General features: G+C 75.2%; 45 protein-coding genes, 1 rRNA gene and 1 pseudogene. 11 read left to right on the top strand and 36 right to left on the bottom strand.

Translation table 11 applies throughout. The annotated features are described in order from the left end of the window. The first annotated feature begins 112 nt into the window (after positions 1 to 112). Positions 113 to 1,525 carry an APC family permease gene (locus ACFC0B_RS37510; protein WP_376096851.1) on the top strand — a complete coding sequence of 471 codons (1,413 nt, stop codon included), beginning with the start codon at positions 113 to 115 and terminating at the stop codon, positions 1,523 to 1,525. A gap of 81 nt (positions 1,526 to 1,606) precedes the next feature. Here ACFC0B_RS37510 and ACFC0B_RS37505 read toward each other — a convergent pair whose 3' ends face one another. The 6 genes from ACFC0B_RS37505 to ACFC0B_RS37480 form a co-directional block, all read right to left on the bottom strand. Next, a complete protein-coding gene (locus tag ACFC0B_RS37505) occupies positions 1,607 to 2,905 on the bottom strand; it encodes a hypothetical protein (RefSeq protein ID WP_376096848.1) in 1,299 nt (432 codons plus the stop codon). Between the two features lie 75 nt (positions 2,906 to 2,980). Next, a complete protein-coding gene (locus ACFC0B_RS37500; RefSeq protein WP_376096845.1) occupies positions 2,981 to 3,523 on the bottom strand; it encodes a SigE family RNA polymerase sigma factor in 543 nt (180 codons plus the stop codon). Between the two features lie 120 nt (positions 3,524 to 3,643). Further along, positions 3,644 to 4,882 carry a type VII secretion-associated serine protease mycosin gene (gene mycP, locus ACFC0B_RS37495; RefSeq protein ID WP_376096842.1) on the bottom strand — a complete coding sequence of 413 codons (1,239 nt, stop codon included), beginning with the start codon at positions 4,880 to 4,882 and terminating at the stop codon, positions 3,644 to 3,646. 91 nt (positions 4,883 to 4,973) lie between these two features. Next, positions 4,974 to 5,267, bottom strand: coding sequence for a WXG100 family type VII secretion target (locus tag ACFC0B_RS37490; protein ID WP_376096839.1), 294 nt, complete (start codon positions 5,265 to 5,267; stop codon positions 4,974 to 4,976). A 77-nt stretch (positions 5,268 to 5,344) separates the two neighbouring features. Continuing rightward, positions 5,345 to 5,650, bottom strand: a complete 306-nt coding sequence (locus ACFC0B_RS37485) for a WXG100 family type VII secretion target (protein ID WP_376096836.1) — start codon at positions 5,648 to 5,650, stop codon at positions 5,345 to 5,347. A gap of 185 nt (positions 5,651 to 5,835) precedes the next feature. Next, entirely contained in the window at positions 5,836 to 7,512 is a 1,677-nt protein-coding gene (locus ACFC0B_RS37480; RefSeq protein WP_376096833.1) for a type VII secretion protein EccB, read from the bottom strand. Between the two features lie 170 nt (positions 7,513 to 7,682). Here ACFC0B_RS37480 and eccE point away from each other — a divergent pair, with 170 nt between their 5' ends. The 3 genes from eccE to ACFC0B_RS37465 all read left to right on the top strand — a co-directional run bounded on the left by eccE (position 7,683) and on the right by ACFC0B_RS37465 (position 12,349). Further along, entirely contained in the window at positions 7,683 to 9,098 is a 1,416-nt protein-coding gene (gene eccE, locus ACFC0B_RS37475) for a type VII secretion protein EccE (protein ID WP_376096830.1), read from the top strand. Next, entirely contained in the window at positions 9,098 to 9,871 is a 774-nt protein-coding gene (locus tag ACFC0B_RS37470) for a hypothetical protein (protein WP_376096827.1), read from the top strand. Before eccE ends, ACFC0B_RS37470 begins: the two co-directional genes overlap by 1 nt. Before the next feature lie 162 nt (positions 9,872 to 10,033). After that, on the top strand, positions 10,034 to 12,349 hold the full coding sequence (locus tag ACFC0B_RS37465) for a MinD/ParA family protein (protein WP_376096824.1): 2,316 nt from the start codon (positions 10,034 to 10,036) through the stop codon (positions 12,347 to 12,349). Between the two features lie 78 nt (positions 12,350 to 12,427). Here the strand turns inward: ACFC0B_RS37465 and ACFC0B_RS37460 are convergent, their stop codons facing one another. From ACFC0B_RS37460 to rimP, 10 genes are all read right to left on the bottom strand, one after another. Next, a complete protein-coding gene (locus tag ACFC0B_RS37460) occupies positions 12,428 to 13,372 on the bottom strand; it encodes a bifunctional riboflavin kinase/FAD synthetase (RefSeq protein ID WP_376096821.1) in 945 nt (314 codons plus the stop codon). 65 nt (positions 13,373 to 13,437) lie between these two features. Then, a complete protein-coding gene (locus ACFC0B_RS37455; protein ID WP_376096818.1) occupies positions 13,438 to 17,157 on the bottom strand; it encodes a serine protease in 3,720 nt (1,239 codons plus the stop codon). A 189-nt stretch (positions 17,158 to 17,346) separates the two neighbouring features. After that, positions 17,347 to 18,288: a tRNA pseudouridine(55) synthase TruB gene (gene truB, locus ACFC0B_RS37450; protein ID WP_376096816.1), complete on the bottom strand. Its 942-nt coding sequence runs from the start codon at positions 18,286 to 18,288 to the stop codon at positions 17,347 to 17,349. Positions 18,289 to 18,355: 67 nt separating this feature from the next. After that, positions 18,356 to 19,462: a bifunctional oligoribonuclease/PAP phosphatase NrnA gene (locus tag ACFC0B_RS37445; RefSeq protein ID WP_376096813.1), complete on the bottom strand. Its 1,107-nt coding sequence runs from the start codon at positions 19,460 to 19,462 to the stop codon at positions 18,356 to 18,358. Between the two features lie 2 nt (positions 19,463 to 19,464). Then, positions 19,465 to 19,908, bottom strand: a complete 444-nt coding sequence (gene rbfA / locus ACFC0B_RS37440; protein ID WP_376096810.1) for a 30S ribosome-binding factor RbfA — start codon at positions 19,906 to 19,908, stop codon at positions 19,465 to 19,467. Between the two features lie 153 nt (positions 19,909 to 20,061). Then, entirely contained in the window at positions 20,062 to 20,358 is a 297-nt protein-coding gene (locus ACFC0B_RS37435; protein WP_376096807.1) for a DUF503 domain-containing protein, read from the bottom strand. 134 nt (positions 20,359 to 20,492) lie between these two features. Continuing rightward, positions 20,493 to 23,642: a translation initiation factor IF-2 gene (infB, locus tag ACFC0B_RS37430; protein ID WP_376096804.1), complete on the bottom strand. Its 3,150-nt coding sequence runs from the start codon at positions 23,640 to 23,642 to the stop codon at positions 20,493 to 20,495. 212 nt (positions 23,643 to 23,854) lie between these two features. Further along, the gene (locus tag ACFC0B_RS37425; RefSeq protein ID WP_375969135.1) at positions 23,855 to 24,100 is read right to left on the bottom strand and encodes a YlxR family protein; all 246 of its coding nucleotides are present in this window, start codon (positions 24,098 to 24,100) and stop codon (positions 23,855 to 23,857) included. 127 nt (positions 24,101 to 24,227) lie between these two features. After that, positions 24,228 to 25,229, bottom strand: coding sequence for a transcription termination factor NusA (nusA, locus tag ACFC0B_RS37420; protein WP_376096801.1), 1,002 nt, complete (start codon positions 25,227 to 25,229; stop codon positions 24,228 to 24,230). Positions 25,230 to 25,286: 57 nt separating this feature from the next. Then, positions 25,287 to 25,808 carry a ribosome maturation factor RimP gene (gene rimP / locus ACFC0B_RS37415; RefSeq protein ID WP_376096798.1) on the bottom strand — a complete coding sequence of 174 codons (522 nt, stop codon included), beginning with the start codon at positions 25,806 to 25,808 and terminating at the stop codon, positions 25,287 to 25,289. Positions 25,809 to 26,103: 295 nt separating this feature from the next. On the opposite strand from rimP, the gene ACFC0B_RS37410 reads away from it, so the two are divergent. Both ACFC0B_RS37410 and ACFC0B_RS37405 read left to right on the top strand, forming a co-directional pair. Continuing rightward, on the top strand, positions 26,104 to 27,057 hold the full coding sequence (locus ACFC0B_RS37410; RefSeq protein WP_376096795.1) for a ferritin-like domain-containing protein: 954 nt from the start codon (positions 26,104 to 26,106) through the stop codon (positions 27,055 to 27,057). Positions 27,058 to 27,409: 352 nt separating this feature from the next. Then, the gene (locus ACFC0B_RS37405; protein ID WP_376096792.1) at positions 27,410 to 28,336 is read left to right on the top strand and encodes an aminoglycoside phosphotransferase family protein; all 927 of its coding nucleotides are present in this window, start codon (positions 27,410 to 27,412) and stop codon (positions 28,334 to 28,336) included. Here the strand turns inward: ACFC0B_RS37405 and ACFC0B_RS37400 are convergent. From ACFC0B_RS37400 to dxr, 5 genes are all read right to left on the bottom strand, one after another. Then, a complete protein-coding gene (locus tag ACFC0B_RS37400; RefSeq protein WP_376096789.1) occupies positions 28,309 to 28,884 on the bottom strand; it encodes a GNAT family N-acetyltransferase in 576 nt (191 codons plus the stop codon). The genes ACFC0B_RS37405 and ACFC0B_RS37400 overlap by 28 nt on opposite strands. Positions 28,885 to 28,979: 95 nt before the next feature. After that, positions 28,980 to 29,855, bottom strand: coding sequence for a GNAT family N-acetyltransferase (locus tag ACFC0B_RS37395; protein ID WP_376096887.1), 876 nt, complete (start codon positions 29,853 to 29,855; stop codon positions 28,980 to 28,982). Between the two features lie 155 nt (positions 29,856 to 30,010). Continuing rightward, a complete protein-coding gene (gene ispG, locus ACFC0B_RS37390; protein WP_355372150.1) occupies positions 30,011 to 31,171 on the bottom strand; it encodes a flavodoxin-dependent (E)-4-hydroxy-3-methylbut-2-enyl-diphosphate synthase in 1,161 nt (386 codons plus the stop codon). 143 nt (positions 31,172 to 31,314) lie between these two features. Further along, a complete protein-coding gene (locus ACFC0B_RS37385; RefSeq protein ID WP_376096784.1) occupies positions 31,315 to 32,619 on the bottom strand; it encodes an RIP metalloprotease in 1,305 nt (434 codons plus the stop codon). Positions 32,620 to 32,698: 79 nt separating this feature from the next. Then, complete coding sequence (dxr, locus tag ACFC0B_RS37380; protein WP_376096781.1) at positions 32,699 to 33,928, bottom strand: 1-deoxy-D-xylulose-5-phosphate reductoisomerase; 1,230 nt, start codon at positions 33,926 to 33,928, stop codon at positions 32,699 to 32,701. An 89-nt stretch (positions 33,929 to 34,017) separates the two neighbouring features. On the opposite strand from dxr, the gene ACFC0B_RS37375 reads away from it, so the two are divergent. Then, a complete protein-coding gene (locus tag ACFC0B_RS37375) occupies positions 34,018 to 34,683 on the top strand; it encodes an NAD(P)H-binding protein (RefSeq protein WP_376096778.1) in 666 nt (221 codons plus the stop codon). Positions 34,684 to 34,743: 60 nt separating this feature from the next. Here ACFC0B_RS37375 and ACFC0B_RS37370 read toward each other — a convergent pair whose 3' ends face one another. The 3 genes from ACFC0B_RS37370 to ACFC0B_RS37360 all read right to left on the bottom strand — a co-directional run bounded on the left by ACFC0B_RS37370 (position 34,744) and on the right by ACFC0B_RS37360 (position 40,204). Further along, the gene (locus tag ACFC0B_RS37370) at positions 34,744 to 36,186 is read right to left on the bottom strand and encodes an aldehyde dehydrogenase family protein (RefSeq protein WP_376096775.1); all 1,443 of its coding nucleotides are present in this window, start codon (positions 36,184 to 36,186) and stop codon (positions 34,744 to 34,746) included. 214 nt (positions 36,187 to 36,400) lie between these two features. Next, on the bottom strand, positions 36,401 to 37,966 hold the full coding sequence (locus tag ACFC0B_RS37365) for a PucR family transcriptional regulator (protein WP_376096772.1): 1,566 nt from the start codon (positions 37,964 to 37,966) through the stop codon (positions 36,401 to 36,403). A 147-nt stretch (positions 37,967 to 38,113) separates the two neighbouring features. Beyond that, entirely contained in the window at positions 38,114 to 40,204 is a 2,091-nt protein-coding gene (locus tag ACFC0B_RS37360) for an ATP-binding protein (RefSeq protein WP_376096769.1), read from the bottom strand. A gap of 240 nt (positions 40,205 to 40,444) precedes the next feature. Here ACFC0B_RS37360 and gabT point away from each other — a divergent pair, with 240 nt between their 5' ends. Together gabT and ACFC0B_RS37350 are read left to right on the top strand one after the other, a co-directional pair. Further along, positions 40,445 to 41,785 carry a 4-aminobutyrate--2-oxoglutarate transaminase gene (gene gabT / locus ACFC0B_RS37355; protein WP_376096766.1) on the top strand — a complete coding sequence of 447 codons (1,341 nt, stop codon included), beginning with the start codon at positions 40,445 to 40,447 and terminating at the stop codon, positions 41,783 to 41,785. Positions 41,786 to 42,236: 451 nt separating this feature from the next. Further along, positions 42,237 to 42,890 (top strand): phosphatase PAP2 family protein, encoded by a 654-nt coding sequence (locus ACFC0B_RS37350; protein ID WP_376096763.1) that lies wholly within the window; start codon positions 42,237 to 42,239, stop codon positions 42,888 to 42,890. Here ACFC0B_RS37350 and ACFC0B_RS37345 read toward each other — a convergent pair. Continuing rightward, positions 42,887 to 43,225, bottom strand: coding sequence for a DUF2218 domain-containing protein (locus tag ACFC0B_RS37345; RefSeq protein WP_376096760.1), 339 nt, complete (start codon positions 43,223 to 43,225; stop codon positions 42,887 to 42,889). The genes ACFC0B_RS37350 and ACFC0B_RS37345 overlap by 4 nt on opposite strands. 147 nt (positions 43,226 to 43,372) lie before the next feature. On the opposite strand from ACFC0B_RS37345, the pseudogene ACFC0B_RS37340 reads away from it, so the two are divergent. Beyond that, positions 43,373 to 43,687: pseudogene (locus tag ACFC0B_RS37340) on the top strand (MarR family winged helix-turn-helix transcriptional regulator); the annotation flags it as partial. A 124-nt stretch (positions 43,688 to 43,811) separates the two neighbouring features. On the opposite strand, the gene ACFC0B_RS37335 reads toward ACFC0B_RS37340, so the two are convergent. Next, positions 43,812 to 44,765 carry an EamA family transporter gene (locus ACFC0B_RS37335; RefSeq protein ID WP_376096884.1) on the bottom strand — a complete coding sequence of 318 codons (954 nt, stop codon included), beginning with the start codon at positions 44,763 to 44,765 and terminating at the stop codon, positions 43,812 to 43,814. A gap of 121 nt (positions 44,766 to 44,886) precedes the next feature. Here ACFC0B_RS37335 and ACFC0B_RS37330 point away from each other — a divergent pair, with 121 nt between their 5' ends. After that, positions 44,887 to 45,792, top strand: a complete 906-nt coding sequence (locus tag ACFC0B_RS37330; RefSeq protein ID WP_376096757.1) for a LysR family transcriptional regulator — start codon at positions 44,887 to 44,889, stop codon at positions 45,790 to 45,792. Between the two features lie 65 nt (positions 45,793 to 45,857). Here the strand turns inward: ACFC0B_RS37330 and ACFC0B_RS37325 are convergent, their stop codons facing one another. From ACFC0B_RS37325 to rrf, 10 genes are all read right to left on the bottom strand, one after another. Beyond that, positions 45,858 to 46,616, bottom strand: coding sequence for a ZIP family metal transporter (locus ACFC0B_RS37325; RefSeq protein WP_376096881.1), 759 nt, complete (start codon positions 46,614 to 46,616; stop codon positions 45,858 to 45,860). Between the two features lie 258 nt (positions 46,617 to 46,874). Then, on the bottom strand, positions 46,875 to 48,530 hold the full coding sequence (locus tag ACFC0B_RS37320; protein ID WP_376096754.1) for a restriction endonuclease: 1,656 nt from the start codon (positions 48,528 to 48,530) through the stop codon (positions 46,875 to 46,877). 125 nt (positions 48,531 to 48,655) lie between these two features. Next, a complete protein-coding gene (locus ACFC0B_RS37315) occupies positions 48,656 to 50,419 on the bottom strand; it encodes a hypothetical protein (RefSeq protein WP_376096751.1) in 1,764 nt (587 codons plus the stop codon). A 219-nt stretch (positions 50,420 to 50,638) separates the two neighbouring features. Continuing rightward, complete coding sequence (locus ACFC0B_RS37310; RefSeq protein ID WP_376096748.1) at positions 50,639 to 50,953, bottom strand: cupin domain-containing protein; 315 nt, start codon at positions 50,951 to 50,953, stop codon at positions 50,639 to 50,641. Positions 50,954 to 51,113: 160 nt separating this feature from the next. Further along, positions 51,114 to 51,770 (bottom strand): YigZ family protein, encoded by a 657-nt coding sequence (locus tag ACFC0B_RS37305; RefSeq protein WP_376096746.1) that lies wholly within the window; start codon positions 51,768 to 51,770, stop codon positions 51,114 to 51,116. An 87-nt stretch (positions 51,771 to 51,857) separates the two neighbouring features. Next, positions 51,858 to 53,180, bottom strand: coding sequence for a DUF6986 family protein (locus tag ACFC0B_RS37300; protein WP_376096743.1), 1,323 nt, complete (start codon positions 53,178 to 53,180; stop codon positions 51,858 to 51,860). A 115-nt stretch (positions 53,181 to 53,295) separates the two neighbouring features. Further along, positions 53,296 to 54,888 (bottom strand): DUF2637 domain-containing protein, encoded by a 1,593-nt coding sequence (locus ACFC0B_RS37295; RefSeq protein WP_376096740.1) that lies wholly within the window; start codon positions 54,886 to 54,888, stop codon positions 53,296 to 53,298. A gap of 180 nt (positions 54,889 to 55,068) precedes the next feature. Continuing rightward, a complete protein-coding gene (locus ACFC0B_RS37290) occupies positions 55,069 to 55,734 on the bottom strand; it encodes a LuxR C-terminal-related transcriptional regulator (protein WP_376096737.1) in 666 nt (221 codons plus the stop codon). Continuing rightward, positions 55,686 to 57,098 carry a sensor histidine kinase gene (locus ACFC0B_RS37285; protein WP_376096734.1) on the bottom strand — a complete coding sequence of 471 codons (1,413 nt, stop codon included), beginning with the start codon at positions 57,096 to 57,098 and terminating at the stop codon, positions 55,686 to 55,688. Before ACFC0B_RS37285 ends, ACFC0B_RS37290 begins: the two co-directional genes overlap by 49 nt. Positions 57,099 to 57,318: 220 nt before the next feature. Continuing rightward, positions 57,319 to 57,406, bottom strand: a 5S ribosomal RNA gene (rrf, locus tag ACFC0B_RS37280); the annotation flags it as partial.

Genomic DNA, 57,406 nt, shown 5'->3' with positions numbered 1-57,406 from the left:
CCAAGGTTCCATGGCGGCCCAGGGAGCGACAGGACCAGAAACCGAGCCAGTCAGCCAGCGGAGGCGATACCGCTCCCTCTCCAGGACCAGCACAGAGCCGATCGGATGCCACATGACCGACACGCTTCGCCCGCCCGCCGCGGCCCCCGCCACGGCCGCCGCAGGCGCGCCCGACACCCAGCAGCAGACGCTCAAGCGCTCGATCGGTGTCGTCGGCGGAACGCTGCTCACGCTGTCCTGCGTCACCCCGGCCTCCACGCTCTTCGTGATCGTCCCGGAGCTGTTCTCCAGCATCGGCAGCGCCACCGCGCTGGCCATCGCGATCGGCTCGGTGCTCTGCATCGCCGTCGCCTTCTGCTACTCCGAGCTCGGCACCCTGATCCCCAGCGCCGGCGGCGAGTACGCGATGGTCGGCACCCTGGCCGGGCGCCTGGCCGGCTGGCTGGTCTTCGTGCTCTCGCTGATCGTGGTGATGATCGTGCCCTCGGTCATCGCGCTCGGCACCGCCGACTACCTCGCCCCCGTGCTGCACGTCGACAAGCCGCTGGCCGGCGCCGCGGTGATGCTCGCCGCCACCCTGGCCGGCCTGCTGGACCTGCGCGCCAACGCCTGGATCACCGGCATCTTCCTGGTCCTGGAGGTCATCGCGGCCGGCGTCGTGTCGGTGCTCGGCTTCGCCCACGCCAACAGCGGCGCGCCCAGCATGCTGCACGGCGTGGTCACCGGCGAGGACGGCGTCACCACCACGGTGAGCATCGGCGCGATCATCGGCGCCCTCGGCATCGCGCTCTTCATCACCCAGGGCTTCTCCACCGCCGTCTACCTCTCCGAGGAGCTGGAGAACCCGCGCCGCAACGTCTCCCGCACCGTGCTGTGGACGCTGGGCATCTCCGCCGCGATCCTGCTCGTCCCGGTCGCCGCCATCACCATGGGCGCCCCCGACCTGGCGACGCTGAGCTCCGGCGACATCTCCGGCATGGTCACCGCCTGGAGCAACTCCGCGGTCGGCACCTTCATCAGCCTCTGCGTCGCGCTGGCCATCATCAACGCCGGCATCGTCATGGTCATCCAGAACTCCCGGGTGCTGTTCGCCTCGGCCCGCGACAAGGCCTGGCCCGGCCCGGTCAACAAGGCCTTCGGCACCCTGGGCCGGTTCGGCTCCCCGTGGGTCGCCACCCTGGCCGTCGGCCTGCCGGGCGCCGCGCTCTGCTACGTCAAGGGCGAGCTGCTCAGCGAGATCACCGGCGTCGCCGTCACCGGGATGTACCTGCTGGTCGCGATCGCCGCGCTGCTCTCCCGCCGCAAGCACCACAAGCACGCCGCCGCCTGGCGGATGCCGCTGTGGCCGGCCGTCCCGGTGGTGCTGATCGTGGTCCTCGGCTACGTCATCACCCAGCTGGACATCGTGCCGCTGCTGTGGACCGGCGGCATCACCGCCGCCGCCACCCTCTACTGGCTGTTCTTCCTGCGCCCCCGCCAGGACACCCACTGGGTGATCAGCCTCCCCGAGGACCAGCAGGCCTGATCCCCCGAAAACCCCCACCCCTCCCCCACACGGCAGTGCCCCGGGCTCCCCCGCAGCCCGGGGCACTGCCGCGTCCGCGGGCTACCCCTTCTTGAGCTTCCACTCCGGGCTGGTCGCGATCGCCTTCATCTGCTCGACGGTCAGCGCCGGGGTGCTCCGCGAGCCCGTCGCTTTCGGACCGCCGCTGTTGTAGGCGCCGACCGCCACCCGCAGGCCGTCCGGGTGCAGGGCGTCGACCACCCACCTCGCCGGGTTGCCCACCGCCTTGCGGACCTTCACCTGCGTCCCGTCCGGCATCGTCTCGGTGCCGCCGAACGGCTCCGTGCTCAAGGGGTTGCTCCAGTCGTCCACGTTGAGCTCCACCATGGACGCGCCCTTGCCGTCGTCCACCACGAAGTTGGCGTAGCCCGTGCTGCCACCGGTGTCGGCCTGCTTGAGACCCGCCGGAAGCAGCTTCGCGGCGGTCGCGAGGATCTCCTCCTTGCTGTAGGGCTCGCTGCGTCGGTGCGACGGCGACGGCCTCGCAGCCGGATCCGGCAGGGCGGCGATCACCCTGTCCCAGGACTTGTCGGTGACGATCGCCGTGAGCTGCTCAGGGGTCAGCGGCGGGGTGGCCCGGGAGACCGGCTTGCCCTTCTCCGCCGGGGAGTTCCACTCGCTCAGCTCGATCCGCCGGCCGTCCTTGCCGGTCAGCTTGGCGTTCCACCACTTGGTGTCGACCCGGCGGTCCGGGTACTCGTAGCCCTGGAAGACGGTCAGTCGGCCGCCGTCCGGCCGCGCGGTCGCGGTGCAGGCGTCGAAGGTGACGAGCTTCTTGTCGGGGCAGTCGTTGTCGCTCCCGCTCGGGTCGTCCTCGCCGGCCTTGAAGAACGAGATGGCGATCCGGGCCCTGCCCTGGCCGTCGTCGAGGACCAGACCGGCACTGGGCACCCCGGCGCCCGGTCGGCCGGCGGTGTCGGTGCCGGACCCCTCGGCGGCGCTGATCTGCCCCTGGGGCAGCAGCGCCCGGAACATCGCGAGCACCTCGTCACCGCTGACCGCGGCGGCGGCGGAGGCCGAGGCGGTCGGCGAGGAGCCGGGCGTCGGCGAGGAGGAGCCCGCGCCGGTGCCGGAACCCGCGTCCGGGGTGGCCCCGGTGGCCGCCGGGGCCGGGCGCGAGGCGGCCGGGGAGCCGTCGGTGAGGTACACGGCGCCGGTGGCCACCAGGGCCAGTGCGGCGGCGCCGCTCACCGCGGCGGCGGCCGAGCGGGTGCGCCAGCGGCGGCGGCCGCGGTCCAGCCCGCCGACGGCCAGCCCGTCCGGGCCCTGCGGGCGGAAGCCCTCGCCCGTGCGGGTCATCGCGTGGAGCAGATCATCCTCGAAGCTGTCCGGTGCGGACATGCGTGATCACCGTTTCCTTCGGTCACGGGACAGGGGCGGTGGCGGACCCCCGCGGCAGGCGGTCGGGTCGTGTCGTCAGCGGGCGGCCAGCTCGGCCAGCGAGTCGCCGAGCTGCCCGCGCAACCGCGCCAGCGCCCGGGAGGTCCGGGTGCGGACCGCGCCCGAGGACAGCCGCAGCGCCTCGGCGGTCTCCTCGACGCTGCGGTCCTCCCAGTAGCGCAGCACCAGCACGGCCCGGTCCTGGACGGACAGCCGGGCGAGCGCGTCGAGCAGGGTGAGCCGCAGCGCCCCGTCCGGCTCCCGGCCCACGGACTCGGGCAGCTGGTCGGTGGGGCGCTCGTCGCTGGAGCGGCGGCGCTTCTGGGCGAGGAACACGCGCACCATCACGGTGTGCGCGTAGGCGCCGGGGTTGTCGATCCGGTGGCGCCCGCCGGTCCACGCCTTACGGCGCCACAGCACGTACATCCGGCCGAGGGCCTCCTGGACGAGGTCCTCCGCCTGGTGGGTGTCTCCGCCGGTGAGCAGACAGGCCGAGCGGTACAGCCGTCCGGTGTGCCCCGAGACGAGTTCCAGGAACTCCGCGTCCTTCGACCTGCGCCTGGCCCCGGTCCGCCCCATCCCCCACGCCCTCCCTGCTCACCGCTGTCGACACTTGTTCGATGCGGTGACCGGGACCGGATGTTACAAGCGGGCACGAAGTTCTTCCGGTGCCCGGGCGGGTGGCTTCCCGGGCCCGTCTCAGGAACGCCGGCGGTGGTCGCGGAGCACCACGCCGCCGCCGATCAGCAGGGCGACCAGCAGGGCGCCGACGCCCAGGACGTAGGTCGCGGTGCGGCCGTCGCGGTCGGCCTGGGTCTCGCCGAGGCCGAGCGGGCGGGGCACGATCGGGGCGGAGGCCAGCTGGACCGGCGGGTCCTCCACCGGGCGCTCGGCCGGCGCGGCGGGCGCGGTGGTCACCGCCTTCACCGGGTCGACCACGCCCCAGCCGATGTACTCGTTCGCCTTGTGGTCGGTGCGCTGCGCGGTCTGCTCGATCCAGGCGCGCACCTGGCTGGGCCTCCAGTCCTTGTGCGCGCCGACCAGCAGCGCCGCCAGTCCGGACACGTACGGCGCGGCGAAGCTGGTGCCGTTGTCCACGCACTGCCCGCCGCGCGGGACGGTGGAGAGCATGTCGACCCCGGGGGCCGCGACGTCCACGAAGTCGCCGTACTGGGAGAAGTAGGTGCGCTCGTTGTTGCGGTCGGAGGCGCCGACGGCGAGCACCGTGCGGAACGCCGCCGGGTAGGTGTCGCCCTTCTTGCCGTCGTTGCCGGTGGAGGCGACCACCACCACACCGCGGTTCTCCGCGTTGTCGATCGCGGCCTTCAGCTCGTCGTAGCCGACGAAGCGGGTGTCGCCGGCGCCGCGCACGTCCTGCGAGATGTTGATGACCTTGGCGCCCTGCTGGACGGCCGAGTTGATGGCCTCGACCAGCGAGTGCACATCGCCGTTGCCCTCGGAGTCGTTCTGCCGGATCGACAGGATGGCGGCGCCCGGGGCGATGCCGACGAAGCCGGTCCGCTCGCTGCGGGAGGCCGCGATGATGCCCGCCACCTTGGTGCCGTGGCCGACCAGGTCGTCCTTGCCGCCGCCCTCGACCCGCTTGCCTTCCTTGTCCTTGAGCAGCGAGCCGCCGTCGACCACCTTGGAGGCGAGCTGCGGGTTCTGGTCGTCCACCCCGGTGTCGATGACCGCCACCAGCACCCCGGCGCCGGTGACCGCACCGCCCTGCCAGAGCTCGTCCAGCACCATCCGCTGGAGCGACCACGGGACGGCCTGCACGTTCTGGGCGTTCTTGCCGCACTCCCCCGCGGCCGCGATGCCCGGTCCGTCCGCCGCCACCGCCGGCACCGTCAGCGGGCCGCCGAGCAGTGCGAGCACGGCCGCCGCCGCGGCCGTCGTCCGGAACCTGACCACCGGCACCCTGCCACCCCTCATGTCGTCCACCTGGTTGCACGCTCGCGCGCCAAAGGCGGGCGCCCGCGAGGGGGCACCCGCCCTTCGGCGCGCCGGGTTCGGCTCCGAGCCGTCAGCCGGTCCAGAGGGTGGCGTTGCGGTTCTCGGTGTTGTGGTAGCTGGTGGCCGCGTTGTCCAGCGACTTGGCGATCTGCTCCAGCACCTGCTGCAGGTGGGCGGCACGCTGGTCCCACTTGGCCTGGTGGGCCTGGTAGCCCTGCTGGGCGGCGCCCTCCCAGCTCGCGGCGATCTTGGTGACGCCGCCCTTCAGCTCCTCCAGCTGGGCCTGGATGGTCTGCGCCGTCCGGCGGACCTCCGCGCTGGCGCTCTTGATGGTCTCGAAGTTGACCAGAATGTGGTCGGCCACGATGTCTCCTAGTCGAGGCTGCGAGGCACCCCGTCACCCGGGGTGCGCGTCGCGGGGTGAACGGACAGAGCTCAGGATCAGGCGCCGGCGGCGGCGGACCCGAAGATCGCCTGCTGGTCGGCATCGGCCTGCGAGTACTTCTGGGTCGTGATCTCGATCGCGTCCTTGATGGCGCGCAGCGACTTGTTCAGCTCCTGGGCGTCCGTGTTGAACTGGCCCTGGAGGTTGGTGTACGCCGTCGCGGCCTGGCCCTGCCAACCGCCGGTGATCGAACCCACCAGGTTGTTCAGGCCGTTGATCTCGGTGTTGATCTTGTTGATGACCTCGTCCATGTGCTTGGCGAACGCCAGCATCTCCTGAGCGGTCGTCTTGAACTGACCCATGCTCTACCGTCCCCCATGAGACAGACCTTGTGACCGGGGGGCGATTTCCGGCCCCCGGGCATCACCGGTGTGATGTCCTGCAGCACTGTAGTCGGCACACGCAGCTCACCCAACACCGGGCAACGGTCGGTTACCAAGCCATGACATCATGGTCAATTCCTTTGCGCCGCGCGGGCCGAGGCTCCTCAGGCGTTCTGCTGCTGCGCCGCGCTCTTCGCGTTGAGCGCCGGACCGGCCGGCACCAGGTTCGACCACTGCTGCGGCACCAGCGCCGGCTGCAGGCCCTGGTAACCCAATCGGGCCTGGTTGCCGCCCGCCTCCTCGGGCTGCGGCGGGGCGGACGGCGTCGCGGGCTGGGCCGTCGGGGTCTTCGACGCCCCGCCCTGGGCCGTCGGCTGACCGGGCTGGGCCGGCGCGGCGGTCTGGCCGCCCTTGCCGCCCTCGCTGCTGGCCGGCACCGCGTAGCGCAGGCCGGTCTCGGTGATGAGGAAGTCGGTGCCGGAGCCGTCCGCCGCGTTGTCCAGCGCGCGGTAGAACAGACCGTGACCGGGCGTCACATGCGCGGTGGCCGCCCCGTTGCTGTAGCGCACCGGGTAGTCGGGGCCCGCCCAGACGCTGCGCCGGGGCGTCCGGCCGTCCTCCGCCACTCCCTCGAACGTGCTGCAGACCACCCGGCGCGCGTCCTTCGGCGCCTGCCAGGTGTTGGACGGCGCGCCCGTCCTGGCGGGCCAGTCGGCGGCGCCCTCGGCCATCAGCGGCACATTGCTGTTGACGACGGCGTGCTCGGCCGGGGTCAGGTCGTCGATCCGCGGGCTCTTGTTGGCGTCCTGGTTGTACAGCGGCTGCAACTGCGGGTTCTGCCGGATGAGTTCCGCCTGGAACTGACTGATCAGCAGCAGCTGGCTCCTGCCCACCACGTAGTGCTTGTCGCCGAACCGGACCAGCCGGCCGACCTTGCGGTCCTCCGGGTTCTGCAGCGGCACCGAGGAGTTGGCGGTCCTGGTGTCCGGGACCAGTCCGTCGATCCTCGGGAAGACGATGTCGCTGCCCGGCGCCAGGGTCTCCAACCAGTCCTTCTTCACCTTCTGCGGAACGGCGGTCGGCCCGAAGACCGCCCCCATCAGCTGGGTGCGGGTGGCGTCCGAGTCGTCCGGCCCGCCGATCGCGTGCCGGCGGCCCTTGTCGTCCACCAGGAACACCTTCAACTTCCCCTGGCCCGCCGCCTGGCCGGACGCGGTGACCTGCGGGTCGTCCGCCAGCTGCACCAGCAGCGCCTGGCCGACGTCCAGCTGGCGGTCCTTCGCACCGAGGACGTCCGCGTCCGCGCCGCCCGCCACGAACACCGCCTGGTCGACGGTGCTCCCCTGGTCGTCGCCCGGGCGGTCGCAGACCGCCCACTTCATCGGCCGGCTCGCGTTCTCCTTGCTCGGCAGCTTGTCCGGCGCGTACGGGATGCCGATCGTCGGACCGTGGTTGGGGTAGCGGTCCAGCACGCCGTCGTCGACCACCACGACCTTGGAGTCCACCGGCAGCACCAGCCGCGCCGAGGCCATGTTCAGCACCTGGTGCAGCCGCTTGGTCTTCCCGTCCGGGTCGGTCAGCACCACGTACCGGGTGGTGCTCTGCTTGCCCTGGACGATGTACTTGCCCTCGTCCCAGCCCACCGGGGCGCTCGGCTTGAACACGCCCCAGAGGCCGAAGCCGCCGACCACCAGCGCGCCCACGATCACGCTCGGCAGCACCGCCTTGACCGGCCGCGGCGCGTCCTCGTCGCTCCCCCCGCCGCCGGGCAGCAGAAAGGCCGCGACCGTGCGCTTGCGGGCGAAGGTGTAGGCGTTCAGCTCGTCCCGGCGCGATGCCATCCTCGTCGTCTCCCCTGTCAGACCGTCCTGCCCCGTGTCCCGCACCCCCCGGGCGAGAACGTGCTCGAACCCTCTACGATGCGGCAGCAGACGGTGAGTACGGTACGGGTACGGTTCACGCACCGGCCAGCCGGGCCGCGACAACCGAACCAGAGAGGGGCACTCGGGGGATGCCAAGCCAGACCGCTCCAGGGCGCCGGAGCACGGCACGGGACGGCGGTCCACGCCGCTCCGCACGACGCGGCCGGACCGACGACGGCGGCTCCCCCGCTCCGGACCGCGCCGCCCGGACGCCCCGCTCCGGCGGCGCCGACGGCCCCGTCCCGGTCCGCGTCCACCCCCGGCCCGGGCTGCTCGGCGGGCGGCTGAGGCTCCAACAGCTCGTGCTGGTCGAGGTCGCGGTGGCGCTGGTCGCGGTCGGCTGGACGATCAGCCGGCCGGTCGCCGCGGGCTTCGGCGCGGTCGCCCTGGCGCTGGTCGTGCTCGCGCTCGTGCCGCTGCGCGGACGCACCATCCCCGAGACGCTGCGGGTGCGCGCCGCGCTCAAGGCCCGCCGCAAGCGCGCCCGCGCGCACGTCCCGCCGCCCGGCACCGACCCGGCGCTCGCCCCCGCCCTGGAGCTCGAACCCGCCCTGCGCACCTGCACCCACGCCACCGAGGCCGACCTCGGCGGCCGCCCGGTGCGCCGGGAGACCGGCATGGTCGGCGACGGCACCTTCCTCAGCGCCGTCCTGCTCGTCCAGGCCAAGGACCTGCCGCTGCGCCCGGCCCGCACCGCCCGGCCGCTGCCGCTGGACGTGCTCTGCTCGGCGCTGCGGGTCGACGACATCACCCTGGAGTCGGTCCAGCTCGTCCAGCACACCCAGCCCGCGCCCGCGCCGCACCTGCCCGAGCAGTCGCTGGCCGCCCGCGCCTACCGGGAGCTCGCGGACGGCACCGCCACCCCCGCGCTGCGGCTCACCTGGGTGGCGCTCAAGCTCGACCCGGAACGGGCGGCCACCGCGGTGCGCGCCCGCGGCGGCGGCGAGCAGGGCGCCCGCAAGGCGCTCCAGCGGGTCACCGACCAGCTCGCCGGGCGGCTGAACAGCGCCGGCTTCAACGTCACCGTGCTCGACGAACGCGAACTGATCGCCGCCCTCGCCATCTCCAGCTGCGTCAACCCGCTGGCCACGGCGGGCCGCCAGGGCACCGGCAGCGGCGGCGGCAGCGGACGGCGCACCCAGGAGACCAACCGGTTCTGGCGGGTCGACGACCGCTGGCACAGCACCTACTGGATCTCCCGCTGGCCGCAGCTCGGCCGCCCCGGCGGCGCCCCCGGCCGGATCGCCGTCCCCGACCTGGTCAACCTGGTCACCGGCGCCCCCGCGCTGGCCAGCACCTTCAGTCTGACCGCCGGTCACGGCACCGGCGGCTCGGTGGCCCTCAGCGGCCACGTCCGGGTGACCGGGCGCAGCGAGAGCGAGGCCGTCGACCTCGGCCGGCAGGTGGAGGCGCGGGCCCAGAGCACCGGGCTCGGCCTGACCCGGCTCGACCTGGAGCAGGCCCCCGGCGTCCTGGCCACCCTTCCGCTGGGAGGTGCTTCCTGATGGTGTACCAGACCCAGCCGGCCGCCGCCCCGCAGGGCGCTACGGAGCCGCAGCCCCGCGTCCGGCCCCGGCTGCTGCCCGGCTTCGGGCTGCGCGGCCCGCGCCGGGAGAAGCACGTGCTGACCCTCGCGGAGCTGGACGCGCTGTCCTTCCCGGTCGGCGACGACGGCGTGCTGATCGGCGAGGACGTGCACCAGTCGCGCCCCGCCGTCCTCGGCCTGTTCCGGCCCAGCGCCTACGAGCTGGTGCTGGTCGGCGGCCTGTGGACGGCGCAGGTCATCGCGCTGCGGGCGGCCGCCACCGGCGCGCGGATCGCCGTCGAGACCGCCCGCGGCCACCTGTGGGGCCCGATGGCGCAGGCCGCGGGCGGCGGCCAGCCGTGCGTGACGGTCCACCAGCCCGGCCGGCTCGGCCCGCAGGGCGCCTCGGTCGGCTCACCGGTGCTCGTGGTGCGCGACCTCGGCGCCCGCCCGCCGCGCAGCCGGCTCTCCGCCGCGCCCTGGCAGACCGTGCTGACGGTGGTGCCGCACCTGGGGCCGAACGCCGTCCGGGTGCTCAACTCGGCCGATCTGGTCGGGGTGCAGCGGGTGATGCCGGAGGAGGCCGAGCTGATCGGCCGGGTGCTCTCGCTCGGCGCGGGCGAGGTGGCCGCGCTGCCCTCGCTGTCGGACGACCTGACGCTGTGGACGACCCGGATGAACCGTCAGTACGTGCGGATCGTGGCCGGCCAGGCGGAACAGCAGGTCCTGGGCGGTCCGCGGCGCCTCGACTGACCCCCGCGGGCGCGGTCGGGTGCCGTGCGCGGCTCGCCCGCGGCCCGCTCGGGAGCCGTCCGGAGATTGCGGCACCGCCTTCAGCCGGGGGTGGCTCACGGCCTAGGCTGTGAGGCGGCAACGGCACCGCGAACGTGCGGCGGCGAACACGAGGGAGCCTAGGTGAGCAGCGATCGGGACGGCGTCTACGTCGGCGACAACGCGGCGGAGGACGACGACGACTGGTCCGACGCGCCCGACTACACTCCCCCGTCCTGGTACGTGCAGACGGACGCCGCGGGTGCTCCGGCAGCGGCTCCGGCGCCGGGAGCGGCCGAGCCGGGTGCCCGGGTGACGCCGCCTCCCGGCGGGGCGGCCGCGGCTGCTCCGGCCCCGGAGGCCGTTCCGGCGCCCGCACCGGATCCGGCGCCGGGCGTCGTGCCGCCCGCGGTTCCGGCCCAGGCCCAGGCGCCCGTTCAGACCCACGTTCAGACGCCCGTTCAGGCTGCGGCGCCCGCCCCGGCCGCGCCGCTTCCGCCGGTCCGGCCGCAGCCGGTCGAGACCGCCGTGCCCGTGCCCGTTCCCGTGCCCGCTCAGGCTCCCGCGCCCGCTCCGGGTGGCCCCGGGGTGGCACCGCACCTGCCCGTCGAGGCGTCCGCCGTACCGCCGGCCGCGCACGCCGTCCCGGCCCCGGAGCCCCTCCCGGCCCCCGCGCCGGCCCCGGCCCCTGCCGCGGCTCCCGCGCCCGCGGCGGGCCACGGTTGGCCGCCGGCCGACCCCGCGGCGCCCCCGCAGCCGTACCCGGGCCCAGCGCAGCCGCAGCCCTACCCGGCGCCGCCCGGCCAGCCGCAGCCCTATCCGCAGGACCCGACCGCCTGGGCCGCCGCCCAGCAGGCGCAGCAGCCGCAGCCGGGCCAGCCCCAGCCCGGCCAGCCTCAGCCCGGACCGCCGCAGCCGGGCCAGGCCGCGCCGCCCACCGCCGCCGACCCCCGCGCGGGCGGCTGGCCGCAGCCCGGCGCCTACCAGCAGCCCGCGCAGCCCCAGCCCGGCGCCCCGCAGTGGGGCCGGCCGCCCGCCGCGCCCGCCGCGTTCCAGCAGGCCGGAGCCCCGCAGCAGACCGCGCACGGCGCGCCGCTCGGCTACACCGCCGCCGTCGAGCTGTCCTCGGACCGGCTGCTGCGCAGCCAGCCGAAGCAGCAGCGCCAGCAGCCGCGCTTCCAGTTCGGCGGCAAGGCGGCCGCCGCGGAGAAGGCCCGCAAGCTGGAGATCATCCGCACCCCGGTGCTCAGCTGCTACCGGATCGCGGTGATCAGCCTCAAGGGCGGCGTCGGCAAGACCACGACCACCACCGCCCTCGGCGCCACACTGGCCAGCGAGCGCCAGGACAAGGTGATCGCGATCGACGCCAACCCGGACGCCGGCACCCTCGGCCGCCGGGTCAAGCGGCAGACCGGCGCCACCATCCGCGACCTGGTGACGGCCATCCCGCACCTGCGCAGCTACATGGACATCCGTCAGTTCACCTCGCAGGACCTCCACTCGGGCCTGGAGATCCTGGCGAACGACGTCGACCCGGCCGTGTCGACGACCTTCAACGACTCGGACTACCGCCAGGTCATCGACGTGCTGGGCCGCCAGTACCCGATCATCCTGACCGACTCCGGCACCGGTCTGCTGTACAGCGCGATGCGCGGGGTGCTGGACCTCGCCGACCAGCTGATCATCGTCTCCACGCCCAGCGTGGACGGCGCCTCGTCCGCCTCCACCACCCTGGACTGGCTCTCCGCCCACGGCTACGCCGACCTGGTGCAGCGGTCCATCACGGTGGTCTCCGGGGTCCGCGAGACGGCCAAGATGATCAAGGTGGAGGACATCGTCGCGCACTTCCAGACCCGCTGCCGGGGCGTGGTCGTGGTGCCGTTCGACGAGAGCCTGGCGGCCGGAGCCGAGGTCAACCTCGACATGATGCGGCCCAAGGTCCGCGAGGCGTACTTCGACCTGGCCACCCTGGTCGGCGAGGACATCGTCCGGGCCCAGCAGGCCGCCGCCCAGCAGCAGGCGGCCCAGCAGGCGAGCTGGCAGCAGCCCCACCAGCAGCCGCCCCACCAGCAGGCCGCGCAGCCGCAGGCGCCCCAGCAGCAGCCCCCGGCGCCGGGCTACCCGCAGCCCCAGCCCGGTCCGCAGGACCAGCCGCCGTACGGCCGGCCGTACCCGTACGGCTACCCGCCGCAGCCCGGCCAGCCGGCGCCCCAGCCCGCGCCGGGCGCGCCCTGGGCCCAGCAGCCCGGCCAGACCCCGCCGCCCCCGGCCGGGTACGGCTACCCGCCCCAGCAGCCGGCCCCGCAGGGCGGGCCGCCCCAGGCGCCGGCCCCGGAGTGGCAGCAGCCGCCCGCGCCGCCCGCCCCCGGGTACGGCTACGGCTACGGCCAGCCCGACGACCACCAGCCGCCGCCCGGCTACGGCTACCCGCCGCCGCCTGCCCCGCCGCAGCAGCAGTAGCGGCCCGCGCGGCGAACGCCGAGGGCCCGCCGACCTTCCGGTCGGCGGGCCCTCGTGCCGTTCTCGCGGCGGTGCCGGTCAGCCGGCCTCGGTCAGCTCGCGGGCGCGCTTCACGTCGTCGGCCATCCGGTCCAGCAGCGCCTCGATGGAGTCGAACTTCTCCATCCCGCGCAGGTAGACCAGGAAGTCCACCGCCACGTGCAGCCCGTACAGGTCCAGGCCGACCCGGTCGATGGCGTACGCCTCGACGGTGCGCGCGGTGCCGTCGAAGGTCGGATTGGTGCCCACCGAGATCGCGGCCGGCATCCGCTCGCCGTCGGCCGTCAGCCAGCCCGCGTACACGCCGTCGGCCGGGACCGCGCTGTGCGGCACGGTCTCCACGTTGGCGGTCGGGTAGCCCAGCTCGCGGCCGCGCTGCGCGCCGCGCACCACCACGCCCTCCACCCGGTGCGGGCGGCCCAGTACCTCGGCCGCCCCCGCGACGTCGCCGGAGCCGACCAGCCGGCGGGTCAGCGTCGAGGAGAACGGCTCGCCGTCCCCCGCCGCGCCGCGCACCTGCAGGTCGACCACCTCGACGCCGCAGTCCGCGGCCCGGCCCAGCTCGGCCAGCAGCGCGACGTCGCCCGCCGCCCGGTGGCCGAAGCGGAAGTTCGGCCCCTCGACGACCAGGCACGCGTGCAGCGCGTCCACCAGCACCTGCCGGAAGAACTCCTCCGGCGACTCCTTGGAGAACTCGGTGGTGAACGGCAGCACCAGCACGGCGTCCACACCCAGCTCCTCGATGAGCTCCGCACGGCGCGGCTGCGGGGCGAGCAGCGGCGGGTGGCTGCCCGGGCGGACCACCTCGCTCGGGTGCGGGTCGAACGTGACCACCACCGAGCGGACGCCCCGCTCGCGGGCGCGCTCGACCACCCGGTTGATGATCAGCTGGTGTCCGCGGTGCACTCCGTCGAACGAGCCGATGGTGACGACGCTGCGTCCCCAGTCATCGGGGATCTCCTCCAGGCCACGCCAGCGCTGCACCTGACCGCTCCTTGTTCCCTACGGCGCGTACCGTCGGTACGCTCAAACGCTCAAAACCCGAACCCCTATAGCGTGCCATGCGCCTGTCCCGAGTTCGGCACCGGAAGGCAGGTTGGGCGCTCCAGCGGGTTCCGGGGCCCGGCGGCGGGCGGCCGCGGCGCCCCGGAACCGCCCGCGCGCTCGGCCTCCGCCGCCGCGTACTGCGGATCCCGGCCGGCCGCCACCAGGGCGCGCAGCCGGTCCAGCCGCGGCCCCACCGGGCGGGCCGGGCGCTCGTCCTGCGGCCAGCGCGCCAGCAGCGCGGCGAAGGCCGCCGACCGGCCGGCGCAGCGCACCAGCAGCCCGTCGGCGTCCGGCAGCCCGGCCGCCACCCGCACCAGCACCGCGCGGGCCCGCGCCGGCCGCTCGGCCGCGCAGTGCTCGGCCAGCCCGGCGACGGCGGCGGCCAGCACCTCCGGGTCCCCCTCGGTGGCCAGCAGGGTGTCCAGCAGCTCGCAGCGCAGCGCGTCCGCGACCGGGTCGGGCACCGGGCGGGACAGCACCTCGGCGAACGGCCGGCGGACGGCCACCGCGCGGGCCGCCAGGGCGCTGCTCAGCAGCGTCCGAAGCTCCAGCCGGGCCACCGCCCCCTCCGCCGCCCCGTGCGCCAGCCGGCGGCCCAGGTAGTCGACGGCGACCGGACCGGCCAGGGCCGGCCGCTCCCGCAGCAGCCGGGCGGCGAGTTCGGCGCCGCGCCGGGCGGCCAGCGGCGCCCGGGCGTCGGCCATCACCCGCAGCGTCCCGGCCACCGGCGCACCGGCCGGGTCCGCGCCGCCCGGGCCTCCCAGGCGGTCCGCCAGCGCCGCGAGGACCGGCTCCGGGTCGCTCTCCAGCGCCGGGGCCAGCGCCCGCGCGGTCAGGAACCGGTCGTCGCCGCGCCGGTACACGGCCAGCGCCGCCGGGAGGTGCCCGGCCCGGCTCCGCTCGTCCCGCAGCAGCAGGGCCAGCGCGGCGCCGTGCAGGGCGGGCTCGTCCTCCCGGGCCAGCAGCGCCAGCGCCGTGAACCGCAGCAGTTCCGCCCCGGCGCCGCGCGCGTACGGCGCGGTGCGCAGCGCGTGCACCGCGGCGGCGACGTGCCGTTCGGGCCGGGGGCCGTGGCTCCAGCGGTCCACCGCCCGGCAGAGCGCCGAGGGCTCCTCGGCGGCCAGTACGGCCAGCAGCGCGTCCGCCCGGGGGTGCGCTGCCCCGGCCAGCGCCTCGGTCAACTCGTCCAGGGCCAGCGCCCGGTGCGCGAACAGCAGGTCGTGCGCGAGGTCGGCGACGGTGGCCCCGGGGCGGCCGGGCAGACCGCGCGGATCGTCGAACCAGGCGCACAGCAGCGGCAGCACGCCCGCCGGATCGGCGCGCTGCCGCTCGGCCACCGCGGCGAGGAACCGCCGGTCCGGGCCGTCGGCGGCCACCAGCCTCCGCAGCAGCGCCAGTTCGCCCGGCACCGGCAGCCCCAGGGCGGCCCAGAACCCCGGTCCGAACCCGCCGAGCCCGTGCGCCGGCAGCCGTTCGAACCCTCCCGCGGCGGCCGACCGTTCGACGATCCGGTCGGCCAACTGCTCCAGCAGCGCCCGGTGTTCGCCGATGTCGGGGCTGGCCGCCAGGCCCGCGGCGAGCAGCGCGCGGGCCCACCGGCCGGGCTCGCTGCCCGGCGGGCGCAGGTCCACGGCGCGCCAGAGCCGGTGCAGCCACGGATCCAGCGCCGGCGCGCCCCAGGTCTCGCCGATCCGCCGGAGCGCGGCGGCCACCGGGCCGATCCGGTGCCGCGGTACGGTGGCGCGCGCCCCGCGCGCCCCGGGCGGCCCGGTCCCCGCGTCCCCGGCCGACGGACCGGGCGTGTCCTCGGCCTCGCCGAGCAGCAGCCGCAGCGCCGCGTCCAGATCCAGGTGCAGGCCCTGCAGCCAGTCGGCGAACTCCCCGTGGGCGAAGCGGTGGCCCGACCCGGCCGGGACGAACAGCCCCTCCGCCAGCACCGCCGTCGCCCACCCGCCGGCCGCCGGGAACAGCTCCTCGAACGCGGCCCGGCCCAGGCCGCCCTCCCCGGCGCCGAGCATCCGCCGCGCCGCCTCGTGCACCCGTCCGGCCACCGCCGCCGCCGTCCGCCGCACCTGCCCGGTGCCCTCCCCGGCCGGCCGGACGGCGCCCCGCCGGTGGGCCCCGGGCCGCCGGGAGCGGCCGTCCTCGGCGAGCCGCTGGGCCACCCGCAGACAGCACAGGTCGAGGTGGGCGGCGAACAGCTCGCTGCGGCGCACCGGCTCCCCGCGCAGCCCCTCCGCCCACAGTTCCCCCGCCAGCCGGACCGCCAACGGGTGCCGGGCGTCCGCCGGCGCCGGCCACCCCGGCGGCAGCCCGTAGCGCCGACGCACCCGGTCCGCGGCCTCGGCCGGCAGCGGACCGAGCCGCCGGACCTCCACCCGCACCGCGTCCGCCCGCCGTCCGGCGCCGCCGACCGGCACCAGGAACGCGCCCGCCGCCCCGTCCGGCGCCAACCCCTCCCAGGCCTCCTCCCCGCAGACGGTCAGCAGCCGCGCGCCGACCGCCGCCAGCCACCCCGCCGACGCCCGCAGCCAGTCGGCGTCGAGCGGCACCGGCGACTCCTCCGGCCCGTCCAGCACCACCAGCAGCGGCCGCCCGGCCGCCGCGCAGAGCGCCACCGCCGCGGCCCCCGGGGGAGGCACCTCCAGCCCGGCCGCCGCCGAGGCGAGCGCCCGCTCCACCGCCCCCGCGAGCGAGAGGTCACCGGCCACCAGATCGGCCCCGCGCAGCCACACCGTGGGCCGCGGCCGCTCCCCGCCCGCGCGGCGCGCGGCCACGGCCGCCGCCTCGGTGCTGCGCCCCGTGCCGGCCGCCCCCACCAGCGCCACCACCCCGGCCTCCGCCGTCCCGCCCGCGTCCGCCGCACCCCCGCCGGCCGGCGGGTCGGCCCACTCCGCCAGGCCGTCGGGGCGGTCCACCCGGTCGGCCGCGAGGGCGGTCACCCGGCCCGGGCCCGCGCCCGCCGCCGCGAGCTGGGCGGCGGTGAGCCGCAGCACCCCGGCCAGGTTGAGCGCGCGCCCGTACGCGGGCACCTCGGCCGCGTTGCGCGCCAGCACCTCGGCGAGTTCCGGCTCGACCGCGCCGGCACCCGACACGGGGACGGCGGCCGGCGGCCCCGACCGGCCCGGGGCGCGCAGGCCGGGCGCGACGACCGCGACCACCGCGCCGCTGCCGGCGTCCAGCACCGGCGCCCCGGCCGGAACGGCCGCCGCGTCCGCCGCCGGGGGCCCGTCGAGCAGCAGCACGCCGCCGATCAGGTGGAAGCGGTCGGCCTGCGGGTACACCGCCCCGGTCGTCGCGGCGGCGGCGCAGCGCAGCAGCACCGTCCGCCCGTCCGCGCGCCCCTCGCCCCGCACCGGGACCGGCAGCAGCAGCCCCTCGCCGCTGCCGGCCTCCGGCGGCGCCGCGAGGGGCAGCGGCGGGTCGGGCAGCCCGCCGGCCGGGTCGGTGCGCAGCAGGGCGAGCCCGTGCCCGGGCAGCGGCCGGACGTGGTCCGGGCCCACCACCCGGGTCTGCCCGCCGGAGAGGTGCAGGACGACCCCGTCGAGGCCCGCGACCACCTCGTGGGCGGTGAGGACGGTGCCCCGCCGGTCGACGACGAAGCCGAGCCCGCGCAGCCGTCCCTCCCGGTCGCTGATCCGCAGCAGCGACCGGCCGGCGTCGCCCGCCGGTTCGGTGTCGTCCTCCCCCGGCCGGCCCCTGAAGCCCCGCAGTCCCGGCATGCCCGCAGCCCTCCCCGCAGGGCCGGCCGGCCCTGGAGCGGACTCGTCGCGGCGACCTGCTCGCCGCCGGGGAGCCTGCCCGGCGCGACCGCGGACCGACCACGCCCACGCCGGTCACGACCGCCGTTCACTTCGCGAGCTCCCCCGTGCGGGTGAACTTCCCCCGCACCGGCCGACGCCGCGGTGCGGTCAGCCGACGAAAACGGCGACCGGACGGGCCTGGCCGCCCTTCTCCTCCACCAGGGCCAGGAAGGTGCCGTCCGGCCCGAACACCGCGATCGGCCCGTCCACGCCCAGCCCGGGCGCCTTCAGCCGGGCGCCGTGCGAGAGCTGCTTGGCCTGGTCGGCGTCGAGGTCCCAGCGCGGGAAGGCGGCCGCCGCGGCCGCGCCGATCGGCAGCACCTCCAGCGGCGCGCCGGGGCCGCCGGAGGCGCCGCCGGTGACGGCCTCCTCCAGCTGCTCCAGGGTCCGCGCCGACTCCACCCCGTACGGCCCGACCCTGGTGCGCCGCAGCGCCGTGAGGTGGCCGCCGACGCCGAGCCCGGCGCCGAGGTCCCGGGCCAGCGCCCGGATGTAGGTGCCGGAGGAGCACTCCACGGTGACGTCGAGGTCGATCACCGGGGTGCCGTCCTCCGCCACCGCCGCGCGCTGCTCGTGCACGGTGAACGCGTGGATGGTGGTCGGCCGGGCGGCGAGCTCGAAGTCCTCGCCCTCGCGCACCCGCGCGTACGACCGCTTGCCGTCGATCTTGATCGCGCTGACCTTGGACGGCACCTGCATGATCTCGCCGGTGAGCGCCGCGATCCCGGCGTCGATCGCCGCGCGGTCCACCGCGTCGGCCGGGGTCGAGGAGGTGACCTCGCCCTCCCGGTCGTCGGTGACGGTGGTCTGGCCGAGCCGGATCGTCGCCTCGTAGGTCTTGGCCGTGAGCATCAGATGGCCGAGCAGCCGGGTGGCCCGCTCGACGCCGATCACCAGCACGCCGGTGGCCATCGGGTCGAGGGTGCCGGCGTGGCCGACCTTCCGTGTCCCCGCCAGCCACCGCAGCTTGGCGACCACCCCGTGCGAGGTGATGCCCTCCGGCTTGTCCACGATGACCAGGCCGTCCGGACCGGTGCCTTTGCGCTTCATCAAGTTCTCTCTGTCAAAGCCCTGCAAACATCAACCGCACCGCAAAGCTACCGAAACCTCGGCGCGGCTACCGAACCCGCAGCGCGGCCCGGAACCGCTCCACCACCACGGCGACGTCCTCCCGGGCGGAGAAGCCGGCCGCGAAGACGTGCCCGCCGCCGCCCAGCGCGGCGCAGGCGGCCGCGACGTCCACCGCGCCCTTGGAGCGCGAGGAGCCGCGCAGCGTGCCGTCCGGGTCCTGCTTGAGCACCAGTGCCACCTCGGCCTCGGCCGGGCGGCGCAGGATGTCGATCAGTCCCTCGATCTCCTCGACGGTCACGCTGAACAGCACCAGGTCCTGGTACGGCACCCAGGTCCACACCAGGCCGAGCCCGCCCGCCGCCGCGGGCTCGTAGACGGCCCGGTCGAGCGCGCCGGCCAGCACCTTGAGGTAGCCGAAGGAGGAGGTGTCCCACAGCTGCCGCGCGATGAGGTCGTGCCGGATGCCGGTGGCCAGCAGCCGCGCCGCGAGCTCGTGCGTGGCCGGGGTGGTGGCCCGGTACTTGAACGAGCCGGTGTCGGTGGCGACGCCGGTGTAGAGGCAGGTCGCCAGGTCCTGGTCCAGCTCCACGCCGAGCCGGCGCAGCAGCTCGTCCACCAGGACGGCGGTGGCCGGGGCGGTCGGGTCGATCAGCTGGTGGGTGCCGAAACCGGGGTTGGAGGCGTGGTGGTCGAGGACGGCCAGCACCGGCGCGGCGAAGGCCTTGTCGTGCAGCAGGCCGAGCCGGCTCTCCGCCGCGACGTCGAAGCAGAGCACCAGCTCGGGGGTGTCGGGCACCGCCGCGGCCGGCACGATCAGCTCCTGGCCGGGCAGGAAGGCCAGCGACTCGGGGACGATCTGCGGGTCGTCGCCGAAGGAGACCCGGACCTCCTTGCCGAGGTCGCGCAGGGCCAGCGCGGCCGCCAGCGCGGAGCCGAGCGCGTCGCCGTCCGGGCAGATGTGGCAGATCAGGTCGACCGAGCGGGCCCGTCCGATCTCCGCGACCACCTGCTGCCAGACCAGCTCGGCCCCGCTCTCCTCGGCGCGCGGTCCGGGAAGCACCGCGAGGGCACCCTCCACCGTGTCGGTGGAGGACGCCCCCGTGGTCGAACCGGTACCGGCCGCCGAACCGGCAGCCGCCGGCTCACCCGCCATGACTACTCGTCCTCGTCGTCACGCTCGGACGCCGGAACCTTGTACGGGTCCGCGGCACCGGCGTAGGTCGCGCCCGCGGCGGTGGTGCGCACCGCGGCGTCGATGGCCCGGGCCCGGTCGAGCAGGTCGTCGATGTTCCGGGCGTTCTCCGGCAGGGCGTCCGCGACGAAGGTCAGCGTCGGGGTGAAGCGCACCCCGGTCTGCTTGCCGACCTCGGAGCGGAGCACGCCCTTGGCGCTCTCCAGCGCGGCGGCCGTGGCCTCACGCTCGGTGTCGTCGCCGAAGACGGTGTAGAAGACGGTGGCCTCGCGCAGGTCGCCGGTCACCCGTGCGTCGGTGATGGTCACGAACCCCAGTCGCGGGTCCTTGATCCGGCGCTCCAGGGTCTGGGCGACGACCACCTGGATGCGGTCGGCGAGCTTGCGCGCCCTTGCGGTGTCGGTCACGTTGCCTCCTCGTGCAGTGGGCCGGGTACTCGGGCGTGCTGCGCGCCCATCGGGGCCCCTGCCCCAAAGTACCGGCCCGCGCCCAGCCTTGTGGGCGCTCTCGGTCCTGATCCGTGTGAGAACGGCGACTCGCGCCGCCCTGCTCCACAGCTCTCATTCGTCGTCGTCGTTGTGGTAGCGCCTCCTGGCGGAGAGCAGCTCTACCTCGGGGCGGCCGGCGACCAACCGCTCACAGCTGTCCAGGATCTCGGTGACGTACCCGGCGTCGCCGGACACGACCGCCAGACCGATCTCGGCCCGGCGGTGCAGATCCTGGTTCCCGGTCTCGGCAGCGCACACGCTGTACTTGCGCTGCAGTTCGGCCACGATGGGCCGCACGATCGACCGCTTCTCCTTGAGCGAGTGGACGTCGCCCAGCAGCAGGTCGAAGGTGAGTGTTCCCACGAACATGTGTGACAGGTCAAGCCGACCTGGAAGGCCTCGGGGAGCGGTCCCGAACCGGACCGCTCCCCGGACCCTACACAGCAGGACCGGGGCCGGTCGACGGAAATTCCATCCGTCGACCGGCCCCGGCAGCCACCCGCTTACGCGCGCGGCTTCTCGCGCATCTCGTAGGTCTCGATGATGTCCTCGACCTTGATGTCGTTGAACGAGCCCAGGGTGACACCGGCCTCGAAGCCCTCGCGGACCTCGGTCGCGTCGTCCTTGAAGCGGCGCAGACCCTCGATGGTGAGGCTCTCCGCCACGACCTTGCCGTCGCGCAGCAGGCGGGCCTTGGCGTTGCGGCGGATGATGCCGTCGCGGACCAGGACACCGGCGATGTTGCCGAACTTGGAGGAGCGGAAGACCTCGCGGATCTCCGCGGCGCCGAGGCGCACCTCCTCGTACTCCGGCTTGAGCATGCCCTTGAGGGCGTTCTCGATCTCCTCGATCGCCTGGTAGATGACCGAGTAGTACCGGACGTCCACGCCTTCCTTGTCGGCCGCGGCGCGCGCACGACCCTCCGCGCGCACGTTGAAGCCGATGATGATGGCGTCCGAGCCCATCGCCAGGTCCACGTCGGACTCGGTGATGGCACCCACACCGCGGTGCAGGACCCGGAGCTCGACCTCCTCGCCCACGTCCAGCTTGACGAGGGCGTCCTCCAGGGCTTCCACCGAACCGGAGACGTCACCCTTGATGATGAGGTTGAGCTGCTCGATGGAGCCGGCGGCGATGGCCTTGTCCAGGTCCTCCAGGGACACCCGGACCCGACGCTGCGCGAAGGCGGCGTTGCGGTCGCGGGCCGAGCGCTTCTCGGCGATCTGGCGGGCGGTGCGGTCCTCGTCGACGACGATGAAGCTGTCGCCGGCGCGGGGCACCGAGGTCAGACCGAGCAGCAGCACCGGGCGGGACGGGCCGGCCTCGGCGACGTTGTTGCCGTTCTCGTCCAGCATCGCGCGGACGCGGCCGTAGGCGTCGCCGACCACGATCGAGTCGCCGACGCGGAGGGTACCGCGCTGCACCAGGACGGTCGCCATGGCACCGCGGCCCTTGTCGAGGTGGGCCTCGATGGCGATACCCTGCGCGTCCTGCTCGGGGTTGGCCCGCAGGTCGAGCGAGGCGTCCGCGGTCAGGACCACGGCCTCCAGCAGCTGGTCGATGTGCAGACCCTGGCGCGCGGAGATGTCGACGAACATGGTGTCGCCGCCGTACTCCTCGGCCACCAGGCCGAACTCGGTCAGCTGGCCGCGGACCTTGGTCGGGTCGGCGCCCTCGACGTCGATCTTGTTGACGGCGACCACGATCGGCACACCGGCGGCCTTGGCGTGGTTGAGCGCCTCGACCGTCTGCGGCATGACACCGTCGTTGGCCGCGACCACCAGGATCGCGATGTCGGTGGACTTCGCACCACGGGCACGCATGGCGGAGAACGCCTCGTGACCCGGGGTGTCGAGGAAGGTGATCGGGCGCTGCTCGCCGTTCACCTCGGTGACGACCTGGTAGGCACCGATGTGCTGGGTGATGCCACCGGCCTCGCCGGCCACCACGTTGGACTTGCGGATGGCGTCCAGCAGGCGGGTCTTACCGTGGTCGACGTGACCCATGACGGTGACGACCGGCGGGCGCGGGGCCAGCTGGTCCTCGTCGCCCTCGTCGGCACCGAAGTCGATGTCGAACGACTCCAGCAGCTCGCGGTCCTCGTCGTCCCGGCTGACGATCTCCAGCTGGAAGCCCATCTCGCCGGCCAGCAGCTCGAGGGTCGCGTCGGAGACCGACTGGGTCGCGGTGACCATCTCACCGAGGTTGAACATGACGGAGACGAGCGCGGCCGGGTTGGCGTTGATCTTCTCCGCGAAGTCCATCAGCGAGGCGCCGCTCGACAGGCGAACGGTCTGGCCGTTGCCGCGAGGCAGCATCACACCGCCGACGGACGGGGCCTGCATGGCCTCGTACTCCTGGCGCTTCGCCCGCTTCGACTTGCGACCACGGGCCGGACGGCCACCGGGGCCGCGGCCGAAGGCACCCTGCGTGCCACCACGGGCACCCGGGCCACCGGGACGGCCGCCGAAGCCACCCGGACGCGGGCCGAAGCCACCGCCACCGCCGCCCGGGGCACCGCCACCGGGACGGGGGCCGCCGAAGCCGCCACCGGCCGGACGCGAGCCCGGACCGGCCGGACGGCCCTGGAAGCCCGGACGGGCGCCACCGGCACCCGGACCACCCGGACGGCCACCGGGGCCACCCGGACCACGGCCACCCGGGCCGGGACGCGGGCCCGGACCGGCCGGACGCTGCGGCATCATGCCCGGGTTCGGACGCGGCATGCCCGACGGGGTCGGACGCGGGCCGGCCGGACGCGGCATGCCGTCGGGGCGCGGAGCACCGGCACCCGGGGCACCCGGAGCGGCCGGACGCGGCGCGCCACCGGGACGCGGGGCGCCACCCGGACGGGGGGCACCGGCACCGGGGGCACCCTGGCCACCCGGACGCGGACGGTCGCCACCCGGACGGGGGGCACCGGCACCGGGGGCACCCTGGCCACCCGGACGCGGACGGTCGCCACCCGGACGGGGACGGTCGCCACCCTGGCCGGCCGGGGCACCCGGACGCGCACCCGGCGCGCCGGGACGGCGGTCGCCGGGACGCGCCATACCGGTGGCGCTGCCCGAGGTGAACGGGTTGTTGCCCGGACGCGGGCCGGCCGGACGCGGGCCCGGACGGGCGCCGCCGCCGGCGGCGGGGCCGGCCGGACGCGAGGCCTGGGCGGCCGGACGCGAGGCCTGGGCCGGGGTCTCACCGGACACGGGGGCCGGCGAGGAGAACTCGGCCGCGGGGGCGGCCGGAGCCGCCGGGCGCGGAGCCGGGCGCGGGCCCGGCGTCGGGCCGGACGCCTTGGGCGCGGCCGGGGCGGCGGCCGCCGGGGCCGGAGCCGGGGCGGCCGGGCCTGCGGCCGGGGCGGGACGGGGACCGGGGGCCGCGGGGCGCGGACCCGGGGCACCCGGCTTGGGTGCACCCGCGGCCGAACCGGCCGCGGGCTGGGGCGCCGCGGGCTTCCGCGGGCCCGGCTTGGCAGCGGAACCACCACCGGTGGGGGGAACACCAAGCGCGTCAGTCAACTTGCGTACGACCGGCGCCTCGATCGTCGAGGACGCCGAACGGACGAACTCACCCAGCTCGGTGAGCTTGGCCATGACGGCCTTGCTCTCCAAACCGAGCTCCTTGGCGAGTTCGTAAACCCGGACCTTAGCCACTTCACTCCTGTCTATGAGTCCGGGGGTCTCGTCCGCCGGACTGTCGCTACTTCATGGGCGTACCCATCGCGTACTCATCGCGTACTCATCGAGTGCTCATCGCAATCTCGACCTACTTCCACATCGCGAGGTACCTGACTGGTGGCACGGCGTACGGCTGCCCGTGCGCCGTGCTTGTTGCGGTGGTTCTCCGCCGCGCGAGCGGCGAGCCGTCACGGGGAGCTGTCGCTCACCCGCTCCTCGATGAACTCGCGGAGCCGCCCGGTGTCGAGCGCGCCCTGGAGCCGGAAGGCCCGGGGGAACGCCCGTCGGCGGACCGCGAGGTCGAGGCAGGCCGGTTCGGGGTGCAGGTGTGCGCCCCGGCCCGGCAGTGCGCCACGGGGATCAGGGACGCAGACGCCCTCGACCGCCGTGACACGCAACAGCTGGTGCTTGGCCGCGCGCTTGCGGCAGCCCACGCAGGTGCGCTCCGGGCGTGCTCGGACATGCGTCCGGCCAGACGAAGGCAAGTCTACCCCTCCGAAGGGACATGGCGCCGCCCCGCCGATCCCGGGGGAACCGGCGGGGGCGGTCGGACGGCAACGACTACTGGGCCGCGGATTCCTGCTCGGCGCCCTCGGTGTCCGGCCGGATGTCGATCCGCCACCCGGTGAGACGGGCGGCCAGACGGGCGTTCTGCCCCTCCTTGCCGATCGCCAGCGACAGCTGGTAGTCCGGCACGATCACCCGTGCGGAGCGCTGGGCGAGGTCCACGATCTCCACGCTGGTCACCCGGGCGGGGGACAGCGCGGCGGCGACCATCTCGCGCGGGTCCTCCGACCAGTCGACGATGTCGATCTTCTCGCCGTGCAGCTCGCCCATCACCGCGCGCACCCGGGAGCCCATCGGGCCGATGCAGGCGCCCTTGGCGTTCAGCCCCTGGCGGCGCGACCAGACCGCGATCTTGGTCCGGTGGCCGGCCTCACGGGCGATCGCCGCGATCTCCACGCTGCCGTCCGCGATCTCCGGGACCTCCAGCGCGAACAGCTTCTTCACCAGGTTGGGGTGGGTGCGCGACAGCGTCACCGACGCCCCGCGCACGCCCCGGCGCACGGCCACGACGTAGCACTTCAGCCGGGTGCCGTGCCGGTAGTCCTCGCCCGGGACCTGCTCCTGCGGCGGGAGGATGGCCTCCAGCTTGCCGATGTCGACCAGCACGTTCTTCGGGTCGTTGCCCTGCTGGACGACACCGGTGACGATGTCGCCCTCCTTGCCCGCGTACTCGCCGAAGGTCTGGTCGTCGGCGGCGTCGCGCAGGCGCTGCATCATCACCTGCATGCCGATGCTGGAGGCGATCCGGCCGAAGCCGCTCGGGGTGTCGTCGAACTCCTTCGGCTCGACGCCCTCCTCCAGCTCCGACGCGTCCTCGGTCGCCCAGACCGTCACGTGGCCGGTCTTGCGGTCCAGCTCGACCCGGGCGCGGCGGCGCGAGCCCTCGGTGCGGTGGTACGCGGTGAGGAGGGCCGACTCGATCGACTCGACCACGAGGCCGAAGGGGATGTTCTTCTCGCTGACCAGCGTGCGCAGGGCACTCATGTCGATGTCCACGGCTACGCCTCCTCGTCTTTCGTCACGTTCATCATGGTGCGGTCGGTGCGCAGGTCGTCACTCCGCACCGTCGTCCCCCTCGTCGAGCAGCAGCTCGTCGTCCTTGCGGTTGAACTCCACCTGGACCCGCGCACGGGCGATCTCGCCGTACTCCAGACGGCGCTCCTTGGGCCGGCCGCGGCCCTTCACCGGCTGCACCTCGACCAGCGCGCCGTCCTCGTCCGCCTCCAGCACCCGCGCGACGATCTCCCCGCCGTCGACCAGGTGGATCTTGGCCAGCCGGCCCTCGGCGCGGGCCCAGTGCCGCGGCGCGCCCAGCGGACGCTCGGCACCCGGCGAACCGACCTCCAGGACGTACGCCCCGGAACCCATCACGTCCGACTCGTCGAGGGCCTCGCCGACCACCCGGCTGAACTCCGCGATGGTGTCCAGGTCCACGCCGCCGTCGGCGTCTACGTCGATCTGCACCTGGCGGCGGCTGCCCGCCTGGGTGACCTTGACGTCCTCCAGATCCAGGCCCGCCTGCGCGGCCAGCGGCTCCAGCAACGCGCGCAGCCGGTCGGTGTGGGTGGTGCTCATCCGGGTGGACTCCTCGGCCGCGTCTGCTGTTGTCAGAAGGTCGCGCCGCACCCCCGGCGCCGGTACGGCGCACGGCCGGGTCACGGCAGCTCGGCCCAAAGCCTAGCCGGTGAACCCCCCAACCACCGATTCCGGCCCCGGCCCCGGCTCACCCGGTGCGAGCAAGCTCACACCGCCCGCACGCCCCCACCGCGAACGCAATCCACGCCCACAGACGTAAGGATTCTGTAATCATTCACGCCAACGAGGGCAGGCGGGCAGGCCGTCCTCCCGTACACGCTCCGGAGTGACACCCATGCAGCCGCCCAGCCGACGGACCCTTCTGACCTTCGGGCTGCTCCTCACCGCCGGCGCGACCCTCACCGCCTGCACCGGCGGGAACGGCACCGACCCCGCCGCCTCGGCCGGCGGCCGCCGCCCCGACCCCGACGAGCCGATCCGCCTGCGCGCCGTCGCCGCCACCGACACCCTCCTCGCCGGCTACGACGCCCTCCTCCCCCAGGCCCCCCAGCTCCAGCCCCTGCGCGCCGAGGTCGCCCAGCACCGCGCCGCCCTCCAGCCCTCCACCACGATTCCCCCCACCACCCCGGCCACCCCGCCCACGGCGGCCCCCACCACCCTCCCCGCCCTGGCCGCCCTCGAACGCCAGACCGCCCAGTCCCGCCTCGCCGACCTGGCCGCCGCCTCCCCCCAGCTGGCCCGCCTGCTGGCCTCCGTCGCCACCGCCGGCGTCCTCCACGCCACCACCCTCGGCGACTCCACCCCCACCCCCGCCCCGTCCCCCGCCACCCCCAGCACCGTCCCCACCCCCGGCGAGGCGGCCACCCCCTTCCAGGAGGCCCTGAGCGCCGAACACGCGGCCATCTACGGCTACGGCGTGGTCGGCGCCCGCCTCCCCGACGACCAGCAGCGCACCGACGCCCGCACCGCCCTGGCCGCCCACCAGTCCCGCCGCGACGCCTGGCAGCGCCTCCTCGCCGGCACCGGCGCCACCCCCACCGCCGCAGCCGCCGGCTACCAGCTCCCGTTCCCGGTCACCGACACCCCCGCCGCCACCCGCCTGGCCGCCCACCTGGAAACCCGCCTCACCACCGTCTACGCCGACCTGGTCGCCGCCGCCCCCGCCCCCCACCGCCCCCTCGCCGCCGACGCCCTCCGCGAATGCGCCCTGCGCGCCCACCACTGGGGCGCCACCCCCACCCCTTTCCCCGGCATCCCCAACACCCCCGCCACAACCCCCACCCCCTGACCGGCCACACCCCCACCCGCACCACCCCACCCGGCCCCACCACCCACCAAACCTCCCTCCCCACCCCGGCGAGAGGGACGCTCTGCGGGAGGGGGCGGCGCAGGGGGTGGCCGCGGAGAGGGGCGTCACGGGTGATTTCCGGACTGCCAACGGCGAGCACCCACCCCCAACAGGGCCGGCAGTCGGAAAATCATCCAGCCCCCGGAGCGGCCACCCCCGGAGCCGACCCCGCACCCACCCTCCCGAGAGCCGCGTTGCACACCCCCGCCCCGCGCTGCCGACCCACCCCATCCCTCCCATACCGGACAATGGACCCGTACCACCCCAGGTCACCCGCGACCGGAAGGCCAGCATGTCGGCACCCGCACCCGGACAGCCCACCGTCCCCGACTGGCTCAGGCGCAGCATCACCGCCGCCCACCCCGCCGAGGCGGCCACCTGGCTGGCCGACCTGCCCGCCCTGGTCGCCGCCCAGCTCACCCGCCTCGACCTCACCCTGGACCGCGTCCTGGACCCCGGCGGTTCCCTGAGCCTGGTCGCCTACGTGCACCGCAACGACGACCTCACCCCGGCCGCCCTGAAGGTCTCCCTCCGCACCCCCGAGACCGCCCACGAGCCCGAGGCCCTCACCGCCTGGGCCGGCCGCGGCGCCGTCCTCCTCCTCGACGCCCACCGGACCGCCACCTCCAGCGTCCTCCTCCTGGAACGCCTCCACGGCGAGATCCCCCTCCGCTCCCTCGCCGAGCCCAAGGCCATGCTGGAAGCCACCAGCCTCCTCCACCGCCTCTGGCTCCCGCTCCCCCTCCCGCACGCCCTCCCCGCCACACTTCCCACCGCTCCCCCCGCCCCCACCGCCCCCGAAGCCACCCCCACCGTCCCCGAAGCCACCCCCCTCCTCACCGAGGCCCGGGAAACCGCCGGCGCCCTCACCGCCTCCGCCACCGAGCAGTTCCTGCTCCACGGCGACTTCCACCACGGCAACGTCCTCGCCGCCGACCGCGCCCCCTGGCTGGCGATCGCCCCCCGCCCCCTGATCGGCGAACGCGCCTACGACCTGGCCCGCCTCGTCCTCGACCGCGCGGACACCCTCATCGGCTCCCCCGGCGCCCCCGCCGCCGTCCGCCGCCGTCTGCACCAGCTCGCCGAGGCGCTGGACGTCGACCGCGACCGCCTCCGCGGCTGGACCCTGGTCCGCGCCGTCGACCTCGCCCTGGCCGCCCTCGCGGCGAACCGCCGCCCCGAGGCCGAGCTCTACCTGGAGTTCGCCGGCGCGCTCTGAGCCGAACCGGCCCCGCCCGGCCCCCGCAACGGCAACGACGCCCCCATCACCGCGTACCGCCGCTCCGTGTTAGGAAAGTGCACGGCCCGCGCGAGATCCCGGTACCCCAGCGCCCGGTACAGCCGCCGGGCCGGCGTCTCGGCGTCGATCGCGGAAAGGATGCTGCGGTCCATCCCGGACCGCCGGGTCAGCGTGCGGATCAGCGCCGAGCCGACCCCCCGCCCCTGGAACTCCGGCAGCACGTGCAGCTCGGTGACCGCGAAGACGTCGTCCAGCCAGTCCCCGTGCCCCCGGGCGACCAGATAGGGCTCGATCACCGTGCTCCACCAGTGCTCACGGTGGTTGGGCATGCCGTACCCGAACCCGATCAGCCGCCCGCCGCCGAACGCCCCGAACGCGATCACCCCGGGCTGCTGGGCGTGCCGCCCGACGATGTGCAGCCGGACCATGACCTCCTCCGGAGTGAGCCCGAACGCCACCGCCTGCACGTCGAGGGCCTGCGGAGCCCACGCCGCGAGGTCGATGGCCTCGACCACCACTCCGACCACCCCGGTCCCCCCGGCACCCCGTGCACCCCCGGCACCCCGTGCACCCCCGGCGCCTCCAGCGCCTCCGGTCCCTCCGGTCACCCGACCCCGCCCCCTCAGAACAGCACGCTCATGAACGCCCCGACCTCCTGGAACCCCACCCGCCGGTACGCGGCCCGCGCCCGCAGGTTGTAGTCGTTGACGTACAGCGAGACCACCGGAGCCACCTCCCGCAGCGCGATCTCCAGCACCGCCGCCATCCCGGTCTCGGAGAACCCCCGCCCCCGGTGCTCGGGCGCCACCCAGACCCCCTGGATCTGGCAGGCCCCCGCCGTGACGGCCCCGACCTCCGCCTTGAACACGACCTGCCCGTCCTCCCCGAACCGGGCGAACGAGCGCCCGGTGGACACGAGTTCGGCGACCCGCGCCTGGTAGAGCAGCCCCCCGTCACCGGCCAGCGGCGACACCCCGACCTCCTCGGTGAACATCGCCACGCAGGCCGGCATCAGGGTGTCGATCTCGCCCCGCCGCACCCGCCGCACCAGCGGATCCGGCTCGATCTCGGCGGACGGCACGCTGGCCGACATCAGCGGCTGATGGCCCCGCACCTCCCGGGCCGGCCCCCAACTGCGCTCCAGCAGCGCCCACAGCGCAGCGGTGGGCCCGGCCGGGCCCACGATGGAGGAGCAGCGGCGCCCCTGCCGGCGGGCGCGCTCGGCGAAGGCCTGGACGGCCTGCGGACCGGCGTCGACCAGCACCAGGTTGGCCCCCGCGTAGCAGAGCGCGTCGAGTTCGCCCTGCTCGTCGTACCAGCCCCACATCTCGCCGCCGAGCCGCCAGGGGTCGAGGCCGACGGCCTCCACCCGGGTGGCGACGAAGGCGTTGGCGACCGGATCGCGGTGGAGGACGGCGAGGGCGTCGGCCAGGTCCGGCGGTTCCAGCACGCGGGTGGTCGCCAGGGCGCGGGCGGCCTGGAACGAGCTGGGGAGCATCACACCTCGATCGAGCATCGAGACAGCACCTTACTGAGACGACTCTGGCCGCACCCTACTCCCCGGCCCCACCCGGACACGGCCGCGGGGCCGTCCGCGCACGGACGGCCCCGCTTCCGGAAGAACTGCGCGGACCTACCCGACACCGGGGCGGTTCACTCGCCGGCGGTGACGGTCGGCGCGCCGGACTCGGCGCCCTCGGCCTCCATCTGCTCGGCGATCTTGAACGCCTCCTCGATCAGGGTCTCCACGATCTTGGACTCGGGGACGGTCTTGATGACCTCGCCCTTGACGAAGATCTGGCCCTTGCCGTTGCCGGAGGCGACACCGAGGTCGGCCTCACGGGCCTCGCCCGGGCCGTTGACGACGCAGCCCATGACGGCGACGCGCAGCGGCACGTTCATGCCCTCCAGGCCGGCCGTGACCTCCTCGGCGAGCTTGTAGACGTCGACCTGGGCGCGGCCGCAGGACGGGCAGGAGACGATCTCCAGGCCGCGCTGGCGCAGGCCGAGCGACTCCAGGATCTGGTTGCCGACCTTGATCTCCTCGGCCGGCGGGGCGGAGAGCGAGACCCGGATGGTGTCGCCGATGCCCTCGGCGAGCAGCGCGCCGAAGGCCACCGCGGACTTGATGGTGCCCTGGAAGGCGGGGCCGGCCTCGGTGACGCCGAGGTGCAGCGGGTAGTCGCAGGCGGCGGCGAGCTGGCGGTAGGCGTTGATCATCACGACCGGGTCGTTGTGCTTGACCGAGATCTTGATGTCGCGGAAGTCGTGCTCCTCGAACAGCGAGCACTCCCAGAGCGCGGACTCGACCAGCGCCTCGGGGGTGGCCCGGCCGTACTTCTCCAGCAGGCGCTTGTCGAGCGAGCCGGCGTTGACGCCGATCCGGATCGGCACACCGGCGTCCTTGGCGGCCTTGGCGATCTCGCCGACCTTGTCGTCGAAGGCCTTGATGTTGCCCGGGTTGACCCGGACCGCGGCGCAGCCGGCGTCGATCGCCGCGAAGACGTACTTCGGCTGGAAGTGGATGTCGGCGATCACCGGGATCTGCGACTTCTTCGCGATGATCGGCAGCGCGTCGGCGTCGTCCTGGGAGGGGACCGCGACCCGCACGATCTGGCAGCCGGAGGCGGTGAGCTCCGCGATCTGCTGCAGCGTGGCGTTGATGTCCGAGGTCACCGTGGTCGTCATGGACTGCACCGACACCGGGGCGTCGCCGCCGACCGGCACGTTGCCGACCATGATCTGGCGGGAGACACGGCGCTTGGCGAGCGGCTTGAGCGGCAGAGACGGAATACCGAGCGAGATCGCGGTCATGTGCGCAGGGTTCCCCGGGGTTGAGGTGTGGTCGGTGCGGCCGCCGCTGGAACGGCCGAGCCCGGACGCGCCGACGATCGCGCGCCCGGGCTCCAACGGTACGGCACGGGAACGGGCGCCCGCGCACCCACCGGCCCGCCCGCCTAACTGATCTTGACCGGGTTCACCAGGTCGGCCACCATCACCAGCAGCGTGAAGCCGATGAACACACTGGCCACGACGTAGGCGACCGGCATCAGCCGGGCCACGTCGAACGGGCCGGGGTCGGGCCGGCGGAACAGCCGGGCGAAGCGGCGGCGCACCGACTCCCAGACCGCGCCCGCGATGTGGCCGCCGTCCAGCGGCAGCAGCGGCAGCATGTTGAAGAGGAACAGCGAGAGGTTGATCCCCGCGAGCAGGTTGACGAAGTAGGCGATCCGCTGGCTGCCCGGGATGTCCAGCGCGAACACCTCGCCGCTGACCCGCGCCGCGCCGACCATGCCGATCGGCGAGTCGGCCTCGCGCGGGGTGCCGTCCACCACCGAGTGCCAGAGGCCGGGGATCTTGCCGGGCAGCGCGGCGAGCGACTTCACGCCGTTCTCCGCCATGTCGTACATCCGGTCGAGGGACTGGCCGAAGCCGAGCTGGACCACCCCGGTGGTCGGGGTGAAGCCGAGGAAGCCGGCCCGCACCGTCTCGCCCTTGACCGGCACCCCGTCGGCGTCGTACTTCTGCACGTCGTTGTCGGCGATGGTCGGGGTGAGGGTGAGCTGCTGCCCGTCGCGCTCGACCACCAGGTCGACCCTCCGGCCGGCCGACTTGCGGATGTCGCTCTGGAGCTGCTCGTAGGTGGTGATCCGGTCGCCGTCGAAGGAGACCACCTTGTCGCCCGGCTTCAGCCCGGCCTGGAAGGCGGGCGCGGCGGGCGCGCCCGCCGGGCAGTTGTCGGTCGGCTGGCCGGCCTTGACGACGCACTCCGAGACGGTGCCGATGGTCGGCACCGACATCGGCACGCCGAAGCCCATCAGCACCGTCAGGAAGAGCCCGAAGGAGAGGATCAGGTTCATGAACGGGCCGGCGAACATGACGATCACGCGCTTCCACGGCTTGCGCGTGTAGAAGAGCCGGTGCTCGTCACCCTCCTTGACCTCCTCGTAGGAGGCCTCCCGGGCGTCCTCGATCATGGTGCGCCAGGGCGAGGTGGAGCGCTGGGTGATCCGCCCGTCGGTGCCGGGCGGGAACATCCCGATCATCCGGATGTAGCCGCCCAGCGGGACGGCCTTGAGGCCGTACTCGGTGTCGCCCTTCTTCCGCGACCAGATCGTCGGGCCGAAGCCGACCATGTACTGCGGCACCCGGATGCCGAACAGCTTGGCCGTGGAGAGGTGGCCGAGCTCGTGCCAGGCGATCGAGAAGAGCAGTCCCAGTACGAAGACCAGGATGCCGACCACCGTCATCACCGTTGCCACCGCTGCTCCTCCGTCATGCCGCTCCGCTCGTCCTGTCGTCGTACCGGTCGTCCGGCGGGTCCGCCCGGGCGGACCCGGATCAGCCCGCGGCCAGCTCGCGGGCCCGGGCGCGCGCCCAGTCCTCCGCGTGCAGGACGTCTTCGACCGTCAGCGAAGTTCCCGCCGCGGGGCTGCCGTGCTCCGCCACGACCTTCGCCACAGTGTCCACGATCCCGGTGAAGGCGAGGCGGCCGCTCAGGAAGGCCTCCACACATTCCTCGTTCGCCGCGTTGAACACCGCCGGGGCGGTGCCGCCCAGCGTGCCGACCTCGCGGGCCAGCTCGACCGCCGGGAAGGCGTCGTTGTCCAGCGGGAAGAACTCCCAGGTCGCCGCCTTGGTCCAGTCGCAGGCCGGGGCCGCGTCCGGCACCCGGTCCGGCCAGCCCAGGCCCAGCGCGATCGGCATCCGCATGTCCGGCGGGCTCGCCTGCGCCAGGGTGGAACCGTCGGTGAACTCCACCATCGAGTGGACGACCGACTGCGGGTGGACCACGACCTCGATCCGGTCGAACGGCACGTCGTACAGCAGGTGCGCCTCGATGACCTCCAGGCCCTTGTTCACCAGGGTGGCCGAGTTGATCGTCACGACCGGGCCCATCGCCCAGGTCGGGTGCGCCAGCGCGTCCGCCGGGGTGACGCCCGCCAGCTCGGCGCGGCCGCGGTTGCGGAACGGGCCGCCGCTCGCGGTCACCACCAGCTTGCGGACCTCGGCCCGGGTGCCGCCCGCCAGCGCCTGGAACAGCGCGGCGTGCTCGGAGTCCACCGGTACGATCTGCCCCGGCTTCGCGACCGCCTTCACCAGCGGACCGCCGACGATCAGCGACTCCTTGTTGGCCAGCACCAGCACCCGGCCGGCCCGCAGCGCCGCCAGCGTCGGGCGCAGGCCGATCGAGCCGGTGATGCCGTTCAGCACCGAGTGGCACTCCGTCGCCGCCAGCTCGGTCGCCGCGTCCGGGCCGGTCAGCACGGCCGGCAGCGCACGGCCCGCCGCCTTCGCGGCCAGCGCCTCGCGCAGCGCCGGCTCCGCCGCCGGATCGGCCACCGCCACGGTGTGCACGCCCAGCCGCAGCGCCTGCTCGGCCAGCAGCTCCACCCGGCCGCCGGCCGCCGACAGGGCCACCACCCGGAACCGGTCCGGGTTGCGCAGGACCACGTCGATGGCCTGGGTGCCGATCGAGCCGGTGGAGCCGAGGATCACCAGCTCCCGGGGGCCGGAGGGGTTGTTCACCTCGGGGGTGAACCGCAGCTGCGGGTGGGCGAGCGAAGTCATGCGCCCATTGTGTCCTGCCCGGCCGTCCGCCCGGCACCACGGGACCGCTCCCGGGGCGCCGGACCCGCTCCCGGGCTACCGTCGGAGCCATGCGCATCGTCATCGCCGGGGGCCACGGACAGATCGCCCTGCGGCTGGAACGGCTGCTCGCCGACCGCGGCGACCGCCCCGCCGGGATCATCCGCCGCCCCGAACAGGCCGAGGACCTCGTCGCCGCCGGGGCCGAACCGCTGCTGCTCGACCTGGAGGCCGCCGCCCCGCCCGAACTCGCCCGGCTGGTCGAGGGCGCCGACGCCGTGGTGTTCGCGGCCGGCGCCGGAGCGGGCAGCGGCACCGCCCGCAAGCTCACCGTCGACCGGGACGCCGCCGTGCTGCTCGCCGACGCCGCCGTGCTGGCCGGCGTCCGCCGCTACCTCGTCGTCTCCTCGATGGGCGCCGACGCCCGGGCCCGCTACCCCTCCGACGAGGTCTTCGAGACCTATCTGCGGGCCAAGGGCGCCGCCGACGACGCCGTCCGGGCCCGCGCCTCGCTGGACTGGACGGTGCTGCGACCCGGCCGCCTCACCGACGGCCCGGGCACCGGCCTGGTCCGGCTCGCGCCGAACGTGCCGCGCGGGTCCGTCGACCGCCAGGACGTCGCCGCCGTGCTCGCCGCGCTGCTGCACGAGCCCGGCACCGCCGGGCAGACCCTGGAACTGGTCGGCGGCGACGCCACCGTGGCCGAGGCCATCGCGGCCGCCGGCGGCCGCGCCTGACCCCGCGCACGCGCGAGGGCCCGGCCGCGTCGTGCGGCCGGGCCCTCGCTCAGGTCACCCTCAGAGGGCCAGGCCGGTGAGGACCAGGACCTTCTCGACGGTGTAGTCGTCCATCGCGTACCGGACGCCCTCGCGGCCGACGCCGGAGTCCTTGACGCCGCCGTACGGCATCTGGTCGGCCCGGTAGGACGGCGCGTCGCCGATGATCACACCGCCGACCTCCAGCTCCTGGTGCGCGCGGAAGGCGGTCTGCAGGTCGTGCGTGAACACGCCAGCCTGCAGGCCGAACAGCGAGTCGTTGACGGCCGCGAAGGCCTCGTCCACGCCGTCGACCTTGTGCAGCGACAGGACCGGGCCGAACACCTCGGAGGTGGCGAGGATCGCGTCGGCCGGCAGCTCCGCCAGCACGGTCGGGGCGTAGGTCGCGCCCTCGCGGGTGCCGCCGGTGAGCAGCTTCGCGCCCTTGGCGACCGCGTCGTCCACCCAGGACTCGACCCGCTTGGCGGCGTTCTCGTCGACCAGCGGGCCGACGTCCGTCGCGTCGTCGTTCGGGTCACCGGTGACCTGGGCCCGCACCTTGGCGACGACCTTCTCCGCCAGCGCGTCGTACACCGACGCGTCGGCGATCACCCGCTGCACCGAGATGCAGGACTGGCCGCCCTGGTAGTTGGCGAACATCGCGATCCGGGTGGCCGCCCAGTCCAGGTCCGCCTCGGAGGACCAGTCGGCGAGCACCACGGCCGCGGCGTTGCCGCCCAGCTCCAGGGTGGTGTGCTTGCGCGGCACCGAGTCCATGATCTGGTAGCCGACCTTGTCCGAACCGGTGAAGGAGATCACCGGCAGACGCGGGTCCTGCACCAGGGCCGGCATCCGGTCGTTCGGCACCGGCAGGACGCTCCAGGAACCGGTCGGCAGCTCGGTCTCGGCCAGGATCTCGCCCAGCACCATGGCCGACAGCGGGGTGGCCGGGGCCGGCTTGAGGATGATCGGCGCGCCGACCGCGATCGCCGGGGCGATCTTGTGGGCGACCAGGTTCAGCGGGAAGTTGAAGGGGGCGATGCCCAGCACCACGCCGCGCGGGAAGCGCCGCACCACCGCGAAGCGGCCCGTGCCGCCCGGGTCGGTGTCCAGCCGCATGGTCTCGCCGTTGGTCCGGCGGGCCTCCTCGGCCGCCCAGCGGAACACCGAGACGGCGCGGCCGACCTCACCGCGGGCCCACTTGATCGGCTTGCCGTTCTCGGCGGTGATCAGCTGGGCGATCTCCTCGGTGCGCTCGGTCAGCCGCCGGGCCACGTGGTCCAGGGCGGCGGTGCGCACGTGCGCGGGGGTCGCGGCGAACACCGGCAGCGCGGCGACGGCGGCCTCCAGGGCCTCCTCGACCTGCGCCTCGGTGGGGATGCTCACCTTGCCGACCAGGCGGCCGTCCCAGCTGTTGTGCACCTCGAAGTCGGCGTCGCCGCTCGCCCGGCGGCCGGCCAGCCAGAAATCGTACGTGGTGGTCACCGTGGTACCGGCCCTCTCCTCGTCGTCCTCACGACCCCACGGACGTGGAGCCAGAACCGAGGGTAGGACGGGCGACGCGCCGACCGGATTGGACACCGAGTAGCGTTCGCCCCCGCGGTCACTCCACCGCGTCCAGCCTCCGAAGGGCCGGCCTCCCAGGGGCCGGCCTCCGAAGGGCCGGCCTCCGAGGGGCCGGCCTCCGAGGGGCCCTCCCTCACTCCTCGCCGGAGCGCAGCGCCAGCCAGAGCTCCATCCGGACGTCCGTGTCGTCCAGCGACCGCCCCAGCAGCTCCTCCACCCGCCGCATCCGGTACCGCAGGGTGTGCCGGTGCACCCCGAGGTCGGCCGCCGCCGCGTCCCACTGCCCGTGCCGCGACAGCCACGCCCGCAGCGAGGCCACCAGATCGCCGCGCGCCGTCCGGTCGTGCTCGCGCAGCGGCCGCAGCAGGCCCTCCGCGAAGGCCGTCACGGCGTCCTCGCCGAGCAGCGGCAGCAGCGAGCCCGCGCCGACCTCCTCGTGGTCCACCGACCGCCGGCCGCCGCGCAGCGCCACCGCCAGCGCCCGCTCGGCCTGCGCGTGCGCCGTCCCGGCATCCTCCAGCGCGGCCGGCGCCGACACGCCGAGCGACAGGCCCTCGTGCTCCTCCACCGCCCCCAGGCACGCCCGGTGCACCGCGCCGTTGTCCAGCGCCAACAGCATCAGCCGCGGCCCGTGCGCACCCTCCTCCCGCGCCGCCAGCAGCTTCTCGCCGACCCGCGACCCGGCCTGCTCGGCCCGGTCACCCAGCTCGCCCAGCGCCTCCCCGGAGTCCGCGCCCTGGGCCGCCCCGGCCACCAGCACCCGGACGGTCCCCTCCGGCAGCCCCCCGAACAGGCCCGCCGCCACCTGCCGCGCGGTCGCCACCTCACCGGCCAGCACCATCCGCAGCAGGGCGGCGCCCATCTTCTCCTCGGCCTGCCGCAGCTCTCGCGACCGCTCCAGGGTCAGCGTCAGCAGCGCCACCGCCGCGTTCAGCACGTACCGCTCGGTCGGCGTGATCCGGTCCTCGGTGCCCACCGCCAGGAAGCCCCGGGCCCGGCGGTCCGCCCCCAGCGACTGGACCACCACGTAGTCCTCGTCCGCCGTGTCTATCCCCGGCGCGCGGCCCTGCAGCGCGGCACTCGACGGCGCCGGGCGCCGGCGCAGCCGGTCCACCTCCGCCGCCAGCCGCCCGGCCCGGCGCGCCGCCCAGTCCGGCGCCACCACCGACAGCGCCCCCGACCCGTCGTACAGCGCCGCCCAGCCGCCCAGCCGGGCCGCCAGCCGCCGCACCACCGCCGTCGTGCCGTCCTTGCCCAGGGCGGCCCGGGTCAGCTCCTCCTGCGCCTCGAAGCTGGTCGTCACCGCCTCGTACTGCTCGGCGGCCAGCGCCGCCGACACCACCTTGCTGATCGCGATGAACGGCGTCGGCTCCGGCACCCGCAGCAGCGGCAGACCGCGCTGCGCCGCCGCGTCCACCAGCGGCTGCGGCACCTCGGTGTGCGACAGGCCCACCCCCAGCCCGAGCCCGACCACCCCCGCGTCGGCCAGCCGGTGCACATACGCCTGGAGCTGGGCGGCCGTACGGCCCAGCTTGATCCCGGTGGTGAGCAGCAGCTCGCCACCCTCGAGGAACGGCGTCGGGTCGTCCAGCTCGCTGGTGTGCACCCAGCGGACCGGCCGCTCCAAATGGTCCGCACCGGCGAGGACCGTCAGATGGAGCGAGGTGTTGCGGACGACGGAGGCAAGTGTGGGGGGCATGGCACCTTCGGGGGAACGACCCGACCGCGCCGTTGCGGCCGGGCGAGAGAGGGCTGGGGGGCCTTGGGGGTCCCACCTCTCATTATGGACGCCCCGGACAAGCCGCACTGCCGAATCCACCTCGAAGGCGAGCTTCGTCCGCGCCCCTCAGTCCCGGAGGTCCACCAGCAGCGGCGGCACCTGCTCCCCCGACACCGCCGTCAGCGACAGCACCGCGTGCCCGGCCGGCAGCGCGTGCGCCAGGTCCGACGGGGACCACCGCAGCCGCTCCACCTCCCGGGTGGTCACCGACTCCGTCTGCGCGGTCGTCCCCGACAGCGCCTTGCGCCCCATCCGCCCGGCCCGCCGCACGATCCCGCCCGAGGTGTCCGGGGCCAGCGTCACCGCCGTCTCCCGCACCAGGTGGGTGCCCCAGGCCTCCGAGAACAGCCGGCCGTCCCACGGCGCGATGCCCGGGAACGCCGCCCGGCAGCCCACCGCCCCGAACAGCGGCGCCCGCAACGCCTCCGGCAGGTCGACCAGCGTCCGCAGCAGCAGCACCACCCCGGCGTTCGCCCCGCGCAGCCGCTGCAGCCCGCGCACGGTCCCGGCGTCCAGCGCCGCCGAGGCGTCGTCCACCACCAGCCCGGCGAACAGCGACCGGTCCCCGCGGGCCCCCGCCGCCTGCACGAACTGGCCCACCAGCAGCCGCGAGAGCATCCGCGCCGCCTCCGGGTGACTGCGCTCCGGCAGCTTCACCCGCACCCGCAGCGGGTGGTCCAGCACCCGCATCGCGAACGGCGGAAGGCCCGTGCCGTCGGTCGCGAACACCCCCTCGAAGGCCGGCCGGTCCAGCAGCGCCAACCGGTCGGCCAGCAGCGCCCCCGGATCGTCCGCCCGTCCGCGCTGGCGCTCCCGGTGCTCCAGGTCCCGCTCGTACGAGCCCAGCCGGCCCGCCGCCCGCAGCCCCTTCACCAGCGACTCCAGTGCCTCCGGCTCCCCGACGAGCAGCGCCCGCAGCTCGCGCACCGCCGGGTAGCGGCCGAACGCGGCGTGGAACGGGCCCACCATCTGCTGCAGCGTCGTCCGCGCGGTCTCGGCACGCGCCGTCAGCTCGTCCGGCAGCAGCGCCTCCGCCAGCCGGGCCGCCGCCTCGTCCGGATCCTGCGCCGCGCCGTACAGGTCCAGCCCGTAGCGGGACGCGGCATGGCCCGGGGCGATCACCACGTCGTACCAGTCGTCCGGCCCCAGGTCCGCCTCCGCCGACCCGATCACCACCGCGCACGCCGTCCCGGCCAGCGCCTGCAGGCACAGCGCCTCCGCCACCGGGCGGGCCAGCCGCGCCGTCTTCCCCGTCCCGGCCGGGCCCACCGCCAGCAGCGAGGTGCCCAGCACCGCCGGATCCAGCGCGAAGCCCGCCGCCCGGTGGGTCAGCGGGTTCTTCGGCACGTCCTGCGCGGTCCCGAGCCGCACCTGGCCCAGCAGCAGGTCGTGCCGCTCCGCCCGCCCCGGGAGCTCACGCGCCTCCGACGGGTGCGCGAACGCCGCCGCGCCGCGCAGCGACACCTGCTCGGCGAAGGCCGGCAGGAAGGCCCGGTCCGCCTGGGCCGACTCCCACGCCCGCTGGATCCGCACGTAGTCGACGTCCCCGACCGCCTCGCCGTCCAGCCGTCCGGCCGCGACCGCCGCCCCGCCCTGCCGCAGCACCGCCCACGGATCCCGCTGCCGCACTGCCTCCGCCTGCTCCTTCACGGACGCGGGCTCCTCCTCCGTCACCGTCCGCGACAGCACCGGCAGCGCGTACCGCCGCCACACCTCCACCCACCGGCCCATCTTGCCGAAGACCTTGATGACGACGGCGATAGCGACAACGTTGACGACCAGCAGTGTGAACATGGCGCCGGCTTCCGAGGGCTCGGCGAGCGGGCCGATCCCGGTCTGGCGACCGAACCAGACGAGCAGGTACATCAGCAGCTGGGTGCCGTAGAGATAGGCGAACCACGCCACCACCGCGTTCAACCCCGCGCGCAGGAGAAGGGGCCAGGTCGGGACCTTGGCGGCCTCGGCGCGGTCGGGGTCGACCTGCCGGTAGCCCTGCCGGAAGACGCCCGGGGCGGCCTCCGGGCGGGGGGCGGCGACCCAGGCGGCGAGGTCGAAGGGCGTGCGGGCCGGGTGGCGGGGGCGCGGCATCGCGGCGGGCGGGTGATGGGGGGTGGCGGTGGTCCGCTCGCTGTGGCTCCGTGCCCCGTCCAGTCCCATGTACGGCCCCGCTCCCTCGCCCGCCGGCCCGACCGCCGTCGGTGCCGCCCATACCCATGCCGCCGCCCCGGCGACACGCCCGCGCTCAATGTAGTGGAGCGGAGCCCGCCGGTCGTGGCGCCGGCCGCGCTGGCCGCCCCGGACAAGTCGGACGGCCCACTGCTACCGAGTGGCGCATGCCTGCCCGGGGAACGCCGCCGTAGCCTGCGAACTACCGAGCCGAGAAGTCTGGAGAAACCCATGAGCGCCGCAACGCCGCTCCCGCAGGAGCGCCGTCTGGTCACCGCGATCCCCGGTCCAAAGTCGCAGGAGCTGCACGCCCGCAAGCTGGGTGCGGTGGCGGCCGGTGTCGGCACCACCCTGCCGGTGTACGTGTCCCGCGCCAACGGCGGTGTGCTGGAGGACGTGGACGGCAACTCGCTGATCGACTTCGGCTCCGGCATCGCCGTGACCAACGTCGGCAACAGCGCCGAGGCCGTGGTGGCGAAGACGACCGAGCAGCTGGCCGCCTTCACCCACACCTGTTTCATGGTGACCCCGTACGAGGGCTACGTGGCCGTGGCCGAGCAGCTGAACGAGCTGACCCCGGGTGACCACGAGAAGCGCACCGCGCTGTTCAACTCGGGCTCCGAGGCCGTCGAGAACGCGGTGAAGATCGCCCGCGCCCACACCAAGCGCCAGGCCGTCGTGGTGTTCGACCACGGCTACCACGGCCGCACCAACCTCACCCTGGCGCTGACGGCGAAGAACATGCCGTACAAGCAGGGCTTCGGCCCGTTCGCCCCCGAGGTCTACCGGGTGCCGGTCGCCTACCCCTACCGCTGGCTGACCGGTGCGGAGAACTGCGCCGCCGAGGCCGCCGCGCAGGCGATCGACACCATCAACAAGCAGATCGGCGCCGAGAACGTCGCCGCGATCATCATCGAGCCGATCCAGGGCGAGGGCGGCTTCATCGAGCCGGCCAAGGGCTTCCTGCCGGCGATCGTGGAGTTCGCGAAGGCGAACGGGATCGTGTTCGTCGCCGACGAGATCCAGACCGGCTTCTGCCGCACCGGCCAGTGGTTCGCCTGCGAGGACGAGGGCATCGTCCCGGACCTGATCACCACCGCCAAGGGCATCGCCGGCGGCCTGCCGCTGTCCGCGCTGACCGGCCGCGCCGAGATCATGGACGCCGCGCAGACCGGTGGCCTGGGCGGCACCTACGGCGGCAACCCGGTGGCCTGCGCCGCCGCGCTGGGCGCCATCGAGACCATGAAGGAGCAGGACCTCGTCGGCAAGGCGCAGCGGATCGGCGAGATCATGCTGGGCCGCCTGCGGGCCCTGCAGGAGAAGTACGAGATCATCGGCGAGGTCCGCGGCCGCGGCGCGATGATCGCCGTCGAGCTGGTGAAGCCGGGCGGCAAGGAGCCGAACACGGAGGCCACCGCGGCCATCGCCAAGGCCTGCCACGCCGAGGGCCTGGTCGTCCTGACCGCCGGCACCTACGGCAACGTGCTGCGCTTCCTGCCGCCGCTGGTGATGCCGGAGCACCTGCTGAACGAGGGCCTGGACATCCTCGAGGGCGCGTTCGCCACCGTCTGACCCGGCCCGCCGGCGCCGCACTGGTCGGCGCCGCACCGAAGACCCGCCGGAGGGATGTCCGGACAGCGCCGAACGGCCCGTGGGGACCTCGTCCCCACGGGCCGTTCGGTTCGAACCCGGCGTGACGCCACCGGCGCGGACGGTGAAGATGGTGTGCGGAATCGCTGAAGCTCCTCGGCCCCGCAAGGAGCTTGACGTAGTGTCATCACAGATGGACAGCGAGCCCCAGCCATGGGCGGATCCGTCCGCGGCACCGTCCTCCGGGACGGCTCCGCGCGAGGGCCGCGAGGACAACCAGGCCGTCCCTCCCGGGGCGGCGCACACCGCAAGCCGATCGACCGGCCGTCCGACCCACACCCCCCGGGGCGCACGGAGCGGCGATCATCAGGGCCGCCCCGGAGCTCTCCCCCCTGCTCCGGGGCGGCTGCCTCGCGTCCTCGGCCACCCGGCGGTGCCGGTGGTCCTCGGGGTGGTCCTGCTGCTGGTGTCCTGGCAGGTCGCGGTGGACGGGCCGCTGCTGGGCCTGGACCGCTGGGCCCGGCACGCCGTCCGGGAGACCCGGCACACGCTGCACAGCACCCTGCTCAACCACCTCGGCAAGGCGTTCTCCGACCTGGGCGGGGGCTCGGTGGCGGTGCCGGTGCTGCTCCTCGGCGGGGCGGTGGCGGCCCGGCGGGAGTTCCGGGCGGGCTTCGCGCGCTGGTGGCTGCCGGTCCCGGTGGCGGTGCTGACGGCCGGGCTGATCCCGCTGCTGGTCGTCCCGGCGAAGGCGTGGTTCGCCCGGCCCGGCCCGTTCGGGCTGCCGCTGGCGGCGGACCAGTGGGGCTGGTACCCGTCCGGCCACACCGCGACCGCCACGCTCGGGTACGGGGTGGCGGCCCTGCTGCTGGCCCGGACGGCCGGCCCCCGGACCCGGCGGGTGCTCGCCGCCGGGACGGCGCCGCTGGTGGCGGGGGTCGGGCTCGGCCTGGTGTGGAGCGACTACCACTGGCTGCTGGACGTGGTGGCCAGCTGGTGCCTGGGCGGCCTGGTCCTGTGGGCCCTCGCCCGGTGGCCGCTCACCGCCCGCCCCGGCGGGCACCGGCCACCGCGGGCGGGGGACTAACCCTCGGCCGGGGCCTCGTCGTTGCGGTGGACGAGACCGGGCTCGCCGTTGTCGCGGTGCCACTCGACGACCAGCTCGTCGCGGGCGCCGAAGCGGACCAGGTGGCGGCCGACGACGTCCTCCAGGCCGGGCAGGTTGTCGCGCTCGCCCTCGACGGCGAGCAGCAGGGCGTCGGGGGCGGCCTCCAGGGTGGCGGTGCCGGCGCCGAAGACGAGGGTGCCGCGGCCGGTCTCCTCGGACCAGTCGGCCTGGATCTTGCGGCCCATGTGGGCGGCGAGCTGCTTGGCGTAGCGGGCGGAGCGGTCGGTGGCGACGCGGGCTTCGGAGCGGGGCACGGGCCCTCCAGGGTCAGGGGAGGGAACTTAGGGTGCCCTCACTCACCACCTACGCTAACCCAGATACTGAGCCTTGCTCAACACTTTTCCGGGCGCCTCGGGACCGGCCGATACCCTGGGTCGGACACCTGCCGAGGAGAGCCGCCCATGACCACCACGCCGACCGACGACGCGGCGAGCTCCTCCCCCGTTCCGGACCCGGCGGCCGCCCCGGACACCGCCGCCGAGCTGGCCGACGCGATGACCCGGGCGATCAAGCGGATCCGCCGCCGCACCAGCGAGCGGCTGGAGCCCTACGGCATCACCCCCGGCCAGGGCCGCGCCCTGCGGGCCCTCGCGCACGCCCCCGGCTGCGAACTCCCCGACCGCGCGATGCGGCTGAGCGACCTGGCCGACCGGCTGCACATCGCCCCGCGCTCGGCCACCACGGTGGTCGACGCCCTGGAGGAGGCCGGTCTGGTCGAGCGGGCCCCGGACCCGGCCGACCGCCGCGCGGTGCGGATCCTGCTGACCGCGGACGGCCGGTCGGCGGTGGAGCGGATCGGCAAGGTCCGGCACGAGGTCGCCCAGGAGTACTTCGGCCCGGTCAGCCCCGCCGAGCAGGAGGCGCTGCTGCGAGCGCTGCGGACCGCCGAGTCCGCGTACGCGGCCACCGCCGTACCCTCCGCCGCGCCGCGCCGGACAGCGCCCCCGGGCGCAGCGCGGTGATCCCGATCCCGGCGACCACCAGGACCGCGGCGACGGCGGCCGCCGGTCCGACCGACTCGCCGAGCAGCAGCCACGCCGAGGACATCCCGAACACCGGCACCAGCAGCGAGTAGGGCGCGACGGCGGTGGCGTCGTAGCTGCGCAGCAGGTAGCTCCAGGCGACGAAGCCGAACAGGGTGGACACCAGTCCGACGTAGCCGATCGCGCCGACTCCGGCGAGGCCGATCCCGCGCAGTGCCCGCAGGTCGGCCTCCGGTCCCTCGACCAGCAGCGAGAGGCCGAGCAGCGGCAGCGGCGGCACGGCGCTGACCCAGACCATCCAGCGCAGCGCGTCCGGCGGGGCGGCCTTGCGGGTCAGCACGTTGGACAGGCCCCAGGCGGCCGCGGCGAGGACGACCAGGGCGAAGGCGCCGAACGGTCCGCCGAGCCCGCGGTCGACGGCGCTCAGGCCGATCCCGGCGAAGGCGACGGCCAGGCCGAGGAGCCGCTGCCCGCCGGGCCGCTCGCCGAGCAGGACGCCGGCGAACAGCGCGGTGAAGACGGCCTGCCCCTGGAGCACCAGGGAGGAGAGGCCGGCCGGCATCCCGGCGTGCATGCCGAGGAAGAGCAGGCCGAACTTGACCACCCCGAGCACCGTGCCGACCGCGAGCACCCAGCGCCGGGCGACCTTCGGCGGGCCGACGAGGAAGACGGCCGGCACGGCGACCACCGCGAACCGCAGGGCGCAGAAGAGCAGCGGGGGGAAGTTCTCCAGGCCGATGTGGATGAGGACGAAGTTGAGGCCCCAGACGGCGGCCACCAGAACGGCCAGGGCGATGTGACGCGGCCTCATGCCGCCGTTCGTGCCGCCGCCCGGGGCGGCCAGCGGGGATGCGCTCATGGCACGAGGATGGCCGCCGGGCACCGTGTAGCACCAGCGATGAATGCTGAAGGCAACGCTTTAGCATGGCTTCATGATGGATCTGGGGCGCCTGCGGGCGCTGCACGCGGTGGCGGTGCACGGCTCGGTCGGCGGGGCGGCCGCGGCCCTCGGCTTCACCCCGTCCGCCGTCTCCCAGCAGATCGCCAAGCTGGAGCGGGAGACCAGGACGGTGCTGCTGGAGCGCCAGGGCCGCGGGGTGGTGCTGACGGACGCGGCGCGCGAACTGGCCGCCACCGCGCAGGCGGTGCTGGGCCTGGTGGAGCGGGCCGAGGTGCGGCTGGAGGAGCAGCGCGGCCAGGCGGTCGGACGGCTGCTGGTGGCCGCCTTCGCGACCGGCGCGCGCGGGCTGATGCCGGGCGTGCTGGCCGAGCTGCGCGAACGCTGCCCCGACCTGGACGTACGGCTGCTGGAGAGCGATCCGTACCCGGCGGCCGAGCTGGTGGCGCGCGGCGAGGTCGACCTGGCGCTCGTGCAGGACTGGCCGACGGTGCCGCTGCCGGTCCAGGACGGGCTCTCCCGGATGGACCTCGGCGAGGACCCGGTGGACCTGCTGGTGCCGGTCGGCCATCCGCTGGCCGGGCCGGCATCGGTACCGGAGGAGCGGCTGCGCGGGCAGCGGTGGACGAGCGTGCCGCCGGGCAACATCTGCCACGACTGGCTGGTCCGGACGCTGCGCGAGGCCGGTGAGGAGCCGGACGTGCGCTACCAGGTCGGCGAGTTCGAGACGCAGATCGCGCTGATCGCGGCAGGGCTGGGCGTCGGGCTGGTGCCGCGCCTGGGCCGGGGCGCGCTACCGCCTGGGGTGGTCGCCCGGCCGGTGGTGCCGGAGCCGGCCCGGCGGGTGTTCGCGCTCTGGCGCTCCCAGGCCTCACGGCGCCCGGCGATCACCGAGGCGCTCGCCGCGATGCGCGCCCGGTGGGATGCCCTGGGCAGTTGACGGACCGGCGCCGCCGACGACCGGTGCGGCTGACGGGCCGCCGCGGTCGGGGGAGCGGCGCGGCGTCAGCCGGCGAAGCCGATCACCAGCCACATGAAGCCCACCCCGCCGAGGGTGCAGAGCAGCGTGGTCCGCGAGGGGTGCGGGCTGTGCGCCTCGGGAAGGATGTCGGAGGTCGCCAGGTAGAGCAGGAACCCGGCGAAGAACCCCAGGTAGAGGCCGAGCACGTGCCCGGAGATGGTGAACAGCAGGGTGATCGCGGCGCCGGTGACCGGGGCGAGCGCGTCCGCCGCGAGCAGGGTCAGCGCCCGCCGCTTGTTGTTCCCGTAGAGCCGGGTGATCGTGTAGGTGTTGAAGCCGTCGGCGAAGTCGTGCGCGACCACGGCGATCGCCACCACCGTCCCGACCGTCGTCCCGGCCTGGAAGGCCGCGCCGATCGCGAAGCCGTCCATGACGCTGTGGCCGACCAGGGCGAGGGCCGCGGTCAGGCCGACGCCCTGGTGGCCGTTGATGCCGGACCCGGTGCGGCCGTGCCCGTGGGCGTGTCCCTGGGCGGGCCGCTGGCCGTGGGTGTGGGCCGCGTACTCCGCCTCGTGGCCGCGGTGGATGGCCACCGCCCGTTCGACGATGTGGATGGCCAGGAAGCCGGCCGCGAACATCAGCAGCGCCTGCGGCACCCCGTGGACCTCCTCGGGGGCCTGGTGCAGCGCCTCCGGGAGGAGGTCGAAGGCGACCACCCCGAGCATCAGCCCGGCGGCGAAGCCGAGCACCAGGTGGCGGCGGTCCCCGGTGCGCTGCGCGACCCAGCCGCCGATCAGCGTCATCAGGAAGGCGCCCGCGGCGACCAGCACCGCAGTCACCGCTCCACCCCCGTGACGGACCGTCTGCTCACTCGTCTCCCCCCGTGTTCCGCCGTCCCCGGGCCGGTCGTCGTCCACCGGTGCCGGACGGCCGTGCCCTCCAGCGTCGTGCAGCCCGCGCACCGACGCCCGCCGGACGGGCCGTCGGGGTGATCCGGCCGGGCGCCACCGCCCGGCGGCCGGCTCGGCGCCCGCCCGACGGCTCGGCGCCCGGCCTACGGCTCAGCGTCCGCCGGCGAGCGGCAGGCCGAGGTGGGTGCGCGCCAGCTCGCGCACGCCGTCCCCGTCGACCAGGTGGATGTGCCGGAGCCCGTCCTCGCCGGTGAGGTCGAGCGCCCCGTCGGTGAAGTGGCCGGTGGTCAGCCGCAGGCCGCGTTCGGCGGACTCCTCGCGGACCGCCTCCGCCAGCGTGCGGATCTCCTCCTCGCCCACCGCTCCGGCGCTCCGCGAGGCCCAGACCACCCAGCGGCCGGGCAGCGCGCTGCCTGTCGGCCCCTCCCCGGTGGCCACCAGCCCGGCCGGGCCGCGCAGCCGCACGCTCCACTGGCCGAGCCCGCCCCGGGTGAGCAGTTCGCGCACCAGCTGGGCGAACTCGTTCGCCGACAGGTCGGGCGCGGCCGGGACGGTGGCGGCCGCCTGCGCGGCCGGCTCGACACCCGCCCGGCCGTACGGGTCGGGGCTGACCGCGGCACCCAGCTGGCGCAGCCGGACCAGGGCCTCGTCCTGCTCGGCGTCCGCGTAGACGCCCTCGCCGTCGGGCTCATCGTCGGGGTCGGCGGGCGGCAGCAGCCTGGTGCGGGCCAGGGCGTCGCGGTCCGCGTCCACGCTCACCAGGCAGAGCGGCTCGGCCCCGCCGGGTTCGCGCAGCCAGCCGTTGAGCACGACCCCGGCGAGGATCTCGTCGGTGTCGACGGCGTCGGCGGCCTGCAGGGCGCGCAGGGCGAGCCGGGCGACCAGCCGCAGGTAGTCGGCGGCCCGGTCGGCCGGCGGGCGCGGCACCGGGAGGATCTCGCCGTCCGCGCCGAGCCGGTAGCCGGTCAGCGAGGGCACCACGTCGAGGGCCGGCAGGTCGAGGTCGAGCACGGCGGTGCGGGTCAGCGGCCGGTAGACGGCGCGGCAGGGTGCCGGGAGGTCCTGGGTGTGGGTCTCGGCGGCGGCGAGGGCGCGCTCCAGCAGCGACTCGACGGCGGCCGGCTCGGCCTGCCGGTAGGCCCGGCGGCACTCCTCCAGGGACTCGTTGTACTCCTGCACCGCGCGCGCCCGGGCCTGTTCGGCCTGGTCGTGGACGCGCCGGGACTCGTCGGCGACCGGGTCGGCGGCGTCGGACTGCCGGGTCCGCCACTCGCGCAGCGCGCGCTGGTGGGCGAGTCGGGCGGTGGCGAGTTCGCGCTGGTAGCCGGAGTCGAGCAGTCGGCGGGCCGGGCCCTCGTCGGGCTCGGCGGCGGGCGGCTCGGCGGGCGCGAAGTCCTCCCAGCGCGGCTCCGGGTCGGCGCCGGCCGCCGTGGCGGCCGGCCCGTCGGCCGGGTAGGGGCGCGGCTCGTAGCTGCGCAGCTGGCTCTCGAAGTCCATGGCCGAGACCGGCAGCGCGGCCCGCCGGAGCAGGTCGGCCAGCCGCTCCTGCTCGGCCTGGACGGTGACCGTGCGGTGGTGGGTGAGCGCGGCGGCGCGGGCGTGGGCGGCGACGGCCTCGTCACCGCCCGCGCCCGGCGGACCTTCGGGTGACGGGCCGTCCGGCGCGCCGTGCGGGGCGCCGGAGGGACGGCCGGACGGGCCGTCGTCCTCCGGTTCGACCCCGAGGTCACGGAAGACCGAGGCCAGGAAGCCCGGCTGGGGGGCCGTGACAGTGCCGTCGGACTGGCCGTCTGCTGAGTACTGCATCGGTGGTCGTTCCCCCATGCTCGTCCGGCGGCTGCCCGGGGCGGTCGGCAACCCGACGGCCACCCCGAGGCCCGCCCCCTTCCGGACATTGTCCACCGAACGGGCGCACCGGTCAGCCAAGCCTCTCAGTTGGTCCTGGTGTTGGTCAGGTGCAGCCCGATGTAGCCGACATAGATCCGGCCACTGCCCGAACAGTCGTCGAGGTAGTGCAGCCGGGGCGCGGTGCGGCCGCCGCCGATCCGCAGGTGGGCGCCCATGAAGGCGCGCCGGGACGCGTCCACGCACTCGGGCACCGGGAGCATCCGCTCGCGTTTCCACTTGGCGTGGCTGTGCACCGTCCGGGACTCGCCGCGCACCGCCTTGCGGGGCGGGAAGCGGTGGCAGCCGACCGGGGTCCGCTCGCACCACTGCTTGAAGTCGCCGCCCGCCTGGCCGCGCACGGCGGCCTCGGCGTACTCCTGGAGCGCGGTGAGGCCGTCCCAGGTGAGCCGGGCCCAGCCGCCGCCGGCACAGCGCAGCTCGTCGAGGGCGAGCGCGGCCTTCTGGTCGCCGGTGAAGGTGAGCAGCGGGAACTCGCCGAGCCGGGCCATCAGCTCGGTGAAGGTGAGCGGGACGCCGCCGCGGCCGCCGGGCGGTCCGGCGCGCCGGCGCCCGGTCCTGCGGGCGGGCGCGATCGGCGCGGTGGCGGTGCCCGCGCCGCCCGGCGCGGCGCAGAGCCGGCCGACCGACACCCGCGCCTGGCCGGGACCGGTGGCCCGGCCGGTGGCCGCTCCGGTCGGCAGGGCCTTGGACTTCGGCCGCTCGCGGTGGTGTTCCCGGCGGCCCTCGTGCCGTCCCGGGTGCGCGGCCCGCTCCCGTTCCTCCCGCCCGTGGGCGGGCACCGGGGCGGCCCACGCGGGGTCCGGGGGCGCGGCGGGGGCGGAGCGGGGCACCCGCAGGGCCGGGACGCCCGCCAGCACCGGCGGCAGCGGTCGTTCGGCGGCGAGTCGGCGCGGCTCGCGGGACAGCAGGGCGGCCGCGCGCCGCGGGTCCTCCTCGATCCGGCTCCGCGCCAGCACCGGGTGGCGGCGGCCGTCCCGGCGCGAGGCCGGGTCGACCTCGGGCAGATAGGTGCGCACCGCGCCGCCGTAGACGGCGTGGTACTCGAGTGCGACGTTGAACCTGGTCCTGGCGTCCGGGTCGAGGACGTACAGGCCGGCCAGTCCGGGCAGCTGGTCGCAGAGCGGGCCGACGACGTCCGCGAGCCACTGTCCGGTGCCGAGGCCGGCCGGGACGCTGGCCACCACGGTGGGCATCCGGCGGTCGGGGTCGCAGAGTTCGTCGACCAGCCGGTCGACCCCGGAGGCGGTGAGCACCCGGGGTGCGGCCGGCACCGCGGCCGGTCCGTCGGAGGCGTCCAGGAGCGGCAGCAGGGCGCGGGCCACCTCGGGCACCGGTACCCGTCCGGGCGTGCGCACACCGCTGCCGGCGGGTTGGGTCGTGGCCTCCAACCGGAGCCAGGTCGGCCCGGTCGGCCCGGTCGCCACGGTCAGGGTGAGCCGGTCGGCGCCGTGCGGCGCGGGGGTGCGCACCCGGCGGCGGTCGTAGCGGCCGCCGGGCGGCGGGCCGTCGAGCGGTCCGCCGTCACGGTCCAGCAGGACGCGCTCGCCGAGCCGGAACCGTTCGGCGAGGGGCGCGTCCGCGCCGGGGGCGGCGGCGGGTTCGGGGGGTGGGGGCTCCTCGTGCCATTCCTGTTTCAGCCAGGTGGCGAGGCACTGGTCGGCCAGGGCGAGGGCGTCGGCGTGCGGGAGGGCGGTGGTGACGGTCATCCGGTAGGGCGTCGTGGGGCCTCCGGGGCCGGAGGGACCGGCCTGGGCGGGCAGCGACGACGAGGAGCGTTCCGCGGTCATGCACATACCTCCGGGGTTCGGTGGTGGGGTCCCGTGTCCTCCATCGATGGGTCATTGGTCCGGTTCGCCGGACCTGTGCCCAGGAAACGCCATGGCCCGGAGCGGAAGTTCCAACTCCGGGCCACGTCACTACATTCGGGTGAATCTGCTCAAGCCGTCCGTCGCGGACGACGAGGATCTGCTCGGCCGGCCGGACCACCGGCCGCGTCCGCGGCCGGGTCAGTCGGCGCGGTGCCCGGCGCCGCTGCGGCTCCACCCGGGGACCGGCACGGACACCGCCAGCGGGCGGCCCGCCGGGGCCTCGTAACGGGCGACCAGGACCACCGGGACGCTCCCGTGGTTGTGGCCGACGTGGATGTGCGCCGACCCGGAGTGCTCCACCAGGCAGTCACCGGCCCGGCTGACCTCCACCCGGCCGTCGTGCAGGGTCCGGGTGAGCGTGCCGGCGAGCACCACGACGTCGACCCGGCCCGGGTGGTAGTGCCAGCCGGTGCTGTCCCCCGGTCCCAGGGTGATGGTCCGGACGACGGGCATCGCGGTGTCGGCTCCCTGGCTGGCCTGATCGGCGGAATCCGACCAGGCTAGGCAGCGCGTCGCGGCCTCGAAACCGGGCGGCCGGAAACCGGCCGAAAAGCTGTCCGGAACCGGCGCGGCCGTCCGGCCGCCCCCACCCGCCGGGCAGGGCGGCGCCCGCTCAGACCGGGACCTCGACGTAGGTGCGACCCGCCGCCACCGCGACCGCCGTCCCGCCGGTCGCCTCGGCCAGCCAGGTGTGGAAGGCCGCGACCTCCGGCTCCGGCACCCCGACCTCGATCCGCACCCCGGCCGCCTCGTACGCCAGGTCGCTCACGGTGAACCCGGCCGCCCGCAGGTCGTTCTCCACCCGCCCGGCCCGGGTGTGGTCCGCCGTCACCGCGAGCAGCGCGACCGGCCGCCGCTCCAGCAGCCCGACCTCGTCCAGCGCCTCCGACACCGCGCTCCCGTACGCCCGCACCAGGCCGCCCGCGCCGAGCTTGATCCCGCCGAAGTACCGGGTCACCACCGCCACCGTGTCGGTGACGCCGCGCCGGCGCAGCACCTCCAGCATCGGCACGCCCGCCGTCCCGCCCGGCTCGCCGTCGTCGCTGGAGCGCTCGCGGCGCTGCTCGTCGCCGACCACGAAGGCGGTGCAGTTGTGCCGGGCGTCCCAGTACCGCTTGCGGATGCCCGCGATGAACGCCTGGGCCTCCTCCTCGTCGGCGACCCGGGCGAGGTGGCAGAGGAACCGGGACTTCTTGATCTCCAGCTCGTGCGTACCCGCGCCCCGGATGGTCAGGTACGGCCTGGGGGTCGGCTCCGGTGTGGCGGACATGGCGCGGCGATTCTCCCGGACGGCGACGTGGGGCGGACGGCGCGGCCCGCGCCGGGCGACAGCTCACCCGGGGACCGCTCCGCCAGCCTAACCCCCGGCCGGCATCCGGCCGGTTCCCCGGCGTCGGCCCGCGAGGGCCTCCAGCCGGGCGCGGTCCAGGCCGGTCGCCCCGCCGACCTCGGCCGGGTCGAGCGCCCCGCAGTCCAGCCCGCGCAGCAGGTACCCGCTGAGCGCCCGGGCGGTCGCCGGCTCGTCCATGACGTCCCCGCCCGCCTCGCCCAGGTACGCCGCGAGCCGCGCGGCGGCGGGGGCGAGGCCCTCCCGGTAGAAGGAGTAGACGGCGGCGTACCGGGTCGGCAGGTGCGCCGGGTGCAGGTCCCAGCCCTGGTGGTAGGCACGGGCGAGCGAGCGGCGGACCAGGTCGTGGTGGAGCTTCCAGGCGGCGTGCACCTGGGCGGTGGTCCCGGCCGGGACCACGTTGGTGGAGCCGTCGGAGAGCCGGACCCCGGTCCCGGCGGCGGCCACCTGCATCACCGCCTTGGCGTGGTCGGCGACCGGGTGGTCCGTGCTCTGGTGCGCCGGGGCCACCCCGCAGGCGGCGCTGTAGTCGAAGGTGCCGTAGTGCAGGCCGGTGGCCCGCCCCTCGGCCGCCTCGATCATCCGGGCGACGGTGGCCCGCCCGTCGGGGCCCAGGACCGCCTGGGTGGTCTCGATCTGGATCTCGAAGCCGAGCCGTCCGGCCGGCAGCCCGGCGCCGCGCTCGAAGTCCTCCAGCAGCCGGACCAGTGCGGTGACCTGCGCGGCGTAGGTCACCTTGGGCAGGGTGAGCACCAGTCCGTCGGGCAGTCCGCCGCGGGCCAGCAGGGTGGTGAGGAAGAGTTCCAGGGTGCGGATGCCCCGGTCCCGGACGGCCGCCTCCAGGCACTTGGCCCGGATGCCGACGTACGGCGGGGCGCTGCCGTCGGCGACCGAGGCGGCGACCAGTTCGGCGGCCCGGACGGCGGCCGCGTCCTCCTCGCCGTCGGGCCGCGGTCCGTAGCCGTCCTCGAAGTCGATCCGCAGGTCCTCGACCGGCTCGCGCTCCAGCTTGGCCCGCACCCGGCGGTGCACCTCGGCGAGCAGCGCGTCGTCCGGCACGCCGAGCGCGCGGGCCAGCTCGGCCGGGGTCCCGGCGTGGGTGTCGAGGGCCTCCAGGGCCTGCCGGCCCCAGGTCCGGACGGTGTCGGCGGCGAAAGCACCGGCCGGCACGTAGACGGTGTGGACCGGCTGGCGGCCGCCCGGATCGCCCGGGTAGCGGCGGGCCAGGTCGGCGTCGACGGGCGCCAGCAACGCGTCCACGGCGGCCCGGGCGCTGGCGGAGAACCCCGCTCCGCCCGTCGATCCGGTCCTGCCCGTCCCGACCTGCGACATCCGTCGCTCCTCACGCAGGCATGCGCGCGCGGCCCGCGTCCGGCCAGCGCTTCAACAGCTTGTTGATGCGAAGGTAGACGGGCCGCGACCGGGCGTCAACGGCGTGCGGGCGGCGTCAGTCCCGCCCGGAGGCGGCGTAGCGGCCGCGCAGCTCAGGCAGGAGCGCCTCGATGTCCTTCGGGTGGACCGACCCGTCGGAACGGCTGCCGGTCACCCCGTACTTCTGGGTCAGCCAGGCGGCCAGCCGCTGCGGGTCCGGCTCGTGCTCGAAGGTCTCGATGTAGCTCACCAGCGCCTCGAACACCTCCTCCGGGTCCAGCCGGTACGAGCCCGGACGCGGCGCGGGGCCGGACGGACGCTGCGGGCGCTCCCCGGCCTCCGGCACCTCCCGCGCGAGCTCGGCCTCGACGTACTCCGACTCCGCGAACCCGGGCTCCGCGAACCCGGACTCCGCCGGGAAGCCCGGCTCGTCCGCGTACTCGGCGTAGGGCTCGGCGCCAGCACCGTGGTCGGCCGCGGTCTGCTGCGGCGGGCCGTCCGGCTGCTCCCCGGGCTCGGTCGGGCGCGGCGCCTTGAACCACGGCGAGACCTGGCCGGGCACCCGGCCTCCCGGCGTCCCGTCGCTCGGGTGACCGGTGGTCCGCACGGCCCGCTCGGTCCACACGTTCAGCTCCTCCTCCGGCTGCGGCGGTGCCTGCGGCTCCTCGCCCGCCGGCTCCTGCGCGTCCCGCAGCCGCACGGCGGCCAGCTTGGCGAGCACCTGCGCGGGCGCCGGCTCGGCCTGGACCTGCGGCTGCTGGGGCTGCGGGCCGACCGGAGCCGGTGCCTGGGCACCGCCCTGCGGAGGCTCCGGCCCCTCGGCCGGTCCCGCGCTCCCAGCGTCCCCGGCCTGCGTCACCTGCCCCGCCGGTACGAGGGCGGCCGCCGCACGGCTCTCCGCCAGGGCCCGGGCCTCCTGGGCGGCCAGCGCCTCCGCGCGGGCCGCGGCCTCGGCCTCCCGGGCCGCCTTCGCCTCGCGCGCCGCCTCGGACTCCTCGTCCATCCGGTCGAACAGCGCCGGGTCCAGCGGGACCCCGTACTTGGCCAGCTTGAGCGGCAGCAGCGCCTGGATCGGCGCCGAACGGCGCCACCCCCGCCCGTACCGGAACCGCAGCTGCGCCCGGTAGACCAGCCGGTTCTGCTCCAGCCGCACGACCTCGTCGTACGAGCGCAGCTCCCAGAGCTTCATCCGGCGCCAGAGCCGGAAGGTCGGCACCGGGGAGAGCACCCAGCGCATCAGCCGGACCGACTCCATGTGCCGGTCCGCCGTGATCGCGGCGATCCGGCCCACCGCGTGCCGCGAGGCCTCGACCACCACGACGAACAGCAGCGGGATGACCGCGTGCATGCCCATCCCCAGCGGGTCGCCCCAGGAGGCCGCCGCGTTGAAGGCGATCGTCGCCACGGTCAGCAGCCAGGCCGTCTGACGCAGCAGCGGGAACGGTATGCGCAGCCAGGTCAGCACCAGGTCCAGCGCGAGCAGCACCACGATGCCGGCGTCCACACCGATCGGGAAGGCGTAGGAGAAGGCACCGAAGCCCTTCTCCTCGGCCAGCTCCTTGACCGCGTTGTACGAGCCGGCGAAGCCGATACCCGAGATGACACAGGCCCCGGCGGCAACCATGCCGAGCAGGCCCCGATGGGCCTTGGTGAGCGATGGGCGTGCCATAACGTCTATCAACCCCTGGATGTCGGCTGCGGCCGTACGCTGCCACGGCTGCCGGTTCCCGCGTGTCGGGGCGCCGGACGGCTGAGGCACCTCCGGGCTCGGCCCACCGGAGTTTACTCGTACACCTGTCTCAGCGTTCTCGCAGCCCGGACCGTCACAGCCCCGCGAACGGGCGCCCGGTCAGGCCGCCCGCCCCGCCGTACCGTTCAGGTACGCGAGCACGGCCATCACCCGGCGGTTCGCGTCCTCCGCGGGAGCCAGCTCGAGCTTGGTGAAGATGTTGGCGATGTGCTTGGCGACCGCGCCGTCGCTCACCGTCAGCCGGGCGGCGATCGCCGAGTTCGAGCAGCCCTCCGCCATCAGCTCCAGCACCTCCCGCTCCCGGGGCGACAGCCGCTGCAGCGGGCCCGGACGGCGGGAGGTGGTCTGCATCAGCTTGGCGATGACGTCCGGATCCATCGCCGTCCCGCCGGCCGCCACCCGGTGGACCGCGTCGATGAACTGGTCGGCGGCGAAGACCCGGTCCTTCAGCAGGTAGCCGATCCCGCCCGTACCGTCGGCCAGCAACTCCCGTGCGTAGAGCTGCTGCACGTGCTGCGACAGCACCAGCACCGGCAGCCCGGGGATCTCCCGCCGCGCCTTGAGCGCCGCCTGCAGGCCCTCGTCGGTGAGCGTCGGCGGCAGCCGGACGTCGACCACCGCGACGTCCGGGCGGTGTGTCAGCAGCGCGTCCAACAGCTCCGGTCCGGTCTCGACGGCGGCGGCGATCGTGAAGCCGTGCGCCTCCAGCAGCCGGATCAGACCTTCTCGAAGGAGGTAGAGGTCCTCTGCGAGGACAACTCGCACGGCAGCTCCAAGGTGATGGTGGTCGGACCGCCCGACGTGCTGTCGATGGCGAGGACACCGTCGAAGGTACCCAATCGCCGTTCGATCCCGCGCAGCCCGGTCCCCCGGGTGGGGTCCGCCACGCCGACCCCGTCGTCCGTCACCGTGACCCGCAGCCGACCGGCCCGGTAGAGGATGTCCACCCAGACCTGCTCGGCGCCCGAGTGCTTGGCCGCGTTCGCCAGCAGCTCGCAGATGCTGAAGTAGGCCGTGGCCTCCACCGGCGCCGGCGGCCGGTCGGGCAGGCTCACGCACACCTCGGTCGGCAGCGCGCAGTCCAGCGCCAGCGCCCGCACCGCGTCGCCCAGCCCGCGCTCGGCCAGCACCGGCGGGTGGATGCCGCGGACCAGGTCGCGCAGTTCCTGGAGCGCCCGCGCGGACGACTGCCGGGCCTCGGAGAGCAGTTCGCGCGCCGCCGCCGGATCGGTCTCCATCAGGTGCTCGATCGTGCCCAGCGTCATCCCGATCGCGACCAGCCGCGCCTGCGCACCGTCGTGCAGGTCCCGCTCGATCCGCCGCAGCTCCGCCGCCTGGCTGCCGACCGCGTCGGCGCGGGTCTCCGTCAGCTCCGCCACCCGCCGGGTCAGCTGGGCGTGCGTGGCCCGGCCGTCCTGGTCCAGCACCCGCCGCGCCACCTCCGCGTACAGCCGCACCGCGTACGGCGCCAGCAGCAGGCCGAGCACGATCAGCCCGATCCCCAGCAGGGCGGAGAACAGCATCGTGGCGGCGCCCGTGGAGGTCGGGCCGTACGACTCGTAGCCGCGCACCCCCATCACCAGGTACGCCACCCCGCCCGCCAGCAGCCCCGCCACCGGCGCGCCGAGCGCGACCACCAGCGGCGGGCTGACCACCAGCCAGAGGATCTCGGAGCGGGTCGCCCGGTCCCGCAGCGACCAGTGCAGCAGCTGTGCCAGCCGGGCCACGTTGTGGGAGCGGTGGTACGAGTAACCCGTCCACCAGTGACCGCGGGCGTCCGCCTCCAGCGCCGGCCGCGGACTGTACGAGACCGGCAGCCGGAGCCCGTACCAGTTGCCCAGCTGCGCCCGCGTCCGGCGCGCGCCCGGGCGCACGAACAGCCCGGCCAGTGTCAGGGCCGCTGCCACGGCGGCGACCAGCGCGAACAACCCCGCCGGGTAGTAGGCGTCGAACATCCAGGCGGCCGTGGCGCCCGCGAAGACCGTGCCGAAGGCCGGCACCGCCACGGTCGGGACCACGCCCAGCACCAGCAGCGACAACCGGGCCAGCCCGAGGCCGCCCGCCGCGAGCGCCGCCTCGGTCCGGACGCGCACGGCGCCGCCCCCGCTGATCCGACTCTCTGTCGCCACGAGCACTCCTGTTGCTGATCCCGCTGATGATGCCGATGCCGCAGGCCGGCTCCGATCGTCCTGGCCAAGTCTCCCCGCGCACCCGGGCGGGTGCACTGGCCGTCCCACCCGACTTCGGGGTGGTGCTAGGTCCACCCCGGCCCTGGCGCGCTCCCTCCGGGGACGCAGAAATGCGAAAAGCCCCCGCCGGTATCCCCGGCAGGGGCTTTTCAGAATGATTGTTCGGCGGCGTCCTACTCTCCCACAGGGTCCCCCCTGCAGTACCATCGGCGCTGTGAGGCTTAGCTTCCGGGTTCGGAATGTAACCG

The organism is Kitasatospora sp. NPDC056184 (assembly GCF_042268405.1).
In the GTDB taxonomy this organism is placed as follows: domain Bacteria; phylum Actinomycetota; class Actinomycetes; order Streptomycetales; family Streptomycetaceae; genus Kitasatospora.
The sequence above is the reverse complement of the archived record's forward strand: the minus strand, read 5'-3'. Positions and strand labels throughout refer to the sequence as shown.

Excerpts from the sequence above, each read along its gene's own strand:
- ACFC0B_RS37470 (WP_376096827.1), top strand. The coding sequence starts at position 9,098 with ATGGTGTACCAGACCCAGCCGGCCGCCGCCCCGCAGGGCGCTACGGAG.
- ACFC0B_RS37335 (WP_376096884.1), bottom strand. The coding sequence starts at position 44,765 with ATGAGGCCGCGTCACATCGCCCTGGCCGTTCTGGTGGCCGCCGTCTGG.
- ACFC0B_RS37505 (WP_376096848.1), bottom strand. The coding sequence starts at position 2,905 with ATGTCCGCACCGGACAGCTTCGAGGATGATCTGCTCCACGCGATGACC.
- ACFC0B_RS37300 (WP_376096743.1), bottom strand. The coding sequence starts at position 53,180 with ATGTCGCAGGTCGGGACGGGCAGGACCGGATCGACGGGCGGAGCGGGG.
- truB (WP_376096816.1), bottom strand. The coding sequence starts at position 18,288 with ATGAAGCGCAAAGGCACCGGTCCGGACGGCCTGGTCATCGTGGACAAG.
- ACFC0B_RS37330 (WP_376096757.1), top strand. The coding sequence starts at position 44,887 with ATGATGGATCTGGGGCGCCTGCGGGCGCTGCACGCGGTGGCGGTGCAC.
- eccE (WP_376096830.1), top strand. The coding sequence starts at position 7,683 with ATGCCAAGCCAGACCGCTCCAGGGCGCCGGAGCACGGCACGGGACGGC.
- ACFC0B_RS37485 (WP_376096836.1), bottom strand. The coding sequence starts at position 5,650 with ATGGGTCAGTTCAAGACGACCGCTCAGGAGATGCTGGCGTTCGCCAAG.
- ACFC0B_RS37410 (WP_376096795.1), top strand. The coding sequence starts at position 26,104 with ATGCAGCCGCCCAGCCGACGGACCCTTCTGACCTTCGGGCTGCTCCTC.
- ACFC0B_RS37360 (WP_376096769.1), bottom strand. The coding sequence starts at position 40,204 with ATGGGACTGGACGGGGCACGGAGCCACAGCGAGCGGACCACCGCCACC.
- ACFC0B_RS37320 (WP_376096754.1), bottom strand. The coding sequence starts at position 48,530 with ATGCAGTACTCAGCAGACGGCCAGTCCGACGGCACTGTCACGGCCCCC.
- ACFC0B_RS37325 (WP_376096881.1), bottom strand. The coding sequence starts at position 46,616 with ATGACGCTGATCGGCGGCTGGGTCGCGCAGCGCACCGGGGACCGCCGC.
- gabT (WP_376096766.1), top strand. The coding sequence starts at position 40,445 with ATGAGCGCCGCAACGCCGCTCCCGCAGGAGCGCCGTCTGGTCACCGCG.
- ACFC0B_RS37295 (WP_376096740.1), bottom strand. The coding sequence starts at position 54,888 with ATGGCACGCCCATCGCTCACCAAGGCCCATCGGGGCCTGCTCGGCATG.
- ACFC0B_RS37375 (WP_376096778.1), top strand. The coding sequence starts at position 34,018 with ATGCGCATCGTCATCGCCGGGGGCCACGGACAGATCGCCCTGCGGCTG.
- ACFC0B_RS37405 (WP_376096792.1), top strand. The coding sequence starts at position 27,410 with ATGTCGGCACCCGCACCCGGACAGCCCACCGTCCCCGACTGGCTCAGG.
- ACFC0B_RS37395 (WP_376096887.1), bottom strand. The coding sequence starts at position 29,855 with ATGCTCCCCAGCTCGTTCCAGGCCGCCCGCGCCCTGGCGACCACCCGC.
- ACFC0B_RS37315 (WP_376096751.1), bottom strand. The coding sequence starts at position 50,419 with ATGACCGCGGAACGCTCCTCGTCGTCGCTGCCCGCCCAGGCCGGTCCC.
- mycP (WP_376096842.1), bottom strand. The coding sequence starts at position 4,882 with ATGAGGGGTGGCAGGGTGCCGGTGGTCAGGTTCCGGACGACGGCCGCG.
- ACFC0B_RS37480 (WP_376096833.1), bottom strand. The coding sequence starts at position 7,512 with ATGGCATCGCGCCGGGACGAGCTGAACGCCTACACCTTCGCCCGCAAG.
- ACFC0B_RS37445 (WP_376096813.1), bottom strand. The coding sequence starts at position 19,462 with ATGGCGGGTGAGCCGGCGGCTGCCGGTTCGGCGGCCGGTACCGGTTCG.
- ACFC0B_RS37365 (WP_376096772.1), bottom strand. The coding sequence starts at position 37,966 with ATGCCCCCCACACTTGCCTCCGTCGTCCGCAACACCTCGCTCCATCTG.
- ACFC0B_RS37510 (WP_376096851.1), top strand. The coding sequence starts at position 113 with ATGACCGACACGCTTCGCCCGCCCGCCGCGGCCCCCGCCACGGCCGCC.
- dxr (WP_376096781.1), bottom strand. The coding sequence starts at position 33,928 with ATGACTTCGCTCGCCCACCCGCAGCTGCGGTTCACCCCCGAGGTGAAC.
- ACFC0B_RS37500 (WP_376096845.1), bottom strand. The coding sequence starts at position 3,523 with ATGGGGCGGACCGGGGCCAGGCGCAGGTCGAAGGACGCGGAGTTCCTG.
- rimP (WP_376096798.1), bottom strand. The coding sequence starts at position 25,808 with ATGAGCACCACCCACACCGACCGGCTGCGCGCGTTGCTGGAGCCGCTG.
- ispG (WP_355372150.1), bottom strand. The coding sequence starts at position 31,171 with ATGACCGCGATCTCGCTCGGTATTCCGTCTCTGCCGCTCAAGCCGCTC.
- ACFC0B_RS37305 (WP_376096746.1), bottom strand. The coding sequence starts at position 51,770 with ATGTCCGCCACACCGGAGCCGACCCCCAGGCCGTACCTGACCATCCGG.
- ACFC0B_RS37310 (WP_376096748.1), bottom strand. The coding sequence starts at position 50,953 with ATGCCCGTCGTCCGGACCATCACCCTGGGACCGGGGGACAGCACCGGC.
- ACFC0B_RS37455 (WP_376096818.1), bottom strand. The coding sequence starts at position 17,157 with ATGCCGGGACTGCGGGGCTTCAGGGGCCGGCCGGGGGAGGACGACACC.
- ACFC0B_RS37435 (WP_376096807.1), bottom strand. The coding sequence starts at position 20,358 with ATGTTCGTGGGAACACTCACCTTCGACCTGCTGCTGGGCGACGTCCAC.